41 protein-coding genes and 3 tRNA genes (1 of these 44 cut by a window edge) are annotated in these 57671 nt (G+C 56.3%); 13 read left to right on the plus strand and 31 right to left on the minus strand.

Features of this window, described 5'->3' with window-relative positions; translation table 11 throughout:
* Both WH279_RS11285 and syd read right to left on the minus strand, forming a co-directional pair.
* Nucleotides 1–133 carry the beginning of a YqcC family protein gene (locus WH279_RS11285; RefSeq protein WP_200643193.1) on the minus strand. The gene continues 194 nt to the left of window position 1, outside the view, so 133 of the gene's 327 nt are visible here — the first part of the coding sequence; the start codon lies at nucleotides 131–133; the stop codon falls past the left edge of the window.
* A 608-nt stretch (nucleotides 134–741) separates the two neighbouring features.
* The gene (gene syd / locus WH279_RS11290; protein WP_339456631.1) at nucleotides 742–1293 is read right to left on the minus strand and encodes a SecY-interacting protein; all 552 of its coding nucleotides are present in this window, start codon (nucleotides 1291–1293) and stop codon (nucleotides 742–744) included.
* Nucleotides 1294–1410: 117 nt separating this feature from the next.
* Here syd and queF point away from each other — a divergent pair, with 117 nt between their 5' ends.
* From queF to xni, 3 genes are all read left to right on the plus strand, one after another.
* Nucleotides 1411–2256: an NADPH-dependent 7-cyano-7-deazaguanine reductase QueF gene (gene queF / locus WH279_RS11295; RefSeq protein WP_200643191.1), complete on the plus strand. Its 846-nt coding sequence runs from the start codon at nucleotides 1411–1413 to the stop codon at nucleotides 2254–2256.
* A gap of 148 nt (nucleotides 2257–2404) precedes the next feature.
* Complete coding sequence (gene ppnN / locus WH279_RS11300; protein ID WP_171149562.1) at nucleotides 2405–3769, plus strand: nucleotide 5'-monophosphate nucleosidase PpnN; 1365 nt, start codon at nucleotides 2405–2407, stop codon at nucleotides 3767–3769.
* Between the two features lie 32 nt (nucleotides 3770–3801).
* Nucleotides 3802–4551: a flap endonuclease Xni gene (gene xni, locus WH279_RS11305; RefSeq protein ID WP_339456637.1), complete on the plus strand. Its 750-nt coding sequence runs from the start codon at nucleotides 3802–3804 to the stop codon at nucleotides 4549–4551.
* Nucleotides 4552–4603: 52 nt separating this feature from the next.
* Here xni and rlmM read toward each other — a convergent pair whose 3' ends face one another.
* The 4 genes from rlmM to WH279_RS11325 all read right to left on the minus strand — a co-directional run bounded on the left by rlmM (nucleotide 4604) and on the right by WH279_RS11325 (nucleotide 7664).
* Entirely contained in the window at nucleotides 4604–5704 is a 1101-nt protein-coding gene (rlmM, locus tag WH279_RS11310) for a 23S rRNA (cytidine(2498)-2'-O)-methyltransferase RlmM (protein WP_133846061.1), read from the minus strand.
* Nucleotides 5697–6092: a DUF423 domain-containing protein gene (locus WH279_RS11315; RefSeq protein ID WP_133846062.1), complete on the minus strand. Its 396-nt coding sequence runs from the start codon at nucleotides 6090–6092 to the stop codon at nucleotides 5697–5699. Before WH279_RS11315 ends, rlmM begins: the two co-directional genes overlap by 8 nt.
* Before the next feature lie 84 nt (nucleotides 6093–6176).
* Entirely contained in the window at nucleotides 6177–7094 is a 918-nt protein-coding gene (gene gcvA / locus WH279_RS11320) for a glycine cleavage system transcriptional regulator GcvA (RefSeq protein WP_133846063.1), read from the minus strand.
* Between the two features lie 345 nt (nucleotides 7095–7439).
* The gene (locus WH279_RS11325) at nucleotides 7440–7664 is read right to left on the minus strand and encodes a YgdI/YgdR family lipoprotein (RefSeq protein WP_200643189.1); all 225 of its coding nucleotides are present in this window, start codon (nucleotides 7662–7664) and stop codon (nucleotides 7440–7442) included.
* A 220-nt stretch (nucleotides 7665–7884) separates the two neighbouring features.
* Between WH279_RS11325 and csdA the strand changes: the two genes are divergently transcribed.
* Nucleotides 7885–9087, plus strand: a complete 1203-nt coding sequence (gene csdA / locus WH279_RS11330; RefSeq protein ID WP_200643188.1) for a cysteine desulfurase CsdA — start codon at nucleotides 7885–7887, stop codon at nucleotides 9085–9087.
* A gap of 2 nt (nucleotides 9088–9089) precedes the next feature.
* A complete protein-coding gene (gene csdE, locus WH279_RS11335; protein ID WP_339456639.1) occupies nucleotides 9090–9533 on the plus strand; it encodes a cysteine desulfurase sulfur acceptor subunit CsdE in 444 nt (147 codons plus the stop codon).
* A gap of 28 nt (nucleotides 9534–9561) precedes the next feature.
* On the opposite strand, the gene tcdA is transcribed toward csdE, so the two are convergent.
* Together tcdA and mltA are read right to left on the minus strand one after the other, a co-directional pair.
* Nucleotides 9562–10365, minus strand: a complete 804-nt coding sequence (gene tcdA, locus WH279_RS11340; RefSeq protein WP_339456640.1) for a tRNA cyclic N6-threonylcarbamoyladenosine(37) synthase TcdA — start codon at nucleotides 10363–10365, stop codon at nucleotides 9562–9564.
* Nucleotides 10366–10423: 58 nt separating this feature from the next.
* A complete protein-coding gene (gene mltA / locus WH279_RS11345; protein ID WP_339456641.1) occupies nucleotides 10424–11572 on the minus strand; it encodes a murein transglycosylase A in 1149 nt (382 codons plus the stop codon).
* Between the two features lie 206 nt (nucleotides 11573–11778).
* Between mltA and WH279_RS11350 the strand changes: the two genes are divergently transcribed.
* The 3 genes from WH279_RS11350 to WH279_RS11360 all read left to right on the plus strand — a co-directional run bounded on the left by WH279_RS11350 (nucleotide 11779) and on the right by WH279_RS11360 (nucleotide 12133).
* Nucleotides 11779–11855: transfer RNA gene (locus tag WH279_RS11350), tRNA-Met, on the plus strand.
* Between the two features lie 76 nt (nucleotides 11856–11931).
* Nucleotides 11932–12008 (plus strand) — tRNA-Met (locus WH279_RS11355).
* Nucleotides 12009–12056: 48 nt separating this feature from the next.
* Nucleotides 12057–12133: transfer RNA gene (locus WH279_RS11360), tRNA-Met, on the plus strand.
* 85 nt (nucleotides 12134–12218) lie between these two features.
* Here the strand turns inward: WH279_RS11360 and amiC are convergent.
* The gene (amiC, locus tag WH279_RS11365) at nucleotides 12219–13466 is read right to left on the minus strand and encodes an N-acetylmuramoyl-L-alanine amidase AmiC (protein WP_133846069.1); all 1248 of its coding nucleotides are present in this window, start codon (nucleotides 13464–13466) and stop codon (nucleotides 12219–12221) included.
* A gap of 231 nt (nucleotides 13467–13697) precedes the next feature.
* On the opposite strand from amiC, the gene argA reads away from it, so the two are divergent.
* Entirely contained in the window at nucleotides 13698–15053 is a 1356-nt protein-coding gene (argA, locus tag WH279_RS11370) for an amino-acid N-acetyltransferase (RefSeq protein ID WP_200643185.1), read from the plus strand.
* Between the two features lie 130 nt (nucleotides 15054–15183).
* Here the strand turns inward: argA and recD are convergent, their stop codons facing one another.
* The 12 genes from recD to rppH form a co-directional block, all read right to left on the minus strand.
* Nucleotides 15184–17022 carry an exodeoxyribonuclease V subunit alpha gene (gene recD, locus WH279_RS11375; protein ID WP_339456644.1) on the minus strand — a complete coding sequence of 613 codons (1839 nt, stop codon included), beginning with the start codon at nucleotides 17020–17022 and terminating at the stop codon, nucleotides 15184–15186.
* Nucleotides 17019–20555, minus strand: coding sequence for an exodeoxyribonuclease V subunit beta (recB, locus tag WH279_RS11380; protein WP_339456646.1), 3537 nt, complete (start codon nucleotides 20553–20555; stop codon nucleotides 17019–17021). Before recB ends, recD begins: the two co-directional genes overlap by 4 nt.
* Nucleotides 20552–23437, minus strand: coding sequence for a pitrilysin (gene ptrA / locus WH279_RS11385; RefSeq protein ID WP_339456647.1), 2886 nt, complete (start codon nucleotides 23435–23437; stop codon nucleotides 20552–20554). Before ptrA ends, recB begins: the two co-directional genes overlap by 4 nt.
* 143 nt (nucleotides 23438–23580) lie before the next feature.
* A complete protein-coding gene (gene recC / locus WH279_RS11390; protein ID WP_339456648.1) occupies nucleotides 23581–26940 on the minus strand; it encodes an exodeoxyribonuclease V subunit gamma in 3360 nt (1119 codons plus the stop codon).
* Between the two features lie 130 nt (nucleotides 26941–27070).
* Nucleotides 27071–27388 carry a prepilin-type N-terminal cleavage/methylation domain-containing protein gene (locus tag WH279_RS11395; RefSeq protein ID WP_200643180.1) on the minus strand — a complete coding sequence of 106 codons (318 nt, stop codon included), beginning with the start codon at nucleotides 27386–27388 and terminating at the stop codon, nucleotides 27071–27073.
* Nucleotides 27378–27791, minus strand: a complete 414-nt coding sequence (locus tag WH279_RS11400; RefSeq protein ID WP_339456649.1) for a DUF2509 family protein — start codon at nucleotides 27789–27791, stop codon at nucleotides 27378–27380. Before WH279_RS11400 ends, WH279_RS11395 begins: the two co-directional genes overlap by 11 nt.
* A complete protein-coding gene (locus tag WH279_RS11405) occupies nucleotides 27791–28342 on the minus strand; it encodes a prepilin peptidase-dependent protein (protein ID WP_339456715.1) in 552 nt (183 codons plus the stop codon). Before WH279_RS11405 ends, WH279_RS11400 begins: the two co-directional genes overlap by 1 nt.
* A complete protein-coding gene (locus WH279_RS11410; RefSeq protein ID WP_339456651.1) occupies nucleotides 28333–28794 on the minus strand; it encodes a prepilin-type N-terminal cleavage/methylation domain-containing protein in 462 nt (153 codons plus the stop codon). The genes WH279_RS11405 and WH279_RS11410 overlap by 10 nt, the downstream gene beginning before the upstream one ends.
* Nucleotides 28795–29030: 236 nt before the next feature.
* On the minus strand, nucleotides 29031–29825 hold the full coding sequence (gene thyA / locus WH279_RS11415) for a thymidylate synthase (RefSeq protein WP_133846079.1): 795 nt from the start codon (nucleotides 29823–29825) through the stop codon (nucleotides 29031–29033).
* Nucleotides 29822–30700: a prolipoprotein diacylglyceryl transferase gene (gene lgt / locus WH279_RS11420; protein ID WP_200643176.1), complete on the minus strand. Its 879-nt coding sequence runs from the start codon at nucleotides 30698–30700 to the stop codon at nucleotides 29822–29824. Before lgt ends, thyA begins: the two co-directional genes overlap by 4 nt.
* A gap of 142 nt (nucleotides 30701–30842) precedes the next feature.
* A complete protein-coding gene (gene ptsP, locus WH279_RS11425; RefSeq protein ID WP_339456654.1) occupies nucleotides 30843–33089 on the minus strand; it encodes a phosphoenolpyruvate--protein phosphotransferase in 2247 nt (748 codons plus the stop codon).
* Between the two features lie 12 nt (nucleotides 33090–33101).
* The gene (gene rppH, locus WH279_RS11430) at nucleotides 33102–33629 is read right to left on the minus strand and encodes an RNA pyrophosphohydrolase (protein ID WP_200643174.1); all 528 of its coding nucleotides are present in this window, start codon (nucleotides 33627–33629) and stop codon (nucleotides 33102–33104) included.
* 685 nt (nucleotides 33630–34314) lie between these two features.
* Between rppH and mutH the strand changes: the two genes are divergently transcribed.
* The 4 genes from mutH (at nucleotide 34315) to WH279_RS11450 (ending at nucleotide 37491) form a co-directional block, all read left to right on the plus strand.
* Complete coding sequence (gene mutH, locus WH279_RS11435) at nucleotides 34315–35001, plus strand: DNA mismatch repair endonuclease MutH (RefSeq protein WP_418903925.1); 687 nt, start codon at nucleotides 34315–34317, stop codon at nucleotides 34999–35001.
* A 99-nt stretch (nucleotides 35002–35100) separates the two neighbouring features.
* The gene (locus tag WH279_RS11440; RefSeq protein ID WP_133846084.1) at nucleotides 35101–35811 is read left to right on the plus strand and encodes a TerC family protein; all 711 of its coding nucleotides are present in this window, start codon (nucleotides 35101–35103) and stop codon (nucleotides 35809–35811) included.
* Between the two features lie 176 nt (nucleotides 35812–35987).
* A complete protein-coding gene (locus WH279_RS11445) occupies nucleotides 35988–36203 on the plus strand; it encodes a YgdI/YgdR family lipoprotein (protein WP_200643172.1) in 216 nt (71 codons plus the stop codon).
* A 247-nt stretch (nucleotides 36204–36450) separates the two neighbouring features.
* Entirely contained in the window at nucleotides 36451–37491 is a 1041-nt protein-coding gene (locus tag WH279_RS11450; RefSeq protein WP_133846086.1) for an NADP(H)-dependent aldo-keto reductase, read from the plus strand.
* Between the two features lie 48 nt (nucleotides 37492–37539).
* On the opposite strand, the gene lplT is transcribed toward WH279_RS11450, so the two are convergent.
* The 10 genes from lplT to WH279_RS11500 form a co-directional block, all read right to left on the minus strand.
* Complete coding sequence (gene lplT, locus WH279_RS11455) at nucleotides 37540–38757, minus strand: lysophospholipid transporter LplT (protein ID WP_133846087.1); 1218 nt, start codon at nucleotides 38755–38757, stop codon at nucleotides 37540–37542.
* Nucleotides 38754–40910 carry a bifunctional acyl-ACP--phospholipid O-acyltransferase/long-chain-fatty-acid--ACP ligase gene (gene aas / locus WH279_RS11460; protein WP_339456658.1) on the minus strand — a complete coding sequence of 719 codons (2157 nt, stop codon included), beginning with the start codon at nucleotides 40908–40910 and terminating at the stop codon, nucleotides 38754–38756. Before aas ends, lplT begins: the two co-directional genes overlap by 4 nt.
* A gap of 127 nt (nucleotides 40911–41037) precedes the next feature.
* A complete protein-coding gene (locus tag WH279_RS11465) occupies nucleotides 41038–42591 on the minus strand; it encodes a methyl-accepting chemotaxis protein (protein WP_200643170.1) in 1554 nt (517 codons plus the stop codon).
* A 101-nt stretch (nucleotides 42592–42692) separates the two neighbouring features.
* Nucleotides 42693–44084, minus strand: coding sequence for an efflux transporter outer membrane subunit (locus WH279_RS11470; protein WP_339456661.1), 1392 nt, complete (start codon nucleotides 44082–44084; stop codon nucleotides 42693–42695).
* A 16-nt stretch (nucleotides 44085–44100) separates the two neighbouring features.
* Nucleotides 44101–47199, minus strand: coding sequence for an efflux RND transporter permease subunit (locus WH279_RS11475; RefSeq protein ID WP_339456663.1), 3099 nt, complete (start codon nucleotides 47197–47199; stop codon nucleotides 44101–44103).
* A complete protein-coding gene (locus WH279_RS11480; RefSeq protein ID WP_339456665.1) occupies nucleotides 47196–50387 on the minus strand; it encodes an efflux RND transporter permease subunit in 3192 nt (1063 codons plus the stop codon). Before WH279_RS11480 ends, WH279_RS11475 begins: the two co-directional genes overlap by 4 nt.
* On the minus strand, nucleotides 50384–51619 hold the full coding sequence (locus WH279_RS11485) for an MdtA/MuxA family multidrug efflux RND transporter periplasmic adaptor subunit (RefSeq protein ID WP_339456667.1): 1236 nt from the start codon (nucleotides 51617–51619) through the stop codon (nucleotides 50384–50386). Before WH279_RS11485 ends, WH279_RS11480 begins: the two co-directional genes overlap by 4 nt.
* Before the next feature lie 300 nt (nucleotides 51620–51919).
* Nucleotides 51920–53326: an efflux transporter outer membrane subunit gene (locus tag WH279_RS11490; RefSeq protein ID WP_339456669.1), complete on the minus strand. Its 1407-nt coding sequence runs from the start codon at nucleotides 53324–53326 to the stop codon at nucleotides 51920–51922.
* Entirely contained in the window at nucleotides 53316–56444 is a 3129-nt protein-coding gene (locus WH279_RS11495; protein WP_339456671.1) for an efflux RND transporter permease subunit, read from the minus strand. The genes WH279_RS11490 and WH279_RS11495 overlap by 11 nt, the downstream gene beginning before the upstream one ends.
* A 13-nt stretch (nucleotides 56445–56457) precedes the next feature.
* Nucleotides 56458–57588 carry an efflux RND transporter periplasmic adaptor subunit gene (locus tag WH279_RS11500; protein WP_339456673.1) on the minus strand — a complete coding sequence of 377 codons (1131 nt, stop codon included), beginning with the start codon at nucleotides 57586–57588 and terminating at the stop codon, nucleotides 56458–56460.
* Nucleotides 57589–57671 lie beyond the last annotated feature (83 nt).

Below are 57671 nucleotides of genomic sequence, written 5' to 3' on the forward strand. Positions count from 1 at the left end.
TGGTATCGACGCAGAAAGGTTCTGTGCTGGCAAACGCCTCACTATTTGGGGCAATAGCCTGCCATAAACCCGCCTGTTTAAGCTGCGTTTCAATGGCCAGCAACCGTTCCTGAACCTGTTGTTCACGGCTCATGAGCAACCTCCTGATTAAGCGTTGGGGATAAAGGGCGGAAAGCATAGCATCCGCACCGTGCCGGGTAAAAATTTCAACGAAAAAAGGGGCACTGTATATACAGTGCCCCTGGTCCGTTTGCAGCGTTCCAGCTACATTTATGCTCCCTGCTCATCCTTGAAAACTATTCCTGACACTCTCCATAGCGTGCACCTTCCTGATGCGAATCCTTTGACGTCCATGATCACCGACTACCTTGTTCGGTCCACATTCTCCGTCCTGGAGGTGTCCTTTACCTCTCCCTGAGGTTTCCACGCTTCATCCGGAAGCCTTTCCCTGATACGTCATCCTGACGGGTCCAACTCATTCCATGAGCACATCGTCCTGATGTTCGTTCAACCCTGACTGTCCTTTGCTATGGGTGCTATTTTGCCTGTTCAGCATAAGCAAACAAGACACCCGTGCCAGTTTTTTACGCATCTCACAGGCGGGTTATCACAAGCAATACCCTAACGTGATGATCTACAATATTTTTACAATTAGGACGATTGATATGTCTGCATCAAGGGGATGCGATCTCTCACAGAGCACGTGAGACATCTCGCACAGAATGAACGGACAAACTCTCATCAACGTTCGCTAAGGGGTTGTAAAGAAATAAGAAAACTCTCAATTGAAGGAGAGATAATTTGCCGCTTTTGGGTTCCTAATTGCTCAATAATCACTTCACCATTGAGATTACAAACCGACACCACCTCCAGTTCAGACTCCGTAGTGGCAATAAACAGAGTAGGAGAGTGTTTAAGACGACGCTTCATCACCAGGTGCCCAATCAGATTTTCCTGCACGCGCACAAAATCGTCTTCACTCCACACCTGTACCAAAGACACCCGGTGTCCGGCATAAGTTCCCATCATGTCACCGGCAAATTGTGCGGTATAGAATCCGGTGATCGAGGGCTGCAAGCTGATATCCAGTGCACGTTCAACAGCATCCAGGTTTTTTGCCAGCGTAAACGGCTGTGGCTGCCACCAGACTTCGTCATTATGGGTGGCGATGACACAAGGCGAGGGAATGCCGTACAGATCGGCGCTCGCCGGAGCATGGCCATGCTGCTGCTGCCACAGATCGCAATAGCGCTGGCTAAAATCGCGTAAGGCCTGGGAGGTTTCTTCGATCATTATTTTTTCACTCTTTGCTGGCTGGGTTACACTGACAACCTGGTGTGCACATCGGTACACGACACTCTTCAAGCTGCCTGCCACGGCGGGCACCCTAAAGTAACACAAGGTAACACCATGTCTTCATACGACCATCACCAGGCACTGGAAGGCCTGACTCTGGGGAAACCCACAGAATATCACGACAGCTACCAACCTGAGCTGTTACAGGCTGTCCCGCGTAGCCTGAACCGCGAACCGCTGGGCCTGTATCCCGATAATCTTCCGTTCAACGGTGCGGATATCTGGACGCTGTACGAACTGTCCTGGCTGAACAGTAAAGGACTGCCGCAGGTGGCGCTGGGTGAAGTCACTCTGGATGCCGGCAGCGTCAATCTTATTGAATCCAAAAGTTTTAAACTGTATCTGAACAGTTTTAATCAAACGCAATTTGCCAACTGGGGTGACGTCCGTCAGACGCTGGAACGCGATCTCAGTGCCTGCGCTGCGGGTAAAGTTAGCGTTGCGCTATTCCGCCTGCAAGAGATTGAAGGCCAGCCTATCGGCCGTTTCAACGGCGAATGCATTGATGAGCAGGACATTGTGATTGATCACTATCAGTTCAATGCCGACTATCTGCGCGATGCCACCAGCAACGAACGCGTTGAGGAGCAACTGGTCAGTCACCTGCTCAAATCTAACTGTCTGATCACTAACCAGCCGGACTGGGGGTCAGTGCAGATCAGTTATCGTGGCCCGCGTATTCAGCGCGAGGCACTGCTCCGTTATCTGGTCTCATTCCGCCATCATAATGAGTTCCACGAACAGTGCGTCGAACGCATCTTTAACGATATTCTTCGTTACTGCCAGCCGGAGAGTCTGACCGTTTATGCCCGCTATACGCGGCGTGGTGGTCTGGATATCAATCCCTGGCGTACCAACGATAAGTTTGTCGCCAGCCGTTCAAGACTGGTCCGTCAGTAAATCGCCGATCGCAACGTTAAGCTATTGTTAAATATCAATGGAAAAGGCTACTCTGACAATGGGCAGCGACAGCGGCCCAGGGACATTTTGCTTTTGTGATCGTCACATCACGGAGTTACTGCACCCCTGCGGGTGTAAAGGAGTTCACTTGATTACACATGTCAGCCCTCTCGGCTCAATGGACCTGCTTTCACAGCTCGAAGTCGATATGCTGAAGCGCACGGCCAGCAGCGACCTCTACCAGTTATTCCGTAACTGCTCACTTGCCGTGCTGAATTCAGGCAGTCAAACCGACAGTAGCCACGAACTGCTTTCCCGCTTCGAAAGCTTTGATATTAACGTGCTGCGCCGTGAGCGCGGCGTCAAACTGGAACTGATCAACCCGCCAGAAGAGGCATTTGTTGACGGGCGAATTATTCGTGCGCTTCAGGCTAACCTGTTTGCCGTTCTGCGCGACATCTTGTTCCTCAACGGCCAGATCGATAACGCCGGGCGCTTCCAGCAGTTGAAAGCGGAAGATCCCGTTCATATCACCAACCTGGTCTTCTCTATCCTGCGTAACGCGCGTGCGCTGCACGTGGGGGAAGAGCCCAATACCGTGGTGTGCTGGGGGGGTCACTCAATCAACGCCGTTGAATACCAATACTGCCGCAACGTTGGCTCCCAGCTTGGCTTACGTGAACTGAATATTTGCACCGGCTGCGGGCCGGGTGTAATGGAAGCACCGATGAAAGGGGCGGCAGTGGGCCACGCCCAGCAGCGCTACAGAGATAGCCGTTTCATCGGTCTGACCGAACCCTCGATCATTGCTGCCGAACCGCCTAACCCGCTGGTGAACGAACTGATCATCATGCCCGATATCGAAAAACGCCTGGAAGCGTTTGTGCGTATCGCCCACGGCATTATCATCTTCCCCGGCGGGGTCGGAACAGCTGAGGAGCTGCTCTATCTGCTGGGTATCCTGATGAACCCACACAACCATGACCAGGTTCTGCCGCTGATCCTCACCGGACCAAAAGAGAGTGCCGACTACTTCCGCGTGCTGGATGAGTTTATTGTCAGTACCCTGGGGGATGACGCGCGCAAGCACTACACCATCATTATTGATGATGCGGCCGAAGTGGCTCGTCTGATGAAAAAAGCGATGCCGAAAGTGAAAGAGTATCGCCGCGAAACCGGTGATGCTTACAGCTTCAACTGGGCACTACGCATTGCGCCCGACCTGCAAATGCCGTTTATGCCAAGCCATGAAAATATGGCAAACCTCAATCTGTCTCCCGAACAGCCTGCCGAACAGCTGGCAGCTGCACTGCGCCGGGCGTTCTCCGGCATCGTGGCCGGTAACGTGAAAGATGTGGGCATCAAGGCCATCAAAGAGAAAGGGCCGTACAAACTGCACGGTGACCCGGAAATCATGCGTCGCATGGATGATCTGCTGCAAGGATTTGTCGCGCAGCACCGTATGAAGCTGCCGGGCAGCGCGTATATCCCCTGTTACGAAATCATTAAGTAAAGAGCGGCCTGCGGGCCGCTCAGGGTTATCTGATGATACATCTGTTAATTATCGATGCGCTGAATCTGATTCGGCGCATTCATGCGGTTCAGGGTTCCCCTTGCCAGGAAACCTGCCTGAATGCCCTGCAACAATTGTTGCTCCACACACGCCCAACGCACGCCGTGGCCGTTTTTGATGATGATGATCGCAGCGACAGCTGGCGCCATCAGATCCTGCCTGATTACAAAGCGGGACGTTCACCGATGCCGGATGCCCTGCGTGACGAAATGCCGTTGCTCCGGGCTGCCTTTGCCAGTATTGGCGTAGCCAGCTGGCACTCAAAAGGCGATGAAGCTGACGATCTGGCCGCGACGCTGGCCAGCAAGGTCGCCTCCGCAGGCCATCAGGCGACGATTGTGTCGACCGACAAAGGCTACTGTCAGTTGCTGGCACCCACTATCCAAATCCGTGATTACTTCCAAAAACGCTGGCTGGATGTGCCTTTTATTGCCGCAGAATTTGGTGTGGCTCCGGCACAGCTGACCGATTACTGGGGACTGGCGGGGATCAGCAGCAGCAAAATCCCCGGCGTTGCGGGCATTGGGGCCAAAAGTGCCAGCCAGCTACTGCAACAGTTCGGCAGTCTGGCGCAGATTTATCAGCAGTTGGATCACGTACCGGAAAAATGGCGCAAAAAACTGGCCGAACATCAGCAGATGGCGGAAATCTGTCAGCAGGTGGCAACGCTTAAAACGGATTTAGTGCTGGAAGGGAATCTGAAGGATCTGCGTTTGCCATAGGGTCGGGCTCGTTTAACAACGGGCGAGGCATGCCTCGCCCCTACATTCTGGATTATTTTTCGTCACGGCGGCCCGGCGCAGCGCTCCAGATCCGGCGGATATGTACCGTCACTTCTTCGCGATCGTGATAAAGCTGACGCGCCTGAATCTGTGCATTAATGCCATTTTCTTTCAGCTTTTCGTCGATCATCGCCAGGTTCTGCGAGACCTCTTCATAGCGTTTTTTCATCGGCAGCTTAAGGTTAAAGATCGCCTCACGACACCAGCCATTCACCAGCCAGTCCGCCATCAGATTTGCCACTCGCACCGGTTTTTCTACCATGTCGCAGACCACCCAATAGTTATTGCTCCGCGTTGGGCGATATTTGAAGCCGTCTTCACGCTGATGGAACACCTGCCCGGTATCCATCAGGCTCGGTGCCATCGGACCGTTATCTACCGCGTTAACCATCATGCTGCGCTGCACAAGCTGATAGGTCCAGCCGCCAGGACAAGCCCCCAGGTCCACTGCCCACATCCCGCTGGCCAGGCGCTCATCCCACTCATCGGCAGGAATAAACACATGGAAAGCCTCTTCCAGCTTGAGCGTGGAGCGGCTTGGCGCATCGGAAGGGAACTTCAGGCGCGGAATGCCCATAAATAGCGCGGAATTATTCTGCGGCAGGGAATACCCTACATAACAGCAGCCGGAAGCGATAAAGAACACGTGAACTACCGGGCGCTTATTGCTTTCGTAGTTAAGCAGAATGCCTTCTTTACGCAGGCTGGCACGCAGCGGAACGGTAAACTTACGGCAGAACTTCAGCAGCTCTTTGCTGGCATTGGTGTCCGGCACTTCAACACGCAGATCGCCGCCCTTCTCTACCACACCTGTCAGCATCCCCGCGACAGGCGAGATGCGGTCCTCGGTGGGCAGGTCACGCAGCAGTTCACCCACCACGATCATCTGGCGGGAGAAAATCAGTTCGCTAAACGGCAGCTCATTGAGCAACTTTTCTGCTTCACCCTGCTGATAGCACTCAAACAGCACGTAGGCAGAGTCATCTTTCACGCGGGCGAAACCATACACTTCGCGTTCAGCGGCTTTAGCGGTGATTTCGGCCGCACACTCTTTCTCAAAACCCTGACGGCAATACAGTAAAATTTTATTCATGGCGATCTGCCCTTTTTTTCAGACGCAGTGCGCCAACCAACATCAGAACCCACCCGATCAGGAAGCCAGTGCCGCCAATCGGGGTGATGTAAACCCATAACTTCAGGTGTGACAGCGCCAGGCAGTAAAGACTGCCGCTGAACAATACGGTACCCAGCGCTAAAAATGCGCTGCTCCAGTAAAACCAGATATTTGCACGGCGCAGCATCGCTGCTGCCATACCGAGTATCGCCAGGGTGTGAAACGCCTGATACTCCAGCCCGGTTTTGATCCAGGCCATCTCTGCGCTTCCCAGCGACTTGCTTAACACGTGGGCACCAAAGGCCCCCAGCATCACGTAGAAGAATCCACTGATGGCGGAGAAAATCAGCATTGCACGACTGGACATGACACCATCCTCTATCCGGACAGGGAGGCCCCTCCCCGTCTCTTTATCCATTACCCCTGCCGCTCGGCGGCGAAGGCATCACGGTCAGTGCTCGTAGCGAAAGCGAAATTTTTCTTGTTCGCTGGCCGCTTTTGCCAGAATCCACTGACGGAAGGCGGCTATTTTACCCAGTTCTGCCTGACTGTCATGACAAACCAGATAAAAAGCATTTTTACTGACTAATACATCATTAAACGGGCACACCAACCTGCCCGCTTCAATCTCGCTCTGCGCCATGACGTTATTAGCCAGTGCAACGCCCTGTCCATGGATCGCCGCCTGGAGCACCATGGCACTGTGGCTGAAAATCGGCCCCTGCTGCACATTAATACTGTTCAGCCCCAGTTGGCGGGTATACGCCTGCCAGTCACGGCGTGATGCATCATGCAGTAAAGTATGGCCTGCCAGTGCCGCAGGCGATGTCAGTGGGCGCTCGCCCGTTAACAGCAGCGGTGAACAGACCGGCAGCAGGTATTCCGCATAGAGTTTTTCCACCCGCAATCCCGGCCAGTTACCGCGTCCGTAGAAAATCGCCACGTCCACATCATCGGCCAGTTTCTCTTCATCGCGGTCCACGGCCTGGATACGAACATCGATTCCCGGATAAGCTGAGTTAAAGCTGGTCAGTCTTGGCACCAGCCATTGAATGGCAAAACTCGGCAGCAAACTGACCGTCAGTGCGCCTTTTGCACTGCGGGCCTGTAGCTTGCGCGTGGCATCATTCAGCGCGGTGAAAATTTCTTTAATATCGAGATAATAGCTTTGCCCTTCTTCCGTCAGGAGCAGAGAGCGATTACGTCTGCGGAACAGCTTGAGGCCCAGAAAGTCTTCCAGTGACTTGATTTGATGGCTGACAGCGGCCTGAGTCACAAACAGCTCTTCTGCCGCTCGGGTAAAACTGAGATGACGCGCAGCAGCGTCAAAAACCCGCAGCGCATTCAAAGGTGGTAAACGTTTAGACATGGTAGATGGGTACTTTTCATCAAGGCCGGGCGTTGCTGTGTTACACAGAGTTACGTATTAGTTTTTTTTATCCGAGGCATTATAAATTGTCCGTTGAGGAACTGCCAGCAAATACCTATAGTTGCGCCACTTCCTGAGCCGGAACGAAAAGTGTTTTGAAATTTGGTGCTAACGCGCGGAATTTTGAGGGGCTTTTGGCTTGTGTCGTGATGTTGTGTTTGCATTTGACCTGACGATTTTCAGGTCTGGTAGCCTGGCTACCTTTTATTCCTGTAGATTTACCCTGTCTGTCCATATTGATTGTTAATAGCACCGCCTCTCGCGGTGCTTTTTTTTGCCTGCGTTTTACTGGCCCATCTCAACCATCTCTTTGACATCAGAGCGGTTAATCTGCTGTTTTGACCCATTGGCATCTTTATAGCTGATCATCCCGGTATCATCGTCTACCATAGGTTTGCCCTCGGCAACGATAGTCCGGCCGTCATTGGTATGCATCACATAATTGCTTGAACAACCAGCCAGAGCTAATGTCATGGTACAGACTGCGATCACAGCGGCGAGCTTTTTCATTTTTATATCTCCATTATGAGAAGAAGTACCCGATGAGCTGTCAAAATAACAATAAAAAAGGGGTTAACATCCTACTAAGACAGCGCTTCTATTTGCGGGTAAACACTATAAACAGTCATAATTCAGCATAACGCGCTTTTTCAGCTTTGCCAGAAAACCACATCTCTTTCAGTCTGGTCCTAAAAAGGCACGAACCATCCCAGAGGAACGCGTAAACAGTATGACGTCATTTAACCCGCGGCAGTTTCGCCAGCAGTTCCCCGCACTCAACGATGCCACCTGCTATCTCGACAGCGCTGCCACCGCGCTAAAACCACAGGCCGTTATTGACGCCACGGAACAGTTCTATCGCCTGAGTGCGGGTACGGTCCATCGCAGCCAGTTTGCTGCCGCACAGCGCCTGACCGAACGTTATGAACAGGCCCGCACACAGGTAGCACAACTGCTGAATGCCGCCGACCACAGTATTGTCTGGACCAAAGGCACCACTGAAGCAATCAATCTGGTGGCACAAAGTTGGCTGCGTCCGCGCCTGCAAGCGGGGGATGAGATCGTGGTCAGCGAAGCGGAACACCATGCTAACCTGGTGCCCTGGCTGATGGTGGCAGAACAGACGGGTGCCCGCGTCGTCAAATGGTCGATTGGTAAAAACCGCCTGCCAGACCCCGATCTGCTCCCGGCACTGCTGAATGCACGCACACGTCTGGTGGCCGTGGGGCAAATGTCTAACGTCACTGGCGGTTGCCCTGACCTGCAACGGATCATCAGCCTTGCGCATGGCTGTGGTGCAAAAGTGATGGTCGATGGCGCCCAGGGCGTGGTGCACTGCCCTCCGGATGTACAGGCACTGGATATTGATTTTTATGCTTTTTCGGCACATAAGCTGTACGGCCCGATGGGCATTGGTGCGCTGTATGGCAAAGCCGAACGCCTGGCAGAAATGGTGCCCTGGCAGGGGGGCGGCAAGATGATAAGCAGCGTGACCTTCGAGGGATTTACCCCGCAACCCGTCCCGTGGTGCTTTGAAGCCGGTACCCCTAATGTGGCTGGCGTCATTGGCCTGAGTGCTGCGCTGGAGTGGTTAAGCCACATCGATGTAGCTGCCGCCGAGCGCTGGAGCTGTGAACTGGCAACACAGGCCGAACAGCGTCTGTCGGCACTGCCCGGTTTCCGCAGCTATCGCGCCAGCCACTCCAGCCTGCTGGCGTTTGATATTGCGGGTATCCATCACAGTGACGTCGTGATGCTACTGGCCGAAAGCGGCATTGCCGTGCGCGCCGGGCAGCACTGCGCCCAGCCGTTGCTGGCCGCCCTGGGCGTCAGCGGGACATTACGTGCCTCCTTCGCCCCTTATAATACCGTTGAAGATGTGGACGCGCTGGTCGCGGCCATGACCACCGCCCTGACGCTACTGGCAGATTAATCATGAGTTTACCGCTTATCGCTTCGCATCCCTTTGGCACACTGATTACCTCAGGCTCACTGCGGGCGCAGTTTTCCCATTACAGACAGTGGGAGGAGCGTTACCGCCAGCTGATCCTGCTGGGCAAACAGTTGCCCGCCCTGCCCGATGAACTGAGAAGTGCTGAAATTGAGCTGACCGGATGTGAAAATCGCGTCTGGCTGGGGCATCAGCTGATAGCTGACGGGCGTCTGCATTTCTTTGGCGAGAGCGAGGGACGTATTGTGCGCGGGCTGTTGGCCGTACTGCTGACGGCTGTAGAAGGTAAAACAGCGGCACAGTTACAGCAGGACGATCCGCTGGCGCTATTTGAGCAGCTGGGATTAAAAGAACAGCTGAGTGCCTCACGCAGCGCCGGATTGCAGGCGATGGCCGATGCCGTGATGCGGGCCACAACAGCGGGGTGAGGTATGCCTCACCCTCGCAAATCCGGATTTAGGCCTGACGCGCTGCTTTTGCCATCATTTTCTTCAGCACATGGGATACTGCGACAAAACCAAAGGTGGCGGTGACCATCGTTGCAGCACCAAACCCTGCCGCACAGTCCATACGCTTCGGGCCTTCTGCGGTGCTGCGTGACGCACATACCGAGCCATCCGGCTGCGGATACATCAACGCCTCGGTGGAAAACACGCAGTCGATTCCCAACTTACCTTTGCTGTTTCTGACGATATTGAAATCACTTTTAAGCCGCTCGCGCAATTTCGCCGCCAGCGGATCCTGAATGGTTTTTGCCAGATCGGCCACCTGGATCTGTGTGGGATCAATCTGCCCACCTGCGCCTCCGGTGGTCACCACCGACACTTTATTACGCCGACACCATGCCAGCAGCGCCGCTTTGGGTCGCACGCTATCAATGGCATCAACCACATAACTGAAGTCCTTCCCAATCAGCTCCGCCGTATTCTCTGGTGTAATGAAGTCATCAACACAGGTCACCCGGCATTCCGGATTGATCGCCAGCAGACGTTCAGCCATCACTTCGGTTTTCGCCCGGCCAACATTCTCTTTCAGCGCGTGAACCTGACGATTGGTGTTGGTGACGCAGACGTCGTCCATATCGATCAACGTGATCGCACCGATGCCGGTACGTACCAACGCTTCCGCCGCCCACGAACCCACCCCACCAATGCCCACCACACAGACATGCGCATCAGCAAAGAGCTGAAGCGCAGACTGACCATACAGGCGTGCCGTTCCGCCAAAGCGTTGCCGCCAGGCATCTGAAAGAACCATCATTTATATTCCTCGAAACCTATCCAAACACAGCGGGCCGCCTTCGCCGCCCGCTGCGGATTTACTGACTGACCAGTAAACCACTCTGAGAAGAACTATTCTGTGCAGAAGAGAATACCGGTGCACCGGCACCCGGGGCATTTTTCAGCACCCAGACGCGGCCGTAGTGATTAAACCAGCCCGCCATATGCCCGGCATCGGGGCCGATCCCCTGGTATATGTCGAAGTGCTGCCCTTTAATGGCCCCCCCTACATCCAGCGACACCATTATACGCATCTCATATTTGCCGGTAAATTTACCGTTGTTATCCAGCAACGGAATCTCTGCCAGCAGCGCAGTACCCGGTGGGATCAACGCACGGTCAGCCGCGACCGAGGCTTTTGCCACTAGCGGCACCGCGCTGGCGCCGCGCACGGGTGCAAAGTTCTCAGGTTTAAAGAAGACAAAGGAAGGGTTCTGCTCCAGCAGTTCGCGCACCTCAGCCGGGCTGTGCGTTTCTCCCCAATGACGGATAGCCTGCATCGACATGTCTTCGCGCTTCACTTCACCGCGGTCGATCAGAACTTTACCGATACTGCGATAAGGATGGCCATTCTTACCACCGTAGCCGAAGAACGTCAGCGGACGCCCATCCCCGTAGTCAACATAGCCGCTGCCCTGCACATCCATAATAAAGTTATCCATCAGCGAATTGCTGTAGCCCGCGATAAAGCGTTCATCCAGCGCACCACTGTAGATTTCCGCCCGGCTTGGCAGCTTCCTGCCCTTACTACGCGGTGGCATACGGTATAAAGGATACTGGAATTCACCCTGGCGGGTGTAACGCGCCTGAATCACCGGGGTGTAGTAACCGGTAAACTGAACGTTGCCATAATTGTCGGTGCCTTCCATCTGATAAGCATCCAGACCGAACTGACGCAACTGGCGAGTGTCGCCCCCGGCCATCAGCCAGCTCTCGATAGCACTATAGGTGCCGCTCTGACGCGAATACATGCCCGCAGAGGAAAAACGAATTTGAGAAACCTGGTCGGCAAAGTCTTTGCCATTCACCGGGCGCCCCTTCGCGTTGGGCTGATTGACCAGCGCCAGCGGTTGATTCAGTGTCCCATCCTTATACTGCTGCCCACGATCGGTGGGTTTCGACGAACACCCCGCCAGCAGCGCCAGCAGCGTGCCGGTCACCAGATATTTTGCCCAACCTGCTTTCATGCCTTCTTTACCTTTATACGGGAACCCTGCGCGAAGATAGCAAAGGCACCGCCATAATTAAATGCGCCTTCTGAAAAAGACCTGAGGCATTTGTGCAACATTCCAGCATCTGAGCGCAAAAATCCATCACAACCACGATTTTAGCCACTTATCTGCAAAAAGGGGTTGCAAGAAAACCCATCAGGCGTATAGTGCGCAACCACGGACGCGGGATGGAGCAGCCTGGTAGCTCGTCGGGCTCATAACCCGAAGGTCGTCGGTTCAAATCCGGCTCCCGCAACCAATTAACAGAAGTCTTTAAGATTGAGTTAAGCAGTAAAGAAGATAGTTGTCGTGATGGAAGCGACAAACCACGCGGACGCGGGATGGAGCAGTCTGGTAGCTCGTCGGGCTCATAACCCGAAGGTCGTCGGTTCAAATCCGGCTCCCGCAACCAATTATACGTCGTGGGTGGGAAGTAAAAGTTGTTAAAGCGTTAATCGGACGCGGGATGGAGCAGCCTGGTAGCTCGTCGGGCTCATAACCCGAAGGTCGTCGGTTCAAATCCGGCTCCCGCAACCAATTAAACACCCTTAAGGGTGTTTTTTTGTATCTGTCGTTTGTCCCCCTCTTCCTGAATCACAGCGGAATCCTTTCCGCCTGTTGACTATTTATGCAGTGCCAGCGGCGCACCGTTAGCAAAATACGCTTTAATCCCTGCCAGAATGGAATCCGCCACCTGATGCTGAAAACGTGTGGTGCGTAATTTACGTTCCTCTTCGATATTGCTGATAAAAGCCGTTTCTACCAGAATCGAAGGGATATCCGGTGCTTTCAGTACCGCAAAGCCTGCCTGATCCACCGTCCGCTTATGCAGATGGTTAATTTTTCCCATGCGCGACAACACCTCTTTGCCAAACTTCAGGCTGTCGTTAATCGTCAGGCTCTGCACCATATCGAACATAGTGTGGTCGAGGTAACGGTCCCCGCTCCTGCTAACCCCCCCAATCAGATCGGATTCATTCTGCGTTTGTGCCAGAAAACGGGCAGCGGTACTGGTCGCCCCTTTCGTCGACAGCGCAAACACCGATGACCCGCGTGCCGCACGGCTGGTAAACGCATCAGCATGAATCGAGATAAACAGGTCGGCACGCTGCTTGCGCGCTTTCGCCACACGTACTTTCAGGGGAATAAACACATCTTCATTGCGCGTCATATAGGCACGCATATTCGGCTGCTTATCGATCAGCGCCTTAAGTCGTCGGCCAATCTTCAGCACCACATCTTTCTCGCGCGTTTTATGCTTACCAACGGCCCCGGAGTCTTCCCCGCCGTGGCCGGGATCGATCATGATGACAATGGGACGATCCCGACCCGCCTTACCGGGAAGCGGGGCAGCCGCTGGCTGGCTGCGTTCGAGATCGCCCTTGTTGTAATCTTCCAGCAATGCCAGTAGCGGATCATCATTGTGCTGCTGCGTTTGAACCGGATAGAGATCCAGTACCAGACGATTTTTGATCCCGGCAACCGGATCGAGCGTAAAAATACGCGGCGCAACGTTTTGCTTGAGCTCCAGCACCAGCCGGACGGTGTTTTGGTCGAACTGGCCGACACGCGCATTTTTAATATAGGGGTCGTCCTGACGCACCAGATTACCCACGCTATTCAGCGCCGAATTCAGCCGGATATTGTCGATATCCACCACTACGCGATCGGGATTGCTGAGGGCAAACTGCTTATACTTAAGCGGCGTGTTGGACTCAATGGTCAGACGTGAATAGGTTGAAGAAGGCCAGAGGCGGATCGCCACCACATGGCCGCTGGCGGCCATGCCGACACGGCTGATGCTGAGTAACCAGGCTGCGCCTGCCCCTTGTAATAACCGCCGCCGGTTAAGTGAGGTTGAATCGGTCATGCCGCTCCTGATGCTTTACTGTGTTTAATAAAAAGCCAATAACAAAAATTTCGCAAAAACTTTAACGAATACACCAGGCAGTGTCACCCAAAAAAAGCGAATAAATGCAGGACATTAGCCACAGAGAAATACGGTAGCAGGTGATAAGTAAGGATAAATGCCACTTGCACCCGGACGGATAAAAGAATAAAAATACACTTTTACCGAATAATAATTCAAAGAGGGTTTGCCGTGAAGGAACGTAGTACCGAGCTGGTCCAGGGATTCCGCCATACTGTTCCCTATATCAACGCCCACCGTGGTAAAACGTTTGTCATTATGCTGGGTGGTGAAGCCATCGAGCATGAGAACTTCTCAAGCATCGTCAATGATATCGGTCTGCTGCACAGCCTGGGTATCCGCCTGGTCGTGGTGTACGGTGCCCGCCCGCAAATTGATGCCAGCCTCGCCGAGCGTAACCTCGAACCGCTCTACCATAAACATACCCGCGTTACGGATGCGCAGTCGCTGGAACTGGTGAAACAGGCCGCAGGCCGTTTGCAGCTGGATATCACTGCCCGCCTGTCGATGAGCCTCAACAACACGCCGTTACAGGGCGCACATATTAATGTGGTCAGCGGTAACTTTATTATTGCCCAGCCGCTGGGCGTGGATGACGGCGTGGACTACTGCCACAGCGGCCGTATTCGTCGTATCGATGAAGAAGCCATTCATCGCCAGCTGGACAGCGGTGCCATCGTGCTGATGGGCCCCGTTGCGGTTTCGGTCACCGGAGAGAGCTTCAACCTGACCTCTGAAGAGGTTGCCACCCAGCTGGCGATCAAACTGAAAGCTGAAAAAATGATCGGCTTCTGTTCCGAACAGGGCGTGACGAACAACGAAGGCAGTATTGTTTCCGAGCTATTCCCTAACGAAGCGCAGAAGCGTATTGAAGAGCTGGAAACCAGCGATGATTATCACTCCGGCACCGTGCGCTTCCTGCGTGGTGCCGTGAAAGCCTGCCGCAGCGGCGTGCGCCGCAGTCACCTGATTAGCTATCAGGAAGATGGTACCCTGTTGCAGGAGCTGTTCTCACGCGACGGTATCGGTACGCAGATTGTAATGGAGAGTGCCGAGCAGATCCGCCGCGCCACGATTAACGATATTGGTGGCATCCTGGAACTGATCCGCCCGCTGGAGCAGCAGGGCATTCTGGTGCGCCGCTCGCGCGAGCAGCTGGAAATGGAAATCGATAAGTTTACGATTGTTGAACGCGATAACCTGACCATCGGCTGCGCTGCGCTTTATCCATTCCCCGAAGAGCAGATCGGTGAAATGGCCTGCGTGGCAGTACACCCGGATTACCGCAGTTCGGCACGCGGCGAGGCACTGCTGGAGCGCGTAGCATTACAGGCGCGCCAGATGGGACTGAAAAAACTGTTTGTACTGACCACCCGCAGTATTCACTGGTTCCAGGAACGCGGCTTTGTGCCGGTAGATATCGAACTGCTGCCGGAAAGCAAAAAGCAGATGTACAACTATCAGCGCCGCTCCAAAGTGCTGATGGTCGACCTGCGGGAAGCTAACGCCCATACGCGACAAAGTTAATCGCGCGCCGCGCGATTAACTTGTAGGGGTCGCCCTTCTTTTCCGGTCGACCCGCCCAGCGCGCCGCGCGAATAACCGTAGGGGCGAGGCATGCCTCGCCGATGTTAACCGGGACGGGCATGCCCGTCCCCTACGTGATCGTCAAACGATCCACCAAGCCACTGCGCCTTTGCGTGCGCATCTTCACTGCGGCGTTAAACACGCCTTTATCGGCGTACAGCGTTAGCTGCCGTTTGGCACGCGTGATGGCGGTATACACCAGCTCACGCGTCAGCACCGGCATGATCTGATTTGGCAGCACCATCAGCGTATGTTCAAACTCCGATCCCTGCGACTTATGCACCGTCATCGCCCAGGCGCTGTCATGCGGCGGCAGGCGGCTCGGTTGCACAGCCTTGATGCTGCCATCGGGCAGTGGGAAAAACACTTTCAACTGCTGCTCGTCGTCCAGCATCGCAATACCGATATCGCCGTTAAACAACCCCAGCGCCCGGTCATTACGGGCAATCATAACAGGCCGCCCGACAAACCACTTGCCGTTCATCGCCACAACGCGGCGAATTAACCCCGCCTTGCGCAGCGACTGCTCAATGCGTTCATTCAGCCCGGCCACGCCAAACGGCCCCTCGCGCAGGGCACACAGCAGTTGGAATCGGCCAAACTCCGCCAAAACCTCAGCAGGCGGCGCTCCGGCGGCGAGCAATGTCAGATAGCCGCGATAACCCGCCACACAGTCATTCAACAACTGCTGGTAATCCTCGCTGCTGCTCAGTGCCTGACGACGAATATCCGTAAATCCCCCGCTGAAGACCTGCTCAACCCGCTTCACCTCACCGGCGTTGACCGCCAGCGCCAGCTGGCCAATGCCCGACGACGCTGTAAAACGGTAGCTTTTCCGCAGCAGGCAGATCATATCGCGCACCACAGAGGCACTGGCATCCTCACGCCCGGCAACGTCACATCCCGTCAGACGCGTGAGTTCAGCAGCACGCTCCAGACTGTAACCGAATTCGGCACAGCGGCAGATATCCCCCAATACGGCACCTGCCTCTACCGAGGCAAGCTGATCGCGGTCACCCAGGAAGATCACTCGCGCCTGTGAAGGCAGCGCCGCGATCAGGTTAGCCAGCATCGGCAGATCCACCATTGAGGCTTCATCCACTACCAGTACGTCCAGATGCAACGGATTACCCCGGTGGTAACGCATCCGCTGGCTGCCTGGCAGGGCGCCCAGCAGGCGATGCAGCGTGGTCGCCTCCGTCGGGAAACGGCGGCGGATCTCCTCGTCCAGCGTCAGTTCCTGCAGGGTTTTTCCCAGTGATTCCGTCAGTCTGGCTGCCGCTTTCCCGGTTGGGGCCGCCAGCTCAATACGTGGCGCCGTCACTGATAGCTCAATCAGGCTGGCGAGCAATTTCGCCACCGTTGTGGTCTTCCCGGTGCCCGGCCCGCCTGAAATCACGGCAACCTGACGGGTGAGCGCCACGGCAGCAGCAATTTTCTGCCAGTCGTCAGGTTGCTGGCCGAAATAGCGGTCGAGCGTCTGGCGCACCTGCGCCTCATCCAGTGCGACCACATGCTGCTGGCGCTGCACAAACTGCGCCACGTTCCCTTCGCTCTGCCACATCCGGTGCAGATACAGCCGCTGTTGATGTAACACCAGCGGCGTCGCTGACTCCCCGTTGCTGACGGCGGTTTGTGCCCGTAATGTATCAGCCCAGTCCTGCGGTGCTCCGGCAGCCTGCCACAATGCCTGCGCCAGCTCCGGGTGACGGCCGGCAAAAAAAGCCTCAGGATGCAACTGGTCCAGCGGCAGACAGACGTGCCCTTCCCCGGCATCGCGACTGACCAGTGCGGCCGCCAGCATCAGCGCCGGTTGCTCTGCGGTCGCCACCATCTGCGCAAACTGCACATCAAGGGGGCGCAACAGCCGCAGTCGCTGCGCCTGCTGTAATCCTTCTGTCAGCGTCATGCGCCCTGCTCCGCGTTGTTAGCAAACAGCTGGTCAAGCGCAGTAACAAAGTCTGCCTGGGGCCGCGTGCTGTAAATGCCATTGCTGCCCTCCGTGCCGTCCAGGCCACGCAGGAACAGATAAATCACGCCACCGAAATGACGCTCGTAGTCATAGTCCGCCAGACGGTGCCGCAGATAGCGATGCAGCGCCAGCGTATAAAGCTGGTACTGCAGGTCGTAGCGATGTGACTGCATCGCCTGCGCCATAGCCGGACGCGTGTAAGCACTACTGTCCTCACCCAGCCAGTTCGATTTGTAATCCAGCAGGTAATATTTTCCCTGCCAGCAAAAGACCAAATCGATAAAGCCTTTCAGCATGCCCTGCACCTGATAAAAATCGAGCGGCGGGCAGTCCGCCGAAAGCGGATCCTGGCGCACCACCTGGTCCAGTGCATCAGCCGTCAGAAGACGTGAAATCGGCAGATAAAATTGCAGCTCAACGCGCCGGGCTTCAGGCGCAAGCTGATCCAGGCTCACGCCACTGTCGTTGAGCGGCGTATGCAAAATACGCCCGAGCCAGTCATGCATCACCGGATGCCAGGCCTCATCCAGCCCCTGACGACTAAGCTGAAGCGCCAGCCAGTCATCCTCCAGCGGGGCGGTAAATTCGAGGGTTTCGAACAATCCATGCAGGAAGGTGCCCGGTGCCGCTCCGCGCGGGAAAGTGTGCGGCGTCAGCTGCGGTAACAGCTCGTCGCTGGCTTCGCCCACCGCATCAACATCCAGCCGGGGCAGCAGATCCAGCGCGGGCGCATGCCCGTGCTGTTGCAGGCCGGAATAACTGGTCACTCGCCAGTCATCGCGCAGGGTACGTTGTAACTGCTGGCTGCTCAGGCGCTGTGGGTCTTCGTGCTGTGGCTGCCACGGCGTATCGTCCGGTTCCTGCGGAATCACGACCGCGGTCGCATCACTTTGCAGGCTCAGCAGTGCCGTCCTCAATCCGGCGGCATCTGCCGCTTCGCCTTGCTGGATCAAGTAGCCCAACGCGCTGCGGTGCAGGTCGCTGTCGCCCTCTTTTTTACGTGTGCCTTTAATCAGGGGAGCAATACCGACGCTACAGTGGTAAACCGAGCGCGTCAGCGCCACATACAGCAGGCGCAAATCTTCTGCCAGCCTCTCCTGCTCGGCCAGCGTCACGCTCTCTTCCCCTTGTTGTAAGTCGAGCAACGCTTCGAAGGTCTGACGATCGTGATAGACGCCGTTTTCCGCCTCGCGGAAGTTGGCAACAAATGGCAACCACACCAGCGGATACTGTAAACCTTTCGATTTATGGATGGTGACAATCTGCACCAGGTTACGATCGCTCTCCAGGCGCAACTGCTGGTTAGCCACTTGCCCGTCCGGCTGTTCCACCTGCTGAGCAAGCCAACGCACCAGCGCATGTTCACTGTCGAGGGTGGCTGCAGCCTCCTGCAACAGTTCACCCAGATGCAACAAATCGGTCAGACGGCGTTCCCCGCTGTCGGACGCCAGGAGATTTTCCGCAATATGCCGTTTCATCATCAGCTCACGCAGCATCGGCAGCACGCCACGCTTTAACCAGCGCTGTCGGTAGTCGGCAAATTCATCCACCAGGGCATCCCAGGCCCGTTCGTCCTGGTTCAGCGCATCCAGTGCCCGGGCATCAAGGCCCAGCAGGCTGCTGGCCAGCGCACTGCGCAGAACACGCTCCTGCTCCGGTGCCAGCACCGCCTGCAACAGCCACAGCATTTCGCGGGCTTCCGGGGTGGTAAATACGCTGTCACGGTTGGAGAGATACACTGAGGGGATCGCCAGACCGTTTAATGCCTCACGCATCACTGAGGCCTCACTTCGGCTACGCACCAGAATCGTGATATCTGAGGCACGTACCGGCAGCTGTTTACCGGCCTTACCGATCAGCGCGGTGCCCTGCTGCCCGGCACTGAGCCAGCGGCGGATTTCCGCGGCACACTGGCGCGCCATAAACTGCTGGTAATCACTGACCCCGACGCCCTCACCGGGCTGTAACCAGAACTGCAAAGCCGGCTGTTCTGCTCCCTCCAGGCTAAAGCTCAGGGTGGCGTTCGGCGCTGCCGGGCTGACGGTAATAAACGGGATATCACTGAATAAAAACGGATTTACCTGGTGCAAAAACAGCTTATTAACGCCATCCACCATCGCCGGTGATGAGCGCCAGTTAGTCTCAAGCGTATAGTGAGCACTAACTTCTGCTCGCGCTTTCATATAGGTAAAGATATCCGCACCACGGAAGGCGTAGATAGCCTGTTTCGGATCGCCGATCAGCAGCAGTGCACTGTCTGGCTGCCGCGCATACAGCGTGTGGAAGATGCGATATTGCTGGGGATCGGTATCCTGGAATTCATCGATCAGGGCGACCGGGTAACGCTGACGGATTGCCGCTGCCAGCGCGGCCCCCCCCGGCTGCTGCAATGCAGCATCAAAACGCCCCAGCAGGTCATCAAACCCCATCTGCGCATGCAGGCGTTTCTCCTGCTGGGTCACAAAACGCACCTCGTGCAGCGCCCGGGCAATGACCAGGTCGCGCAACGATAGAGGCTCTGCGAGGAAGGCATCGATCTGGTCAAACAACGGATGCCGCGGCGGCTCGCCTTTCTTGGTTTTATCCGACAGCACGCGCTGACCAAAACGCTCAAGGTCTTTCGCGACCTCATAGTCTTCCGTTGCTGCCTGCGCCCAGTGGGTAATTTTTTCCAGCCAGTTAGGTAAGTGCTTACTACTGTAACTGCGCTTGTCCACACCGGAGGACTCAACCAGCGACTGCAAATCGCCTGCCGCCAGCCATGCCTGTTTCAGTTGGTTAATGTGGGCGATGATTTTCTCATGGCGCTGCTCCAGCGTTTCATCGCGGTCCGGCGCTGATTTGAGCGCTGGCGCTTCTCCCCCCAGCCACGGCGAAAGCGTTTTCAGCAGTTGCTCCGGCCCTTCCCACAGTTGACGCACCACGCGCGCCACTGGCAGCGGCAACGGATAGCAGTGACGACGCCAGAAATCGGCCGTTGCGCGACGACGTAAGGGGGTTTCGTCCTCAATCAACTCCTGTTCAAACAGCATGCCGGATTCAAAAGCGTTGAGATTCAGCATACGCTGGCAGAAACCGTGAATAGTAAAGATACCGGCCTCATCCATCTGCCGTTCGGCGGCCAGCAGCATTGATGCAGCCTGCGATAAATCCGCCACTTCAGACATCAGAGCCGAGAGCATCGGGTTATGACTTTCACCGCGAACGCAGGCAATGCGCAGCTCGTGGATATTGGCACGGATACGCCCGCGCAGCTCAGCCGTTGCCGCCTCGGTAAACGTCACAACCAGAATCTCTTCCACTGACAACGGGCGACTGAACGCGGCTTCACCGCCCAACCCTAACAACAGGCGCAGATAGAGCAGCCCGATGGTGAAGGTTTTCCCGGTTCCGGCGGACGCCTCAATCAGCCGCTCGCCGTGCAGTGGCAGGGTTAACGGCTCAAGCCTTTCAGGCACCCGTTGGTTCATGGCTGATCCTGACTCACCGGTAATGATTGCTGCAAGGTAGAGAGATCCTTCCAGGTCTTCCAGCCAGATGGCGCAGCATAGTCAGCTTTGCCGTGGTGGCTACCGGACACCTGGGACAACAACGCCAGCCCACTCGGCGCAATGACAGCCTGATGGAAGAAGTCAGCCAGCCCCTGCGGCGTTAACGTCTGGATCTGCGCAATCACCTTCTCGCGGGTATCGAAATGGTAGTTCTCACGATCGAAATCTTTGCTAAAGCGCCCGGCTTCCTCATCCAGCGTTTGCGGGCGCTGCTTCAGTTCGTTGATCATCGCAGCCTGATACTGAGCAAAATCTTCGTGGCTCATTTCACGCAGGCGCTTCTCAGCCGTTGGATAAAACGCCTCAAAACGCTTCAGCAGATAAGCGGGTTGCTTCACGTTACTTTGCAGCAGGAAGCCGATGCCCCACTGACGGCCCACCGGCATCTGGAAGGAGAAGACCGCATAGCCGAGTTGCTCTTCCGTACGGAGCTGATTGTAGAACCACGGCTGAATAATCTGGCTCAGCATCGCACTGCTGGCCATACTCTGATACTCCGGGAAGCCCAGTGGAATATACACGGCGGCCAGTGCAGAGTCGGTGCTGCTACCGGGCTGTTGCAGGTTAGCCAGCACTTTTTTATCCACCGTCACGTGCTCACTGTGCCACCAGTCGCTGCCTTCGCAGTTAAGCTGATTTTTCACGTCAGTGGCCAGCTTACGCACGGCATCCGGCGTCATATTCCCTACCACCATCAGTTCCGGAGTGGATTGTTCCAGCAGCATTTTACGGTAGTCGAGCAGCTGTTGTAGCGTGATGGCAGGCACCAGTTTACGGCGTTCACTGCGTTGCGTGTAAGGCAGCTGTGACAGCAATTGCGCAGGCTGAATCGCCAGCTCAAACGCTTTGCCTTTTTCGGCCGAATCCAGACGTTCCAGATACCAGGATTTCGCTTGTTCCAGCTGCTGTTCCGTTGGGGTAAAGCTGGCGTAACCGTCCAGCAGTTGGCCCATCAACTTCGGCAAACGCTGCGTGAACCCGCTGGCACTAAAGGAAACGCCGTCATCTTCACTGGTGGAAAAACTGATGCCACCGACAGAAGCCTGGGAACTCAGTTCATCCAGCGCAACCCCCGCCAGATAATCATTAAGCGCAAACAACACCTGATTTTGCGCGGTGCTCATTGACGCCTTGTTACGCAGGGCCAGGGTGATATTGGCCTTAGGCTCATCGGCGTAGTACTGGCTTGGCATGTAGAACACGCGCAGCCCTTTCTGATTCACCAGCTCTTCCGGGCGCTGATACTTTTTATCGGCCTTGATCAGGCTGAAATCATCCGGGATGTAAGGGTTAAGAACCGGTAACGACAGGCTGATTTTGTCGCCAGCAGCCTGCCAGTCAGTAAAGCGCTGCGCAGGAATACGGTCGACCTGATAAGGCGCATCGACAAAGTAAGCGGTTTTATTGTGTGGCTCTTTCGGGCTGATAAACCAGATACGTGCATTTTGTGGCGTCATGCCATCCAGACGGGCGTTAACCGCCTGCGGATCAAACTGGTCGGCAATATACGGAGCGACCAGCGTATCCTCGACCGGTACGCGCAGCATGGTATCCACCAGCCATTCGATGTAGTCCATATCGCGGGTAATCGACGGATAACGGAAGTCGAGATCCAGCACGTGGGACACTTCATCAAAGTAGCGCTTATCAATGCCCTGAGTACGCAGCGTTTTCAGGTAGCTGAATACGGCGGCAATCACTTCATCCCGGTTAGCCTGGCCTTTATCGGTCAGGGAGATAGCGATGGAGAACACGCCACCGTTGCGGTCGATCATCGGGTCGGCACCCGCACTGATGGAATCCGCCAGGCCCTGATTTTGCAGCCAGTCGGAGAGCGTATTTTTGCTACGGTTACCAATCAAATACCCGATCAGCGTGTCCGTTTTGCTGCGGAATTTATCGCTGTTGTTATCGATGCGGAATTCGATTTTCAGCTGCTTACGTGGCTGGGCCGGCACGTAGTGAATGATCACGCCTTTCTGCTGGTCGGTCACAACCGGAACGGTGATATCCGGCACCGTGGCATGGCGGTTTTCCACGCGCCCAAAGGTTGCGGCGGCAATTTTCTCCAGCTCCGGCAGTGGCTGATTACCGTAGATCACTGCCTTCATTAAGTTGGCGGAGTAGTAGCGATGGTAAAAGGCCTTCAGCGCATCGTGCAGTTTGCTGCCCGGTTTATCACGCAGGGTTTCCAGATTCCCGCCAGAGAAGCGTGAACTGGGATGTTGCGGATTAAGGGTTTCAGCACCGACCTGGGCCATGCGCAGACCGTCACGCGAACGGGCCATTGTCAGCTCGGCGTTCACCGCATGGCGCTCGCGGTCAGCATTCACCGGGTCGAGCAGCGGTTCAGCGATAGCATCGGCCAGGCGGTCGACGGCGGGTTGCAGGGCATCGTTTTCCACTTCCAGGTAGAACGCGGTGCGATAAGAGGCGGTGCTGGCGTTATGGCTGCCACCGTGTTTTTTGAGGAATTCAGCGAGGTTATCCGGCTGCGGGTAACGTTTTGAGCCCATCAGCACCATATGTTCGAGGTAGTGGGCCAGACCGAGTTGATCGGTTGGGTTTTCCAGCGAGCCGACCGGCAGCGTCAGCGCTGCCAGCGATTTCGTAGCCTGCGTGTCGGACACCAGCAGAACGGTCATGCCATTATCGAGCTTAATGGCCTGATACTGGCGTGGGTCCTTCTCACTTTTACGGATGGTTTCAGTGAGGGGCTGCCAGCCGATCTGAGCAAGTGTCAGTGGGCTGAACATTGAGACGGAAACAAAACAAGCTAACCAGACTGCATAACGACGCATTCAAACTCCTCAACGGGCTGGTGTTATCCGGCTTCCCGCCAGATGAACATCGGCTTACAAATTTCAGCGTACGGCTGTGTGACGTGACATACGCTAACACAATAAAAACACTACAGGATGTCGCCCTGAATGTCCTGAAAACATCAACTATTATGCACCAGTAACGGCAGCAGCCACCGCTCTGCCTGCACGGCCATCTCTTGTTCGCTATTGCTATCCAGGGTACGCAGCAAACGTTGCAGATAAGGGTCTGTGCCCTCGCCGTCAACCTGATAATTCCCCTGCCAGCTCAGCAACAGCTTTCCGCGCGCTTTTTTCAGCGTTGCATCATCGCGCAGCACCACGCCCGCTTTTTCATCAAAGCAGGCTTTCAACCAAGCGCCCCCGGACGCGGTCAGCAGCAGTGGCGCACACATGCCCTGACGATAACCGTCAACATACCCGGCAAGCTGCTGCTTTGCAGCAGCAGGGGCCAGCGCAGGGAAATGCCATTCGCTCTCTTTGCGTCCCAACATCTTGCTGCTGCCGGTGCCCCCCATCGAACAATACACCAGGTGCTCCAGCCACAGCGTCAGGCCATCATTGAAGTTGAGAATGCCGGGCCGCCAGCGCAGCAATCCGCTGTCCTGTACCTGGGGCAGCCAGCCGCTTAAGGTCACGCCCCCCACCTCCAGTGCGATCTCCCAGCTCTCAGCCGCCGCCCGCAGTTCACGTACGCGCCCCGCCAGTTCGCTCATCTCCTGCTCCTGCTCCTGCCAGAACAATTCGCCAAAGGCCCCATAGGGTAACGCCCCGGCGGCGCGCTGACGGGCATACAATCGTTCGCTTTCACTGCCCTCAATCAGGCTGTTAAGCAATTGAGTGTTGACCTGATAGCGGCTCAGACCCTGTAAAGAAAAAGGTTCTGCATCAGGCAGCCCGGTCTCTTCAAGATGGAAGCTGACCCCAAGACGCAGGCTGAAAAAGGCCCGAACCGGGTGGCGCCAGAAGCGCACCAGCTTGTCGAAGCTGAGCTCATCGGTGCTTTCATCAGGCAGTGCCTGCATAAACGGCGGGTGTGCCGTCCCCTGCGCGCTGGCAGCAGGGAGCCATTCAGCCGCAAAGCTGCGGAACTCCGATTCAGCGCTGAAGTTTTCCGCGGCAAAGGGCATCCGGCTATGCAAATGGTGCAGATGCTCCACAACGGCTTTTGCGCTGCTGTCGACATCCCGATCGCGGTCCTGCTCCAGGCAGAAGCTCTGACTGATGTATTCCACTAATTCACTGACCAGCACAGAGGGGTAGCGTTCCGTATTGTCCTGAATCGAGCGGCCGATGTAGCTGATATACAGCTGTTGCTGCGCTGAGTTCAGCGCTTCGAGGAACAGATAGCGGTCATCGTCACGGCGGCTACGGTCCCCCTTCTGCGACTGCTGGCTCATTAAGTCAAAGCCCAGCGGCGGCAGCGTACGCGGGTACACGCCATCGTTCATTCCCAGCAGACAGACGACTTTGAACGGGATGGAACGCATAGGCATCAGGGTACAGAAGTTGACCGGCCCGGCGAGGAAGCGCTGGCTGATGCGTTGCTGGTCGAGGCGTGACGAGAGTTCATCACGCAGTAGCGTCAGCGGCACGGCCTGCTGATAACCTGCCTCCACGCCGTAGTTGATCGCCTGCTGCCACTGCTCTTCAATCAGCGCCAGTGCTGCTTCGGTTTCTGCGTCACTGGTAAAGAAATCATCCAGCATTTGACGGCACAGTGGCAGCCAGTGCTGGAGTTCACGGGGTTCACTCAACCACTGCCGCCAGCGGTTGAGCTGCATCAGCAGTTCAGCAAGGTTTCCGGCCAGTTCTGCAATCAGCCCGCTGGATTCATCGTAAGGCAGGATGCCCTGCCAGTCCCCGACCTCGCTGTTCATGGCATAGCCCAGCAGCATACGTGTCAGACCAAAATGCCAGGTGTGCTGGCCGGTAGCAGGCAGATCCAGTTCGCGTACACTGTCGTCATCCAGGCCCCAGCGAACGCCGGACTCCGCGACCCAGTGGCGCAACAGACGTAATCCTTCTTCGTCTACGGTAAAACGGCTGGCAAGTGCAGGCACTTCCAGCAACGCCAGCACATCCTCGGCGGTAAAGCGGCTTTCCGGCAGACTGAGCAACGAGATAAATGCCTGTAATGCCGGGTGCGCCTGACTGGCACGGCGGTCAGAAATAGCAAACGGCAACGCGCGATCGGCCGGAGCATTGCCAAATACCGCCTGGATAAACGGTGTATAGGCGTCAATGTCAGCCACCATGACGATAATATCGCGCGGGGTGAGCGCCGGGTCATCAGCCATCATGGCCAGCAGCCGATCCTGGAGCACTTCCACCTCGCGCTGCGGGCTGTGACACAGGTGAATCGCCACCGAACGGTCTTCAGGGGCAAGCACCCGCTTGCTACGACTTGTAGACCATTCACTTTGCTTCAGGCCAATCGCAGCATGATCTTCCAGCTCCAGCAAATCCCGCTTCAGGGCATGCAGCAGGTTGGTCGGCTCAATATCGACAAAGGCAAAGACTTCATTCGGTTCCATCTGCGCCAGCAGGTACAAATTGTCACGTCCCAGCTTGCCCCAGGAGGCCAGCAACGGGTTACTCAGTTGCTGTTCACCGCCCTCGTTAAACAGGCCTGGGGCTGCATCGCTGTCACGAAACTGGGGGATCTCGCGGTTATCCTGATAATGGCGACGATGGCGGCTTTGTAGTTTTGCCAGAAAACCATAATCCTGAATGTCGCCCCAGTAGTGACGGCAGGGGTTGGTGAACAGCAGATGGATATCAATATGTTTACCCAGTGCCTGAAGCGCTTGCAGGTAAACCGGCGGAAGTGCCGAGATACCGCAGATAAACACACGATCGGGGAGGTTAGCCGGGCGTTCACGGCTGCTTTCCAGCCGGGCAATAAAACGCTGATAGAGGTTGGCACGGTGCCATTCTGGCTGGCCGAGTTTATCCGTGTAGTCAACCAGCGCAGCCCACAGCGGCGCCTGCCAGCGTTGGGATTCCCCCAGGTCATCCACCAACTGCCCTTTTTCCCAGCTGTTCAGCCAGTGAGGGCGATAGACCAGATACTGGTCAAAGAGATCCGCCACGCGTGACGCCAGCTGGAACAGCTTACGGTCGTCGCCATCGCTGAGATAATGACGCAGCATTTCAAATTCTTCACCGCCCAGCATTTCGGGCAGGATAGCCATCAGCTTCCAGCTCATGCTGGATTTATTAAAGGCACTCTCTTGCGGGATCTCCGGCAGCACGCGAATAAACATGTCCCAGATAAAACTGGCGGGCAGGGGAAAGTCGATATTCGCGGCAATGCCGAACTCTTCGGCCAGCGACATCTGCAGCCATTGTGCCATGCCCGGGCTTTGTACCAGCACCACTTCAGAACGTAGCGGATCGGCCAGCGGCTGGTTTTCTATCTGCCAGCACGCCAGCGTTTTTAGCAAATCCAACTGATTGGAGTGGTACACGGTAAACATACAAATATGCCCTTAAACTATACGCCGGAGGCTACTGTAACCCGATAAGCCCGGCTTGCAAATGTCACTTGCCGCCGACACTCACCAAAAGCAGGCTCCATGAGGGGACTCAAATTATTTTGGGTACAGGCTATTGGTTTTTTTCATCGCACTGAAGGTGGGTCAGTTCGGCACGCCGCCCGACGGGGCTGATCGCCTGCACGGTAATCAGCTGGCAGCCATGCGGGCCGATGCGGGACTGCTGCTGTATTTGCCAGCCTGCGCTCGGCTTCCCCTCTTGTCGCTGGAAAGCCTGCCACCAGGCATCGCGCTGCTGCCACTGCCAGTGGAATCCCTGCCCCAGCACCTGCTGATAGTGCAGCAGCGCCGTGTAACTCAGGCTGAACAACAGCAGAGAAAACAGGATTTCCACCAGGCTGAATCCCTGCTGCGTGCGACTAGTTAACATCGCAGGCCCCCTCCCCGGTCAAGGGGCAGTAATCCAGCCAGCCGTGCGGTTGCGCCTGTAAAGTCCCGTTTGCTTGCTGACCGACCCAGCGATACAGTGCCAGCGTATCGGGCCCACTGTCACCGCGCAGCAACTGATCAACGGGCTGAAAACAGGCACGCCAGTGATGCGCCGCTTGCTGCTGGCAATGCCACTCTTCAGCGGCAGCCCAGTGCAGACGTTCACCCCAGGCCAGCGCAGACATCGCGCCGGTGAACTGCTGAAGGTAATGTCGTTCATCGCCCACCAGACTCATTGAATCATCAAGCTGTTGTCGCGTGGCGTTCAGCATCAGGGTTCCCATCAACAGGATCATTATCACCATGATGAGTGCACCGCTGCCCCGCTGTGTCGATGCCTGCATCACAGATTCTCCGCCGTCAGCCAGTGTTCCAGATCGCGCGCGATACGCGGATCGCGCTGTGCAAACCCCCTGAGGCTGACCTTGATCTGGCGCCCTGTTTTGATCACCTGGAAAGCACGAATGCCAACACGGTGTGGGTCATTCAGCCTTTCCCAACCGCCGCCCTGACAGTCAGTGACGCCGCGTTGCATTTCCAGACTGGTGCCACGCAGGCGGTAGCCATAAACTTCACTGTCCTCACGCCCCGGTGCTTCCCAGCGGCCGTTACTGTTTTCATCCCAGCGCACCAGCAGGCATCCCGCCGAGATGTGCATCCCGCGTTGTGCCGTGTCACTGCAGTTGCCGTGGCAGTACCCTGCGCGCCGCACGGCTTTTTCCAGGGTGTGCATGATCTGATGAAGATCTTCATGCAGTTGGGCCTGCATCATGAGACGCAGGTTTTGTGCCTGAAGCTGCGGCAGCGTGCGCGCCGCTGACAGCATTAACACGCTGCCAATCGCCATCGCCATCAGCATTTCCAGCAGCGTGAATCCCTGGGCCTTCATCGACAGTTCTCTTCAGAGGGTGAACAGATGCGTACCCGCCCACGAGACGACACAATAATCCGCCGCTTACCGGCTTCGTTGCCGATTAAAATACTGCCGGGATGGGCGGTATTTTTCTTGCCATAAAACCCTAAATCGCTGGTGACCAGTTCAACGCTCACGCCGGGGTGCGGTGCACGTAGCGTATGTTTTGTGATGCTCAGACAATCTGCCGCTCCCGTCCCCAGGCACCAGCGCCCGGCGGATTTCAGCCACAACAGATGCACGGTATTGTGCCAGTTGGCATCGCTGCGCAGCCGTTGCAACAGACGCTGGATCTGCTGCGCACTGTCGTTCAGCTGCTGTCGCTGCTGCCAGCTCTGCCAGCCGCTCCAGGCGCCCAGACTCAGGAGGCTGACTATCGTCACCACCACCATCATTTCCAGCAGGGTAAATCCGCGCATGTTTTTCGTTTTCATACCCGGCAGTGTGCGCTTTCCGTCGGATCAAACCAGCGGCAGTTGGCAGGATTGCGCGCCGTCTTCCAGACTGATTGCCCACTTGCATGTGCTTTCATTCAGATGACAAGAAGGCTCTTAATGTTGGGGAAAACACAGGGAGGTGAACAAGCCAGTGAGGAGAGATAAAGCGGTAACATCAGCAACAAAGGGGGGTTGTCGAAAGGTGATGCCCCCGGTTAAGGGGGCATGCAGGTCTAGATTGCGACCGGGGCTTTAATCGCCGGATGCGGGTCGTAGCCTTCAATCTCGAAGTCGTCGAAACGATAGTCGAAGAGGGAAGCCGGTTTACGTTTGATCACCAGCTTCGGCAGCGCACGCGGCTCACGCGTTAGCTGCAAACGCGTCTGCTCAAGGTGGTTGCTGTACAGATGAGTATCCCCCCCCGTCCAGACAAAATCACCGACTTCCAGGTCACACTGCTGCGCCATCATATGCACCAGCAGCGCATAGCTGGCGATATTAAACGGCAGGCCGAGGAAGATATCGCAGGAGCGCTGGTAAAGCTGGCAAGAGAGCTTGCCATCTGCCACGTAGAACTGGAAAAACGCATGGCAGGGTGCCAACGCCATCTGATCCAGCTCACCGACATTCCAGGCGGAAACAATGATGCGACGTGAATCCGGGTCGCTTTTCAGTTGCTCAACCACTTTCGTCAGCTGGTCAATCTGCGCACCATCAGGTGCTCCCCAGCTGCGCCACTGTTTGCCGTAAACCGGGCCGAGATCGCCGTTTTCATCAGCCCACTCGTCCCAGATCGAGACCTTATTTTCTTTCAGGTAGGCGATGTTGGTGTCACCGTTCAGGAACCACAGCAGCTCATGAATAATCGAGCGCAGATGGCACTTTTTGGTGGTAACCAGCGGGAAACCTTCCTGCAAATTGAAACGCATCTGATGACCAAAAATCGACAATGTGCCGGTGCCGGTACGATCATTTTTCGGCGTGCCCTGGTCGAGCACATGCTGCATTAACGCCAGATACTGTTTCATTTTTCCTCACGAAGCTGTGGCTGCGGACGACGACGATACGCCCAAATCATCATAATCACGCCAGCCACAATCATTGGTACAGAGAGGATCTGCCCCATGCTGATGCCGCTGAACAGGCCAAGCTGCTGGTCAGGCTGACGGAAGAATTCAACGATAATACGGAACGCACCGTAGCCAATCAGGAACAGCCCGGATACCGCGCCCATCGGGCGAGATTTACGAATAAAGACATTGAGGATGATAAACAGCACGATACCTTCAAGGATCAGCTCATAAAGCTGTGAAGGATGACGCGGCAATACACCGTAGGTTGACAACAACTGCTGCCATTCAGGATGGGTTGCGACCAGGGCTATATCTTCGCTACGCGACTCCGGGAACAGCATCGCCCACGGCAGATTGGGGTCAACGCGGCCCCACAGCTCACCGTTAATAAAGTTGCCGAGGCGGCCAGCACCCAACCCAAATGGGATCAGCGGTGCCATAAAATCAGAAACCTGGAAGAAATTGCGTTTGGTGCGGTAAGCGAAGATCAGCATCACCACGATCACCCCAATCAGGCCACCGTGGAAAGACATGCCACCATCCCACACTTTAAACAGGTACAGCGGGTTATCGAGGAACAGCGGCATATTGTAGAACAACACATAGCCGATGCGCCCGCCGAGGAAGACACCCAGGAAACCGGCATACAGCAGATTTTCTACTTCTTCTTTTTTCCATCCGCTACCCGGTTTGTTAGCACGGCGAACTGCCAGCCACATCGCGAAAACGAAGCCCACCAGGTACATCAGTCCGTACCAGTGCAGTGAAACCGGTCCGACGGAGAAAATCACCGGATCAAATTGGGGGAAAGCCAGATAGCCGTTATTCATCTTTCACCATTAGTAAAGTCAGTCCTGACAGGCAGCCGCACACTCCGGGGCTGCATAAGGCGCGCATCATAGCATAATGCGAATTATTGCGGTCCGGGCTAACTGTAAACTTTGTTAAGCGTACGCTGCCAAAAATACACGTTTAACGGCCTCCACGAATCAGGCCGCCTAAACCTCGCCGCTCCATAAACGAAGCCACCAGATGACGCACCTCTGTCGCGAACTGGGCTTCCATACCCCGTTGTGCCAGGACTTGTGCATCTTCATGCTCAAGATGGCTCAGCAGGTATTTTACGCGTGCCACGTTGCGGCCATTCATACTGAGATGGTGATATCCCATGCCCACTAACAGCGCCACGCACATGGGATCACCGGCCATTTCACCGCACAGGCAAAGTTCGATACCGGCACGTTGGGTTTCATCCGCAATACTTTTTAATGCCCGCAGCATCGCCGGATGCAGGCTGTCATACAGACTGGCCACCCGGGTATTGTTGCGGTCAACCGCCAGCAGATACTGTGTCAGATCGTTGGTGCCCACAGAGACAAAATCGACGCGCCCCTTAAGCTGCCCGATCATAAAGATCATGGAGGGGACCTCGATCATGATGCCAATGCGCGGCTGTGGAATAACATAGCCGAGCATCTCTTCCACTTCACGCGCTGCACGTGCGATCAGGCGGCGGGCCTCATCGATCTCTTCCAGGCTGGTGATCATCGGCAGCAGAATATTCAGGTTGCCGCTGGCCACGTTGGCACGCAGCATGGCGCGCAGTTGCACCAGGAAGATCTCTGGTTGATCCAGCGTCAGACGAATACCGCGCCAGCCAAGACAGGGGTTTTCTTCACTGATGGGCATATAGGGTAGCTGTTTATCCGCACCCACATCCAGTGTACGCAGGGTCACCGGTTTATCCAGGAACAGTTGCAACATGCCCTGGTACTGTGCCACCTGCTCTTCTTCCGATGGAAAACCGTTTTGCAGCATAAAGGGAATTTCGGTGCGATACAGACCCACACCGTCCACCCGGTTGCCTACCATCTTTTCGTGTTCAGCGCTTAAGCCTGCGTTGAGCATTACTTTTACCGGCTCGCCGCTTTTCAGCGCGCCGGGCAGGAAGACAAAATCCTCCGCCAGCAGGCTCAGTTCATTCTCTTCGCTGATCAGCCGCTGATATTCCTGCACCAGCACCGGTTCAGGATCGACCAGCAGTTCGCCTCGGTAGCCGTCAACGATCAGCAGATGCCCTTTCATCAGCTCGGGCTGGATGTCAGCACCCATCACCGTTGGGATGCCCATCGCCCGCACCATGATCGCGGCATGTGAGTTGGCGGCACCGTCGCGCACCACCACGCCCGCCAGGCGGTTACGCGGCAGCTCGGCCAATGTGGTTGCGGTCAGCTCATCGGCCACCAGCACAAAGCGCTCAGGCCAGGTGTTCGTGCCCTGCATGGTGTCATCGAGGTGAAACAACAGACGCTGCCCCAGCACGCGCAGATCGCCTGCACGCTCACGCAGATAGCTGTCCTGCAAGCTGGCAAACTGCGCGGCGAATTTTTCGATGACCTTTTTAACCGCCCACTCGGCCACCGAGCCGGCATCGATTTCCGCCAGCAGATCTTTTTTCAGCCGGGCATCACTTAAGAGGTGTGAGTAGAGATCGAAGATCGCCGCACTCTCTTTGTGCATGCTGGCAGTAAAACGCTTGCTGTAACGACGAAACTCGTTTGAGGCTTCACTCATGGCGAGCGCAAGGCGTTCGCGTTCTCGCACGGTATCGAGGGTCGATGCCGCGAAGACGTTTTCCAGTGAAGGCTGGCTGGAGTCGACCCAGCCCACCGCTACCGCAACGCCAGGTGCCGCCGCCAGCGCACGAATGCGGGTTTGACGGTACTGACCAAACAGGGCATTAAGCTGCGACTGTGACAGGATCGCCGCCATTTGCGTGGCCAGCGTCACCAGGAAAGACTCTTCACTTTCGTCGAACTGACGATGTTCGCGCTGCTGAACCACCAGCACGCCAAGCAACTGGCGACGGCTGATAATCGGCACGCCAAGGAAGGAGCGGAAACGCTCCTCTTTCACCGAAGGAATATATTTGAAGCTGGGGTGACTCTGCGCATCGGCGAGGTTAATGGGCTCTGCAAGCCGCCCTACTAAGCCAACGATACCTTCATCAAATGCCAGGGCAACAGTGCGCCCACGCGGCTTTTTTAGCCCACGGGTAGCCATCAGGTAATAGCAGCGACGATCGTGATCCGCGAGATAGACCGAACAGACTTCGGTTTGCATCGCCACACAGATTTCGTTAACCAGAATATCCAGCGCCTCGGTAAGCCGGGGCGCTGCCGCCACTTTCTCAACTATTTCGCGTAGCTGTGTGAGCATAATCTACGTGGCTTAACCTCTCTTCCGTCGAAAACCTGGCGTATTTCGCTGTACGGTATTCTCCTGCAGGGGCATAACCACACTGGCAAACTCTTTCATCACGCGCCGGTAAACATCACGTTTAAAAGAGACCACCTGGCGTACCGGATACCAAAAGCTCACCCAACGCCAGCCGTCGAACTCTGGCGTGCTGCTGGTTTGCATATTGATATCCGCGTCATTGCACATCAACTGCAGAAGATACCACTTCTGTTTTTGGCCGATACAAACCGGCTTTGTGTCCCAACGCACCAAACGTTTTGGCAACTTATATCGTAACCAGTTACGGGTGGATGCAAGGATGCGGACATCCTTGCGGTTCAAACCGACTTCCTCGAAAAGTTCGCGGTACATCGCCTGCTCCGCCGTCTCCCCCGCGTTAATACCGCCCTGGGGAAACTGCCAGGAGTGCTGACCAAAACGCCTGGCCCACAACACCTGTCCCTGCCTGTTACAAATTACGATACCAACATTCGGGCGGTAGCCATCATCATCGATCACCGGACTACCTCAAACTAAAACTGGATGTTCTGATTGTTTCATACTCCTTACAGACGGTAAACCACTGCTTTTAGGGGATGTGACTGCATCCGGCTGGGATAACTTGCTCTTTTTTGCAAAGTTATAAACAGATACCCGGATAAAAGTGCGATCTTATTCACGTTTTCTGTGGATAGCTTTGTGCAGAACTCTGTTAACAGGTGGGGAAAACTTTTTGACTGGCACAGAGCGACGTTTTTAAAACTAAGAATAAACCCCTATTAATCATCATCTTTTGCCGTTAACCACAGGCTTTCAACCGCTTGTCATTTAGCTGTCATCATCCGCTGATCGCCAACTGGTGAAAGATCGAACGCCTTGCACGTTATCCACAGAATATGCCGATTAGTTAGGCATGAAAAAGGTAAAACAGCGGAAAAGTACCTACGTCAAGGCTGTAAATGGAAACAGTATTATTATAAAAAGTGAGTTATCCCACTTTTCTGTGGATAACTACCCCGGTGATCCTGTTCATTGTCGGTGGCAAGCCGGGTAAAACTGTAGGAAGAGGTTTTTTTTTACGTACCTGATGCAATAAAAAAACATGATTTATCATGCTATTATTGGTGTTTTCCCCAGACCTGTCCGGGATATTTTCTCTGTGGGCAAATGACGGCTACTTTTTGAACAAATTACGGACATAATGATGACAGGTGATCTCTACCTCGTTTCTCCGCCAGAAAATGAAGACGAACTGATGGCACGCGCCGCCGCACTGGCAGGTTATACGCTGGGCGAACTGGCCGCACGCATCCACCTGCCCATTCCACGCGATCTGAAACGCGACAAAGGCTGGGTTGGCCTGTTGCTGGAACGCTACCTCGGCGCCAGTGCCGGCAGTAAGCCAGAGCAGGATTTTGCCGGGATTGGCATTGAGCTGAAAACGATTCCGGTTGATGCCAGCGGCCGCCCGCTGGAAACCACGTTTGTCTGCGTGGCACCGCTGACCGGCAACAGCGGGGTCACCTGGCATAACAGCCACGTACGCCATAAGCTGACGCGGGTGCTCTGGGTGCCCGTGGAGGGCGATCGCGCTATTCCACTCGAACAGCGCCGTGTGGGCGCACCGTTATTATGGAGCCCGGATGCCACAGAGGAGTTGCAGTTGCAGCGCGACTGGGAAGAGCTGATGGATATGATCGTGCTGGGCCAGGTTGAGCAGATCACCGCACGTCACGGGGAGTTCCTGCAAATCCGGCCGAAAGCGGCGAACAGTAAAGCGCTGACAGAGGGTATTGGCCGTGACGGGCAGCCGATCATGACGCTGCCGCGGGGTTTTTACCTGAAGAAAACCTTTACCGGCCCGCTGCTGGCCCGGCATTTTCTGCTATAAAAAACCCCTGTAAAGATTTTCCCGCTGCTGTAAACCTTAGGTATAATCGTCGTTTAGCTTTCGTTTAACTTTTATTAGAATTTAGGATGCAACATTACCATGTTTGACTGGATTGCCGATCCCAATGCCTGGTTAGCGCTTGGTACGCTAACGATCCTCGAAATTGTCCTCGGGATTGATAATATTATTTTCCTCTCGCTGGTGGTGGCAAAACTGCCTAAGCATCAACAGAATACCGCCCGCCGTATTGGCCTGGCTGGCGCCATGTTGATGCGTCTGGGGCTGCTGGCTTCTATTGCCTGGGTGATCCGCCTGACAGACCCGCTGTTTACGCTGATGGATCATGCATTCTCAGCGCGCGATCTGATCCTGCTGTTTGGTGGATTATTCCTGCTGTGGAAGTCGAGCATGGAAATTCATGAAACCATTGAAGGCGGCGGCGGTGAGCACAACACCAATGTGCATTCATTTATCGGCGCTATCGTGCAGATCATGCTGCTGGATATTATCTTCAGCCTTGATTCCGTCATTACGGCCGTTGGCCTCTCCGACCATCTGGTTATTATGATGGCTGCCGTGGTGATCGCGGTACTGGTCATGATGTTTGCCGCGCGTGCTATCGGTGATTTTGTTGACAGACATCCGTCGGTGAAAATGCTGGCGCTGGCGTTCCTGATCCTCGTCGGTTTCACGCTGATGCTGGAAAGCTTCAATATTCACATTCCTAAAGGCTACATCTATTTCGCCATGTTCTTCTCTATGGCGGTGGAATGCCTCAATCTGGCACGCAATAAAAAACGTCCGCTGTAACATCACGTCCTTACCCGGCCTGTCGGGCTGGGTAAGGAGATAGTGGTGATGCAATGTCAATGGTGTGTTGTGCGCACGATCCATTTTCAGACTCATACTATTATCGCTACAGGGAAAATAGTTTATTACTACACTTATGCTGAAGTGTTGAGTAATGAAGAGTAAGGGAGACAAGTATGAAGTGGATTTTTAGCGCAGCGGTGCTGGGCATGGCGGTATTAGCCAGTGGATGCAGCAGTAATTATGTGATGGCAACCAAAGACGGCAAGATGATTATGACCGACGGTAAGCCGCAGATTGATAAAGAGACCGGTCTGGTGAAATATACCGACGATTCCGGCCACGAACTGCAAATTAACGGTGATGACGTTTCCTCCATCGTTGAGCGTTAATCTTTAATGCAACAGTCATCTCAGTCGTTCGAGTTGCAGAATCAACATGCTTCTGCGACTTGAAATATGACGAGTTTTAAGCTGCCTTTATAGCACGTCCCGATAAATCCCCTCTTCCCCCACCCGGCCTGCACGGTTATAGTCGAAAACCGGGTTTTTGGCGTAACCTGCCAGCCCCAGGCAAAAAGCCCCTGTTGCGGACGCCCTGATGTCCCTGACCTTTGACGAATGAAAAAGGAAGCCGGCCATGCATTATCACCGTATCCCTCACAGCACCCTGGAAGTCAGTTCCCTGGGGTTGGGCACCATGACGTTTGGTGAGCAAAACAGCGAAGCCGACGCCCATGCACAACTGGATTTAGCCCTCAGCCGCGGGATCAACCTGATTGATACCGCCGAAATGTACCCTGTGCCACCCCGCCCGGAAACCCAGGGCCTGACCGAGCAGTATATCGGCAGTTGGCTGAAGGCCCGTGGCAACCGCGATAAAGTCATTCTCGCCTCTAAAGTCTCCGGGCCCGTACGCGGTGCCGATGCCTCTATCCGGCCGAATCAGGCGCTGGATCGCAAGAATATTCGTACGGCGCTGGATGCCAGCCTGAAACGTCTGAACACCGACTATCTCGACTTATACCAACTGCACTGGCCGCAGCGCCAGACCAACTACTTTGGCAAGCTGAACTATCAGTACACCGATAACGCCGCCACCGTGACGCTGCTGGAGACGCTGGAAGCGCTGACTGAGCAGGTGCGCGCAGGTAAAATTCGCTATATCGGCGTATCCAACGAAACGCCGTGGGGCGTGATGCGCTATCTGCAGCTGGCAGAAAAGCATGAGCTGCCGCGCATTGTCAGCATTCAGAATCCCTACAGCCTGCTAAACCGTAGCTTTGAACTGGGGCTGGCAGAGATCAGCCAGCACGAAGGGGTTGAACTGCTGGCTTACTCCAGCCTGGCGTTTGGTACCCTGAGTGGCAAATACCTTAACGGTGCGAAACCTGCCGGGGCGCGTAATACGCTGTTCAGCCGCTTTACCCGTTACAGCAGCGAGCAGTCGAATCAGGCAGTAGCCGAGTATGTCGCGCTGGCGAAGCAGCACGGGTTAGATCCGTCACAGATGGCGCTGGCCTTCGTGCGTCAGCAGCCGTTTGTTGCCAGCACCCTGTTGGGCGCCACCACGCTGGAACAGCTGAAGATCAATATTGACAGCTATGATGTCACGCTGAATGAAGAGGTGATTGAAGGGCTGGAAGCGATTCACCGTCGCTACACCTACCCGGCACCGTAAGAACCGCAGGCAGGGCGATCGTTCGCCCTGCCTGGTCTGACTGCCCCGTCAGAGCTGACGGGTGACTTTGCGTTTCTGCGCCAACTGCCAGCCCCACAGCACCGCAATCGCCAGCGCAAACAGCGCACCAAAACCCACGCCCGTTGCTACCGGCGGCGCACCAAACTTAATCGCCAGCGTATAAAGCCCAAGCATCAACAGCATCGCGGTGTTCTCACCCAGATTCTGTACTGCCACCGCATTCCCCGTGCCTACGGAGTCTTTGCCACGCATCTGCAATAACGCGTTAAGCGGTACGACGAAGAAACCGCCGAGCATCCCGATAATCACCAGCAGCACATACGCATTGATGGCCTGCTGCTGTAATGAGAAGAACAGCACCGCCACGCCAATCAGTACACCGGCCGGCATACAGCGCCCCACGGTTTTTAACGTCACCAGCTTCGCTGCGGCAATGGCACCGAAGACAATCCCAATCGCCACCATCGCATTCAGCAACGTCGGGGTTTTATTGTCGCTGATCCCCAGCGCCACCGGCACCCACAGCACCAGCAGGAAACGCAACGTCACGCCCGCACCCCAGAACATACTGGTACCCACCAGTGAGAAACGGGTTTCGCCATCACGCCACAGGGTGCCGCAGGCGCGGAAGAAGCTGGCCGACATGCGGGCCGGATGCCATGACTGACCGCCGCGTGCGACCGCCAGTTTTGGGATCAGCACATTCGCCGCCACCGCCAGCGCATAAGCCAGCACGCAGGCCACCAACGCCGCCGTCAGATTCCAGTCAGCAAGGAAGCCACCCGCCACCGATCCCAGCAGGATAGCGGCAATGGTGGAGGACTCCATCAGACCGTTGGCTTTCACCAGCGTGTCACCGCCGGTCAGCTCCCCGAGAATGCCGTATTTCGCCGGAGAATAGGCCGCCGCACCAATACCCACAAGGCTGTAGCCGAGGAACGGGTCAAAACCAAAACAGATCACCAATGCGCCCAGTAGCTTGAGAGCATTGGCAAACATCATGACTCGCCCTTTGGCAAAGCTGTCGGCCAGTTGCCCGACAAACGGAGCCAGCAGGATGTAGGTGGCCACAAACATCATTTGCAGCACCGGCTGGCTCCACTCCGGGTAGACCAGTGATTTCATCACGGCCAGCGTGGCAAACAGCAGCGCATTGTCACCAAATGCGGAGAAGAACTGCGCAACAATCACCGCCATCATGCCCTTCGACAATAGCGGCTGACCACTCACCTGGGATGTGCTCATGCCTGTTCCTCCGGCTTTTCCGCCATTTCACGCAGGGTGACGAAGTCCGGTTTCCCGCTGCCCAGCAGCGGCAGCTGCGATAACACGCGAATATCACGCGGAACAGCCAGCTCAGGGCTGCCCAGTTCGCGCGCCGCACGGGTCAACTGTTCGCGGGTCAGGCTGGCATCGGTGGTAAACAGCACCAGAGCCTCGCCGCGATTACCGTCCGGCTTGATGGTTGCCGCATGCTGTTTCTCCCCTGAGGCTTTCAGCGCAATCAGTTCAACACTTTCCAGCGAGACCATCTCTCCGGCAATTTTCGCAAAGCGCTTCACGCGCCCCTGAATCTGACAGAAACCGCCCTCATCAAAGCTGACGATATCACCGGTGTCATACCAGCCGGCGTCCATCTGGCCTTCGCCGTTATCCGCCTGAGGCGCTTCCAGCACACCGGGACGCTCCACGCGCAGATAACCTTTCATAATGTTCGGGCCGCGGAGCTGTAACAGACCGCCCTGTTCGATCCCCGGTACAGAAACCAGGCGCGAATCCATGCCCGGCAGGATGCGACCCACGGTGTGGGATTTCGCGGCCATCGGCACGTTGATCGCCACCACTGGCGCGCACTCCGTTACACCATACCCCTCAAGAATACGGATGCCGTATTTCTCCATCCACAGTTCACGGGTCTGGTTTTGCAGCTTCTCCGCCCCCGCCACCACGTAACGTAAACGGGCAAAGTCATACGGACTGGCAAAACGCGCATAGTTACCCAGGAAAGTGGAGGTGCCAAACAGCACGGTGCAGTTACGGTCATAAACCAGCTCCGGCACAATGCGATAGTGCAGCGGGCTGGTATAGAGAAACACTTCCGCACCGGTCATCAGCGGGGTAAACAGGCCCACCGTCAGGCCAAAGGCGTGGAACAGTGGCAACGCCGACATAAAACGATCGCGCGGCGTAAAGTCAGCCACGGTGCGGATCTGTTCAACGTTCGCCAGCAGGCTTTTATGCGAATGCACCACCCCTTTCGGGTGGCCTTCAGAGCCGGAGGTAAACAGCACCATCGCGGCATCTTCCGGCTGCTGCGGCACCTGTGCCCGGGAAGGCATCAGCAGATGGCGCAGGATCCACAGTTTGTCCTGAGTTGTGACGGTATCTTTCAGATCTTCGAGGTAAATCCACTGTACCTGAGGGATGCCTTCCGGCAGATGCCACAGCTTGCCTTTATCGAGGAACTGACGCGAGGTGAATACCGTTTTCACTTCAGACGCGGTCAGAGCGCTGGTCAGCCCTTTCACGCCTGCGGTGTAGTTCAGCATCGCCGGGATACGCCCGCGCATTGATGCACCGAGGATCGCCGCTGCCGTGACGGTGGCATTCGGCAGTAACAGGCCGATATATTCCCCCGGCTGGCTATAGCGCTCGAGAATACGTCCCACCCCGAGCGATTTTTTCAGCAGCCCGGTGTAGCTGTCAGGTTTAAAATTGACGTCTTCCACGCAGGGTTTAAACAATCCATAGCGGGTGCGTGCGGCCAGGAAGGCCTGGTACAGTGTTTCACGCGGACGTACCGCCATGCGGGCTTCCATCATGATGTGATGCAGATGCTCACCCGCCAGACGACGACGATCGCGCGCACGCGGTGCTTCGGGCATCGGAATAATCGTCGCAGGCAGTACGGTCAGGGTAATTCGCGGGAACAGACGGCGTTTAAACACGCCGGCGAGGCGGCCAAACAGGGTGTATTCGGCACCTTCAATGCGCAGCGGCACCACGGTCGCCTGCGATTTTGCCGCGACAAAACCCGCACCATCGTAGATTTTCATCAGCGAGCCGGTCACGGTAATACGCCCTTCCGGGAAGATCACCACCGGGCGTCCCTGGCCAATCAAGCGCACCAGATGCTTGATAGACATCGGTTTGGTCGGGTCGAGGGGAACGAAGTCGATCACCGAGCGCAGCGCACGCATATACCACTGTTCGCTGATAGAGGAGTAGACGGCAAATACGGGTTTCACCGGCAGGAAAACCGCCAGCAGGATGCCATCAATGAATGACATATGGTTCGGGGTGATCAAGACCTTCTCTTTATAAAGCCCGGAGAGATCGCCCGTCAGGCGGGCACCAAACAGCACCCGTAGCAGAAAACGCAACACAGAGAACAGCATGCTTTGTCCTTTTTCGCTGTAACAAATTGCGTTAACGATGCAGCAAAGGTGCGGACAACTCAATATCTAATACTTTTTTCCTGTTTCTCCGCTAACGGGGCGAGCACTTCGCCCCGTTAGCCCCGGATTAAATTTTAAACACCGCCATCGCCTGCACCAGCTGCTGGCTCTGATCTTCCAGTGAACGAGTGGCCACGGCAGACTCTTCTACCAGTGCGGCATTCTGCTGCGCCACCTCTTCCATCTGGCTGACGGCAACGTTCACCTGGTCAATCCCCTGGCTCTGTTCACGCGAGGCATTGGCGATCTCTCCCATCAGCACATTGATGCTGGCGATCTGCCCGGCAATGGTATTCATAGTGTCGCTGGCTTTAGCGGTCAGTTGCGATCCGGTATCCACGCGGCTGCGTGAGTCGGCAATCAGTGCGTGGATCTCTTTCGAGGCCTGCGCACTGCGCTGAGCAAGCGTACGCACTTCATTCGCCACCACCGCGAAGCCCCGCCCCTGCTCGCCGGCACGTGCGGCTTCTACTGAGGCATTCAACGCCAGGATATTGGTCTGGAAAGCGATACCATCGATCACTTCAAGAATGCTGGCTATACGATCGGAGCTGCGGGAAATCTCCTTCATATTATTCATCACATCACTCATCAGATGGTTACCGGCACTGGCCGTACCCGAGACATTTTCCGACAGTTCATGACCATGACGGGCATTTTCAGCATTATGTTTTACTGTTGCCGTCAGTTGTTCCATGCTGGCGGCGGTCTCTTCCAGCGAGGATGCAGAAATTTCGGTACGACGCGACAGATCGTCATTGCCGTTCGCCAGCTCGGCACTGCCCGTTTCAATCGCCAGGCTGGCATCACGCACCCGGCTGACCGAGTTCATCAGTGACTGCTGCATCAGCGCCAGTCCGGCATTCAGGCGCCCCAGTTCATTGCTGCCCGCTTCCGGCAGCGGCCTTGTCAGGTCACCGCTGGCAATAAACTCCAGCTGATTCACCGCCTGATTCAGCGGTTTCAGCAACATCACCCGCAGTACCATCCACCCCATTGCAATCAGCACCAGCGTCAGCACAAAGCAGATAGCGATCAACACCAGCATCCGCGTACGGTCGGCGCTGGCCTGCTCAAGCTGCTGCTGCCCGGTTAACTGGGCATAATCAAAGAACGCTTTGTTGGCCTGGTCGAAGGCGATGCCCAGCGGGCGCAGACGGGTATCAATCATGGCGTAATAGGTGGTGAGGTCACGCTGTTGCAGAGCCTCAATCATCGGCTTCAGCCCTTCACTCATATACGTCTGGTAGGCGCGGTTAATATCCTCTCCGAGCGCTTCGCCCTTGCCGCTGCCTTTGACGGCGGTAAAGAAGCGCGCAAGGTCATCATGGGCTGCCGCCGCATACTTGCCCGCACGTTCAGCCGCGGCGGCCCCTTCCGGTAGTTTACCCAGTTCAATATTCCGCACCGCCAGTGAAGCCACCACGCGGATACGCTGCATGTTGGTGTTACTGCTGGCAAGGTTGCCTAGCTGCACGCCCTGGGTCAGGTTGACCGCATTCAGCGCGTCGTAAGATTTACCAATCGCCACCACGCCCAGCACGCTAACCACCAGCAGGATCAGTGCCATAAGCGCGAGCAGGAGAAGCAACCCGGTACGAATCGAGAGATTTTTGATCATGATATTTTCCGCAGGTGAAGTTTTTTTTAGGCTATAGCGGGTATATCGGCAGGAAGAGAGGATAACTGTAGGGGCGGGTCCATGCCCGCCCATGCCCCATACTACGGCGTTTTCCAGCCGCCACCGGTTGCTACAATCAGCTGCACGCTGGTCACCCACTGGGTGCTTTGCAGTGTCAGCAGGCTCTGCTGCTGGGTCAGGCTGGTATTCTCGGTGGTGGCCACGTCGAGATAGTCGATCATCCCGGCCTGATACTGATTGTTAGTGACGCGTGCGGACTCCTGTGCTGAGGCCGCCGCACGCTGCTGCGCCTGCATTTCCGCCTCGAAGGTGCGCAGTGCCACCAGATAGTTTTCTACCTCTTCAAAGCCGGACAACACCGTCTGCCGATAGCTGGCCACATCCGCATCGTACGCGGCGCGTGCCTGATACACTTTCGCGGAGGTGGCTCCGAAATCAAGCAGCGTACCGCTCAGGCTGGGTCCCAACGACCAGATGCGATTGGGTAAGGTCAGCAGATGACTGAAGCTGGAACCGGAATAGCCCGCACTGGCGCTGAGCGTCAGATCCGGGTAGTAACCGGCAATCGCCACGCCCACGGCGGCATTGGCGGCGGCCACCGTGCGCTCTGCCTGGGCAATATCCGGGCGGCGTTGCAGTAAATCTGCGGGCAATGTCACTGGTGCCGCCGGCAGTGTGGCCTGAAGCGGTGCCACCGCGAGGCTAAACTCTGCCGGGGTTTTCCCCATCAGTACCGCAATCGCATGTTCAAGCTGAGCACGTTGCCAGCTGAGATCCAGCGCCGAAGCCCGTGCGCTTTCAAGCTGGGTTTCCGCCTGCGCCAGGGTGCCGCGTGATTCACTGCCTGCCTGATATTTATTCTGGATTACCGTCAGATAACGCTGATAGGCATCCACGCTTTTCTGATACAGCGCGATGCGCTGGTCAAGAATGCGTAGCTGGAAATAGTCCTGTGCCAGTGTTGACTGGGCGCTGAGGGTCATATTCGCCAGTTCGGCCGCGCTGGCCTCTGCGCTGGCCCGGTTCTCCTCCAGCGTGCGGCGCAGTTTGCCCCAGATATCCAGCTCCCAGGAGGCGGAGACCTGCAATGCGTGGCTGTTACTGACCGACTGACCGCTGGTGCTGGTGGTGGCAGATGCCCCGCTGCGCGTCGAACTGCCCGTCCCGGTGACCGTTGGCAGCAGATCGCTGCGCGATTCTGAGGCCAGCGCCAGCGCCTGGCGGTACAGGGCTTCATACTGCGCCACGTTCTGATTCGAAATCTTCACCTGACGCAGCAGGCTATCCAGCGTGCTGTCGTGGTACACCGCCCACCAGTCGCCTTTACTGAGCTGATCCTGTGGCCTGGCCTGATGCCAGCCTTTGGCCTCTTTATACTGCAACGCGGTCGGAGCTGTCGGGCGCTGGTAATCCGGGCCAACGGCACATCCGCCAATCAGCAATGCCAGTACAAGGGGAGTACGTTTTTTCATTTTCATCATTATTGAGTTATTCAGCATGACGCAGACGCAGCCACTGACGTCGTGTGGCACGGCTGGCGCGGTCAAGATAGAGGTACACCACCGGAGTAGTGAATAAGGTCAGTAACTGGCTCAGGGCCAGACCACCGGCAATCGCCAGCCCCAGCGGGCTGCGCAGATCGGCATCTCCCCCGCTGCCCAGCGCCAGCGGCAGTGCGCCGAAGAACGCCGCCAGGGTGGTCATCATTATCGGACGGAAGCGCATCAGGCAGGCCTGAGTGATCGCCTGTTGCGGGGTCATCCCCTGCTTACGTTCGGCCGCCAGCGCAAAGTCGATCATCATAATGGCGTTCTTTTTCACGATGCCAATCAACAACAGGATGCCGATCAGCGCGATCACCGTCAGCTCCGTGCCGGTTAACAGCATCAGCAGCAGCGCGCCCACCCCGGCGGACGGCAGCGTGGAGAGAATGGTTAACGGATGAATATAACTTTCATACAGCATCCCCAGCACGATATACACCGCGGCCAGCGCCGCGAGGATCAACCACGGCATTGAGGCATTCAGCTCGGCAAAGGCCTGCGCGGTGCCGGCAAAACCGGCCTGAATCGTATCCGGCAGGCCAATTTTTGCCATCGCCGTTTTCACCGCCGCCTGCGCCGCTTCAAGGGATGCACCGTCCTGGAGGTTAAAGGCGATGGTGCTGGTGGCCGACTGACCCTGATGGTTGACCGACAACGGTGCATTACTGCCGCTGATGCTGGCAAAAGCCGACAGCGGAATGCGATCGCCACTGTCATTGACCACAAACAATTTGTTGAGCGTATCCGGATCGCGCGTCCATTCCGGGCTGAGTGACATCACCACATGATACTGATTCAGCGTTTTGTAAAGCGTGGCTACCTGACGCTGGCTGAAGGCATTATTCAGCATGTCATCCAGCATCTGCACATTCACACCCAGCCGGGTGGCGCGGTCACGATCGATAGTGATCATCACTTCCTGCCCGCCAGTCTGGGAGTCAGAATCAATGCTGGTTAGCAGGGGGATCTGCTCCAGCGCCGCCTTCACTTTCGGTGTCCAGATACGCAGCGTATCCAGATCGTCAGCCTGCAGGCTGTACTGATACGAAGCGTTAGCACTGCGCCCACCAATATGAAGATCCTGCGCCGCCATCAGGAACAGTTCGACGCCAGGCACATTCTGGGTTTTACCGCTGAGGCGGTTGGCCACTTCGCTGGCACTGGCATCGCGCTGATCGAAATCTTTCAGATGGACGAAAAACATGGCGGTATTGCGCGAGCCAAACGCCCCGCTGCCCATTGAGGACATCACCCCATCCACCGCCGGATCTTTTTCGATCATCGCTGCATAGGCTTTCACTTTCGGTTCCATCGCCTGGAATGAGGCGTTCTGATCGGCACGCATCATGCCCATCAGCAGCCCGGTATCCTGGTTCGGGAAGAACCCCTTCTGCACCACGGAATAGAGAAAGACGTTAAGGATCACCGTCAGCAGCAGGCTGAACATCGTCAGGCGCTGATGGCGCATCACCCATGTCAGCGCAGCGGCATAGGCAGCCAGCAGGCGGTTGAGGCCATTCTCAATCCACTGATAGAGCGGATGTGGGCGTTTCGTCACCGCCGGTTTACGCTTCAGCAGACGCGAACAGAGCATCGGCGTCAGGCTGAGTGAGACCAGCATGGAGATAATCAGTGAGGCGGTGAGCGTCACGGCAAATTCGCGGAACAGGCGCCCGACAATACTGCCCATCAGCAGGATCGGGATAAACACCGCCACCAGCGACAGCGTCATCGACAGCACGGTGAAACTCACTTCCTGCGCACCTTTGATCGAGGCACGCACCGGGCTGAGCCCCTCTTCGATGTAGCGGGTGATATTTTCCAGCACCACGATGGCATCATCCACCACAAAGCCGGTGGCGATAATCAGCGCCATCAACGACAGGTTATCGAGGCTGTAACCGCACAGATACATCACCGCGCAGGTGCCAATCAGCGATACCGGCAGCGCCAGCGCCGGGATCACCAACGCACGCACATCGCGCAGTAAAACAAACACCACGCCGATGACCAGCAGCATCGCAATCAGTAAGGTCTCTTCGGTTTCATACAATGATGCGCGCACGTTGGGCGAACGGTCGACCACAATGGTCAGTTTCACGTCAGCGGGCAGATCTTTTTCAATCAGCGGCAGTTGGGCTTTAATGCCATCGATGGTCTCCAGCATATTAGCCCCGGCGGAACGGGTCACACCGATGGTCACCGACGGTGAACCGTTATAGAAACCAGCGCTGTAGTTATCTTCCACGGAATCAGACACCTTAGCGACATCGCTCAGGTGAATGGCACGCCCGTTGCTGTAGCTGACCACCAGATTACGGTACTGGCTGGCCTGATCGAGCTGGCTGTTGCCGTCCACCATCCATGACTGGCTTTTCCCTTCCAGCCTTCCTTTCGGCAAATTAGTGGTGCTGTTAGCGATGGCTTCACGCACGCTGTCCAGTGACACACCCGCCTGGCTTAACTGCTGAGGTTGCAGGTCAATGCGCACCGCAGGCAGGGCACTCCCGCGCAGGGAAACATCCCCCACGCCCGTCACCTGGGCGATCTTCTGTTTGATTTTACTGTCGGCCAGATCGTACAGCTCAGCGCTGGTGCGGGTGGTGGACGACAGCGCCATCATCAGCACCGGGGCATCGGACGGGTTGGCTTTCTGGTAGGTCGGTAGCGACGGCATACTGCTCGGTAGCAGGCTGCGCGCTGCGTTGATGGCGGCCTGCACATCGCGCGCCGCGCCGTTTATATCGCGATCGAGGGCAAACTGCAGGATGATATTGGTCGAACCTTGAGAACTCTCCGAGGTCATCTCAGTGATACCGGCAATCTGCCCCAGCGCACGCTCCAGCGGCGTGGCCACCGTGGCAGCCATCGTTTCCGGGCTGGCTCCCGGCAGGTCAGCCGACACCATAATGGTCGGGAAATCCACCGTCGGCAGCGGGGCGACCGGCAGCAGTCGATAGCCCAGCGCCCCCAGCAACACCAGCGCCAGTGTGAGTAACAGCGTGGCAACCGGGCGGAAAATAAACAGACGCGTCATACTCATTCACGCCCCCGTGCGGCGTCTGAGCGGCGCAGATAACGTTTCATGCGCTGTGACAGCCCATCAAACCACAGGTAGATCACCGGGGTGGAAAACAGTGTCAGCACCTGGCTGAAGATCAGCCCGCCAACAATCACCAGGCCCAACGGCTGACGCAGCTCTGCACCCGAACCGGAAGCCAGCATCAGCGGCAGTGCGCCCAGTAGTGCCGCCATGGTGGTCATCAGGATTGGACGGAAGCGCAGCAGGCAGGCCTGATGGATCGCCTCACGGGGGCTGAGGTGCTGCTTGTGCTCGGCCTCCAGCGCAAAGTCGATCATCATAATGGCGTTCTTTTTCACGATGCCGATCAGCAGGATCACCCCAATCAGTGCGATCAGGCTGAATTCGGTATCCGCCAGCATCAGCGTCAGCAGCGCCCCCACCGCCGCCGACGGCAGCGTCGAGAGAATGGTCACCGGGTGAATAAAGCTCTCGTAGAGAATACCCAGTACCACATACATGGTCAGCAGCGCTGCGAGGATCAGCCACAGCGTATTGCTGGTGGCACTCTGGAACGCCGCCGCTTCGCCCTGATAACGCAGGGTAATCGACGGCGGCACCGCCAGTGAAGTGCTCTCCTCACTGATGGCCTGCTGCGCCTGTTCCAGCGAATAGCCATCATTGAGATTGAAGGAGACGGTGACCGCCGGGAACTGATTCAGCCGCATATGTACCAGCGAGCCGGTACGGAGGTGAATGCTGGCGACCGAGGTCAGTTTCACCATGCCACTGGTGGTGGTGCTGGCCGTGCTGTCCGTTGAACTGCTGCTGGTCGTGCTGGTGCTGGTTGTACTGGTTGATGATGACGAACTGCTGCTGGTTGAGGGTTGCAGATAGATATCATCAAACGAGGCCGGAGACTGCTGGAATGCAGGGGCCACTTCCAGCACCACACGATACTGATTCGACTGGGTGAAAATGGTGGAGATCAGGCGCTGACCAAAGGCGTTATACAGCGCGGTGTCCACGTCTGAGGCAGTAATGCCGTAACGGGCGGCTGCATCGCGATTCAGCTCAACGTATGCCACCTGCCCCTGATGCTGCAGGTTACTGACCACCGAGCTGAATTCCGGGCGCTGCTGCAATGCGCTGACCAGCTTCGGGGACCACGCCACCAGGTTCTGGCTGTCCGCATCGTCAAGCGTCAGTTGGTAGCGATCCGGCGTGATCTGATCGTTCACCGTCAGATCCTGCGCGGATTGCAGATACAGTGAGATGCCCGGCACCCCCGCCGTCGCCTGTTGCAGCTCGGCAATTACGCTGTCGGCGCGTTCATCGCGCTCGTCAAACGACTTGAGGTTAATCTGCAAACGGCCGCTGTTCAGGCTGGTATTACTGCCGTCGATCCCCACCGTCGAAGAGAGGCTTTCGACCGCCGGGTTTTTCAGGATAATGTCCGCCAACTGCTGCTGACGCCGTGACATCTCTTTAAATGACACATCCTGAGAGGCGACGGTTACGCCCTGGATCAACCCGGTGTCCTGCGCCGGGAAGAACCCCTTCGGCACCACCAGATAGAGCAACGCCGTCAGGGCCAGGGTGGCTAACGCGACACACAGCGTTAGCCGTTGATGGTTGAGGACGACGGTCAGCAAGCGATCATATCCGGCCACCAGCTTGTCAAAGAACTCGCCGCCCTTGCGGTAGAAGCGCGTCTGGCGGTGTTCAGGAATATGGCGCAGCAAATACGCACACAGCATCGGCGTCAGGGTCAGCGACACCAGCATGGAAACCAGTATCGACACTGCCAGCGTGATGGCAAATTCGCGGAACAATCGCCCCACCACATCCCCCATAAACAGCAGCGGGATCAGTACCGCAATCAGCGAGAACGTCAGGGAAATAATGGTAAAGCCAATCTGCTGCGAGCCTTTCAGTGCGGCTTCCATCGGGCTTTCGCCCTTTTCCAGACGGCGGGAGATGTTCTCCACCACCACAATGGCATCATCAATCACGAAACCGGTGGCCACCGTCAGCGCCATCAGCGACAGGTTATTGAGGCTGAATCCGGCGAGATACATCACGCCAAAAGTGCCCACCAGCGACAGCGGCACGGCAATGCTTGGGATCAGCGTCGCCGCAACGTTGCGCAGGAACAGGAAGGTCACCATCACCACCAGCGCAATCGACAGCATCAGCTCAAACTGCACATCGCTAATCGATGCGCGAATGATCTGGGTACGATCCGACAGCACGGTGACTTTGACGCCGTCCGGCAGCGCGGCCTGGAGGGTCGGCAGCTGCGCTTTGATGCTGTCCACCACCGAAATCACATTAGCGCCCGGCTGGCGCTGCACGCTGATAACAATCGCCGGTGTATTATTGGCCCACGCCGACTGATATGTGTTCTCAGCCGCTTCTTCAATATGTGCCAGGTCGCGCAGACGCAGCGCCGAACCATTTTTCCAGGTCAGGATCAGGTTGCCGTATTCAGCGGCAGTGCGCAGCTGATCGTTGGCATCGATGGTGACCGAATGGTACTGACCATCAAAGCCCCCTTTCGACCCATTGACGTTGCTGTTGCTGACCAGCGTATTGACGTCCTCCAGCGTCAGGCCATGTGCGGCCAGCGCTTTCGGGTCCATCTGCACGCGGATGGCAGGCTGATGCCCCCCGGCCAGCGTCACCATGCCCACCCCGGAAATCTGTGACAGCTTTAGCGCAATACGGGTGTTCACCAGATCCTGCACTTTGGTCAGCGGCAATGTGTCTGAACTGGCGGCTAAGGTGATCACCGCGCTGTCCGCCGGGTTGACCTTTTTATAGGTCGGCGGATTGGGTAAGTCGGTTGGCAGCAGACTGTCGGCGGCATTAATCGCCGCCTGCACTTCCTGTTCGGCCACATCCAGTGACAGATCGAGAGAGAACTTCAGGCTGATCACCGACGAACCGCTTGAACTGCTGGAGGCCATCTGGCTGAGGCCTGACATCTGCCCAAGCTGGCGCTCCAGCGGTGCCGTCACGGATGAGGCCATCACATCCGGGCTGGCACCGGGATAGAGTGTGGTGACCTGAATGGTCGGATAATCCACCTGCGGCAACGCCGATGTGGAGAGCATACGGTAGGCAAAAATACCGGAAATCAGCACGCCCACCATCAGCAGGATGGTGGCTACCGGGCGTTCGATAAAGATGCGCGATGGGTTCATTGCGCTTTCTTGCCCCCGATAGCGGCGGCCGTCTCTTCGGCGGTGACCACCGAGACTTTGCTGCCGTCGGTCAGACGGTCAATGCCTTCCGTCACCACCTGTTCACCGGCGCTGACGCCTTCAAGGATCGCCTGCTGGTCGCTGCCAAACACCGGCCCGGTTTTCACCGCTTTGCGGGTCACCGTGTTGTCTTTATTGACCACGTAGACAAAACTGCCATCGCTGCTCAGTTGCAGCGCTTGCCCGGGGATCACCGTCGCCTGTTTCAGGGTGCTGGTTTGCAGGCGCAGGTTAACAAACTGATTGGGGTAGAGCGACTCGTCGAGGTTGGCAAACTGCGCTTTCAGCGTAACGGTGCCTGTGCTGGTATCAATCTGGTTACTGATAAACTGCACTTCCCCCTGCGCCAGCTCGCTGCTGCCCTGCTGGTCGAATGCGGTGGCAGGCAGGCTCTGATCGTTGTGCAGTGCTTTCAGCAGCGTGGGAATATTGCTCTGCGGCACGCTGAAGGTGACGGCGGCGGGTTGCGTCTGCGTGATGGTCACCAGCCCGGTCGTTGAGCTGCTCTGCACCATATTACCGGCATCCACCAGACGCAGACCAACGCGCCCGCTGATCGGCGCGGTGATACGCGCGTACTCAATATTGAGTCTGGCGGCATCAATCTGTGCCTGATCGGCTTTGACCGCCCCGCTGTACTGCCCGACCGTGGCGATCTGGGTGTCGAGGTCCTGACGCGCCAGCGAGTCCTGAGCATACAGTTTCTGATAGCGGGCCAGCGTCAGTTGCGCGCTTTTTAGCAGCGCCTGATTTTGGTTGAGATCGCCCTGATACTGCGCCAGCGTTGCCTGGTAGCTGCGCGGGTCGATCTGCGCCAGCACCTGCCCGGCGGCCACTTTCTGCCCCTCTTTAAACCAGACGTGCGTCAGCTGTCCGTCGACACGGCTGGTCACGGTCACCGTCGCATTGGGGATCACCGTACCCAGCGCCGTCAGGTAGACCGGCACATCAGCCAGCACCACGGGGCCAGTGTGCACTGGCGTCGTCATGCCCGCCATCATCTGTCCTGGCCCACCCGGGCCCCCCGGACCACGCATACCGCCACGGCCACCGGCTCCGCTCTGACCGTGCGGCCAGAAATGCCAGGCCAGAGCAGCAGCAAGCAATAGCAAAATAACGCAGAGGATGATTTTACGCCGGGCGTGCGATTTCTTCGGGGAGGTAACGGTCATGAGGCTCTGTTCAATAAGATGCAGCAAGAGGATAAACACGCCGGTAATCACCGCCGCGACAGAAATTTAATGTGGGCCAGGCGTGCCTGGCCCCTACGTTAACACTGCATCATACGCAGGGGTCAGGTATGCCTGGCCCCTGCGCTAACACCGCATCATGCGTAGGGGTCAGGCACGCCTGACCCACAAAACCATCAACCGTTGTTGATAGTAATTCCTATTATCATCTATTTAACTGCTGAAATTCTATCCTCACCGCGTAAGAATTTCGTAATAAGTAAAAGATTTCATCTCATTTCTTCACGATTTCCATCCCCCTCCCAGTGCTTTATAAAGTGTAATCTGCTGGTTTAGCTGCCCGAGACGGGTGGTAATCAATAACTGCTGCACGCCATACAGCGAGCGCTGTGCCACCAGTACATTCAGATAATTGTCCACACCTTCACGGTAGCGCACGTTAGCAAAATCGAAGTTACGCTGGTTCGCGATTTCATCTAACTGGCGGGCTTTCAACTCATCCTGGTAGGTTTCCTGGCCCGCCAGGGCATCCCCCACCTCTTTAAATGCCGTCTGGATCGTCTTCTCATAATCCGCAATTTCAATGCGTTTTTGCAGTTTGGCGATATCCAGATTGGCCGAGTTCACCCCGCCATCGAAGATGGGCAAATTGATACTGGGCCCAAATGACCACGCGGCCGTGCCACCCGACAGCAGATGGCTAAAGGCCGCAGAGGTGGAACCTCCCGCCGCCGTCAGTGAAATGCTGGGGAAGAACGCAGCACGTGCCGCACCGATGTTGGCATTCGCCGCCTTTAACGTGTGTTCAGCGGCGATAATATCCGGGCGATGCGTCAGCAGGTCGGAAGGCAACCCGGCTGGCGTGACCGGGAAATTCCAGGCTTTCTGCAAACGGGCGCCCGCCAGCAGACCGGCGGGCAGATCGCTACCCACCAGTAGCCTCAGTGCATTAACATCCTGGCGTACCTGGCGGCTGTAGGTCGCAATATCCGCCTGCGCCGCACGTACCGCGGTTTCAGCCTGCACCAGGTCCTGTTCGCTGGCCACCCCACCGTCATAGCTGCGTTTCGTCAGATCCCAGGAGTCCTGCTGACTTTTTGCCGTATCCTGCGCCAGTTTCAGCAGATCATTATCGGAACACAGCGACAGATAGCCAGAGGCCACTTCAGCAATCAGGGTGATCTGCGTCGCCCTTTGTGTGGCCGCGCTGGCCAGCCAGGCTTCCAGTGCCTGATCGCGCAGACTTTGCAAACGACCAAAGAAGTCCAGTTCCCAGGCGGTAACGCCCAGGCTGGTATTCAGCTGGTGATACGTCACCGGTCCGCTGCTCTGCGTGCTGTAGAGATTACCCGGGAGATGTGTGGCGCTATCGCTGGCATTGAAATCAAGCGATGGCATCAGGGCGGCGCGATCAACTTGCACCTGAGAACGCGCCACCTCCACATTCAGCGCCGCCACGCGCAGGTCACGGTTATTGGTCAGCGCACTGGCGATCAGCCTGTGCATGACCGGATCGGTAAAGAAGTTCTGCCAGCGGATGTCCGCGCCATCGCCACGCAACGCCGCCCCCTGACTCTCGTAATGCGCCGCAACGGGTAAAGCCGGGCGATGATAGTCTGGGGCCATAGTACACCCCGTGAGGATCATCGTCAGAGGCAAGATCCCCTGAGAGAAAGACTTACGCATCATGTTCTTCAACCTCAGTTTTCACTTTTTTCTTCGTGGAAAAACGCTGGGCAACCACAACGTAAAACATCGGCACGAAGAAAATGGCCAGGAAGGTGGCGGTGATCATCCCGCCGACGACGGCAGTCCCGATCGAGTGCTGGCTTCCTGCACCGGCACCATGAGACATCGTCAACGGCAGCACGCCGAGCACAAAGGCCATTGAGGTCATAATGATTGGCCGGATACGCAGTTTCGCCGCCTCAATTGCTGACTCCACCAGTCCTTTCCCCTGATTTTCATGCAGATCTTTGGCAAACTCGACAATCAGAATGGCGTTTTTGGCGGCAAGCCCAATGGTCGTCAGCAGCCCCACCTGGAAGAAGACGTCATTTTCCAGGCCTCGCATCAACACCGCAAGAATGGTGCCTAACACGCCCATGGGTACCACCATCAGCACCGAGAATGGGATCGACCAGCTCTCATACAGTGCAGCCAGGCAGAGAAAGACCATCAGAATGGAAATGGTATACAGCGCCGGGGTCTGCGAACCGGACATCTGCTCCTCGTAGGACAACCCATGCCAGCCAACACGGAACCCTTTGGGCAGTTTGGCGGCAATCTCGTTGACGGCTTTTACCGCATCACCCGAGCTATACCCAGGCGCAGGCGAGCCCATAATCTCCACCGACGAGGCACCGTTAAAGCGCTCATAGCGCGGTGAACCGTATTCCCACTTGCCACTCCCGAAGGCGGAATAAGGCACCATGTCACCACGGGCATTACGGAAGTACCATTTGTCGAGGTCTTCCGGTGCCACACGCGACCCCGCGTTACCCTGCACGTAAACCTTCTTAACGCGGGCGTTATAGATAAACTGGTTCACGTAGTTCGAGCCCCAGGCCGTGGAGAGCGTATCGTTAACCTCTTCCAGGCTGAGGCCCAGCGCCCGCGCGCGTTCATCATCAATAATCAGATGATATTGCGGCTCATCCTCCATCCCGTTCGGACGGGTAGCGAACAGGCGCTTGTCTTTCGCTGCCATCGACAGGAATTGATTACGTGCGGCCATCAGTGCAGCGTGCCCCTGGTTATTGACGTCCTGCAGGAAGAAGTCGAAGCCGGTCGCATTCCCCAGTTCCATAACGGCTGGCGGTACCAGAGCAAACACTTTGGCATCTTTAAGCGTGGCGAAGTGCGCCATCGTGCGGGCAGCCAGTTTCTTCACCGACTGATCGCTGTTGCGCTGGTCCCAGGGTTTCAACAGCACAAAGGACATGCCGACATTTTCCCCACGCCCGGCAAAACTGAAACCATTCGGCGAGAAGACCGATTTAACCTCAGGTTCGTTCTTCAGCAACCAGCCACCAATGTCATTCAGCACCTCCTGGGTGCGTCCACTGGAGGCATTGGCGGGCAGCGTCACCTGCACCATCATCACCCCCTGATCCTCATCCGGCAGGAATGAGGTGGGTACGCGGGTAAACAGATAACCTGTTGCGGCGATAATGGCCACGTAGATCACCAGGAACAGCTTTCGTTTGGAAATAACGCGACTCACGCCGCGGGTGTAATAAAGCGTCCCGGTGTCGAATTTACGGTTAAACCAGCCCGCCATCCCGGTGGTTTTATGCTCGGCAGAGGTCGCTTTCAGCAGCGTGGCGCACAGTGCGGGGGTGAAAATCATCGCCATCAGCACCGAGAGCGCCATCGCAGAGACAATGGTGATTGAGAACTGACGGTAGATAACCCCGGTGGAACCACTGAAGAAGGCCATCGGCAGCAGCACCGCTGACAGCACCAGCGCAATCCCCAGGAGCGCCCCTTGAATCTGCTGCATGGACTTAATCGTGGCGGCTTTCGGATCCAGCCCTTCGTCGTGCATCACACGTTCGACGTTTTCCACCACCACGATAGCGTCATCCACCAACAGCCCGATGGCCAGCACCATTCCAAACATCGTGAGAATATTGATGGTGTAACCGCAGGCAGCAAGAATACCGAATGTGCCCAGCAGCACCACCGGAACCACCATCGTGGTAATCAGCGTGGCACGCAGGTTTTGCAGGAACACAAGCATCACCATGAAGACCAGCACAATCGCTTCGATCAGCGTTTTCACCACCTCCTCAATCGAGGCACTGACAACGGGTGCTGTATCGTACGGGAAATTGACTTTCACCCCTTCCGGCAGGAAAGGTTTAATGCCATCAACGGTATGTCGCACGCTGTTGATCGCATCCAGCACGTTACCGCCGCTGGCAAGGCGCAGTGCAATACCAACCGACGGTTCACCGTTAAAAGTGGAGGAAATGCTGTAATCCTGTGGGCCAAGATCGATACCGCCCACGTCACGCAGGCGCACCTGTGAACCATCAGCATTGACCTTCAACAGAATGTTTTTGAACTGCTCCACTGACTGCAGACGGGTTTTCCCGACGATAGTCGCACTGAATCTTGCGCCCGGCACCGTCGGTAATCCGGCGAGTTTACCACTGGAAACCTGCACGTTCTGCTGGCTGATCGCCGTAGTGATATCGCTGGGAACCAGCTGGTATTTATACAGTTTTTCCGGGTCGAGCCAGATACGCATTCCGTACTCGGCCCCCATCACCATAAAATCCCCCACGCCGTTGCTGCGCGCAATCGGGTCCTGTAATTTCGACACCATCAGGTCAGCGAGATCGCCATTACTCAGCTTGGGATTACTCGACGTCAGCCCGACCACCAGCATAAAGTTGGCCTGGTACTTACGGATATTGATTCCCTGATTCACCACTTCGGTCGGCAATTGTGATTCAGCCAGCGACACTTTGTTCTGCACCTGCACCTGGGCAATATCCGGGTCTGTGCCCTGATTAAAGGTGACGATGATTGACGCACTGCCGTCACTGTTACTTTGTGATTCGATATAACGCAGGTTATCCAACCCGTTCAACTGCTGTTCAATGACCTGCACCACGGTATTTTGCGTCGTTTCTGCGCTCGCACCCGGATAGGCCACCTGCACCGAAATCGCCGGAGGGGCAATATTCGGGTACTGATTGATAGGCAGAATGAGAATCGACAGCCCCCCCACCAGCATCACCACGATAGCGATCACCCAGGCAAAAATAGGTCGTTCAATAAAAAATTTAGACATCAGGGTTTCCTTGCTACTGCGCCGATGCGTCGGTGGTCGTCAGATTGACTGTCGAGGCGTTCGATGACCCGTTCGTGCTGGCAGTGGTGGTCACCCGCGTTCCGGCCTGCACGGTCTGCAGCCCATTCACGACCACCCGATCGCCCGATTTCAGCCCGGAACTCACCAACCATTTGTGACCGATCATCTGGCCGGTGGTGATCGACTGCTCCTTGATGCGATTGTCCGCATCCACAAGGTAGACATAAGGCCGCCCTTTGCTGTCATGCATGATCGATTCCTGCGGCACCAGAATGCCCTGTTCGGCGATCCCCTGCGGGAAACTGGCGTGGACAAACATGCCAGGCAACAGTTCACGCTGCGGATTGGAGAAAACGGCACGCAACGTGACGCTGCCGGTGCTTTCATCCACCGTCACTTCCGAGAACTCCAGCCGCCCCTCTTGTGGATAGGGAGAACCATCCTCCAGCGTCAGTTTTACCGCCGCAGCATTCTTTCCCACTTTTTTTAACAGCCCTTCCGCCAGTGCACGGCGCTGCGCAAGGAGATCAAGTGAAGAGGCACTGACATCGACATAAATGGGATCAAGCTGCTGGATCAGACTCATGTAACTGCTTTGCCCATTGGTCACCAGCGCCCCTTCGGTCGACAGTGAACGCCCGATATGACCGGAAATGGGTGCCCGCACCTGGGTGTAATTGAGGTTAACGCGTGCCGTTTCGACATCGGCTTTCGCTTCACGCGCCGTGGCTACCGCATCATCGTAGGTCTGTTGGCTGATGGCATGCGCAGCGGCCAGCGGTCTGTAGCGCGCAGCCACTTTGTCCGCGTTTATCAAGGTCGCCAGTGCCTTGTCGTAGGAGGCCTGGTAACTGGCGGGGTCTATCTGATATAGCGATTGTCCCGCTTTCACTTCGTTTCCCTCCGTGAACAGGCGTTTACGTACAATACCGCTGACCTGGGGGCGCACTTCTGCCGTGCGGATGGCCGTGGTTCGGCCCGGTAACTGTTTAAACAACGTGACAGGCTCACTGTGTAAAGTGCTGATACCGACCTGAACGGACGTGTCTTGGGGCGGGGTCGTGGTCTGGTCGCAGGCGGCCAGCAAAAAAAGCAAACTCGCGGGAAGAATCCTTAAGCGCATGGTGAAGTCTCAATTAGATAGCTTTAAATTAATAACGAGAGTGATTACTCTCATAAAAAAGAGGCATGATAGAGGGTGCAAAA

Origin of the sequence: Erwinia sp. MYb375, from assembly GCF_037479175.1 — a bacterium.
In the GTDB taxonomy this organism is placed as follows: Bacteria; Pseudomonadota; Gammaproteobacteria; order Enterobacterales; family Enterobacteriaceae; genus Erwinia; species Erwinia rhapontici.

Bases quoted from the DNA above. Each gene is read 5' to 3' on its own strand.
- syd (WP_339456631.1), bottom strand. From the start codon at position 1,293: ATGATCGAAGAAACCTCCCAGGCCTTACGCGATTTTAGCCAGCGCTAT.
- queF (WP_200643191.1), top strand. From the start codon at position 1,411: ATGTCTTCATACGACCATCACCAGGCACTGGAAGGCCTGACTCTGGGG.
- xni (WP_339456637.1), top strand. From the start codon at position 3,802: ATGATACATCTGTTAATTATCGATGCGCTGAATCTGATTCGGCGCATT.
- rlmM (WP_133846061.1), bottom strand. From the start codon at position 5,704: ATGAATAAAATTTTACTGTATTGCCGTCAGGGTTTTGAGAAAGAGTGT.
- WH279_RS11315 (WP_133846062.1), bottom strand. From the start codon at position 6,092: ATGTCCAGTCGTGCAATGCTGATTTTCTCCGCCATCAGTGGATTCTTC.
- gcvA (WP_133846063.1), bottom strand. From the start codon at position 7,094: ATGTCTAAACGTTTACCACCTTTGAATGCGCTGCGGGTTTTTGACGCT.
- WH279_RS11325 (WP_200643189.1), bottom strand. From the start codon at position 7,664: ATGAAAAAGCTCGCCGCTGTGATCGCAGTCTGTACCATGACATTAGCT.
- csdA (WP_200643188.1), top strand. From the start codon at position 7,885: ATGACGTCATTTAACCCGCGGCAGTTTCGCCAGCAGTTCCCCGCACTC.
- csdE (WP_339456639.1), top strand. From the start codon at position 9,090: ATGAGTTTACCGCTTATCGCTTCGCATCCCTTTGGCACACTGATTACC.
- tcdA (WP_339456640.1), bottom strand. From the start codon at position 10,365: ATGATGGTTCTTTCAGATGCCTGGCGGCAACGCTTTGGCGGAACGGCA.
- mltA (WP_339456641.1), bottom strand. From the start codon at position 11,572: ATGAAAGCAGGTTGGGCAAAATATCTGGTGACCGGCACGCTGCTGGCG.
- amiC (WP_133846069.1), bottom strand. From the start codon at position 13,466: ATGACCGATTCAACCTCACTTAACCGGCGGCGGTTATTACAAGGGGCA.
- recD (WP_339456644.1), bottom strand. From the start codon at position 17,022: ATGACGCTGACAGAAGGATTACAGCAGGCGCAGCGACTGCGGCTGTTG.
- recB (WP_339456646.1), bottom strand. From the start codon at position 20,555: ATGAACCAACGGGTGCCTGAAAGGCTTGAGCCGTTAACCCTGCCACTG.
- ptrA (WP_339456647.1), bottom strand. From the start codon at position 23,437: ATGCGTCGTTATGCAGTCTGGTTAGCTTGTTTTGTTTCCGTCTCAATG.
- recC (WP_339456648.1), bottom strand. From the start codon at position 26,940: ATGTTTACCGTGTACCACTCCAATCAGTTGGATTTGCTAAAAACGCTG.
- WH279_RS11395 (WP_200643180.1), bottom strand. From the start codon at position 27,388: ATGTTAACTAGTCGCACGCAGCAGGGATTCAGCCTGGTGGAAATCCTG.
- WH279_RS11400 (WP_339456649.1), bottom strand. From the start codon at position 27,791: ATGCAGGCATCGACACAGCGGGGCAGCGGTGCACTCATCATGGTGATA.
- WH279_RS11410 (WP_339456651.1), bottom strand. From the start codon at position 28,794: ATGAAAACGAAAAACATGCGCGGATTTACCCTGCTGGAAATGATGGTG.
- thyA (WP_133846079.1), bottom strand. From the start codon at position 29,825: ATGAAACAGTATCTGGCGTTAATGCAGCATGTGCTCGACCAGGGCACG.
- lgt (WP_200643176.1), bottom strand. From the start codon at position 30,700: ATGAATAACGGCTATCTGGCTTTCCCCCAATTTGATCCGGTGATTTTC.
- ptsP (WP_339456654.1), bottom strand. From the start codon at position 33,089: ATGCTCACACAGCTACGCGAAATAGTTGAGAAAGTGGCGGCAGCGCCC.
- mutH (WP_418903925.1), top strand. From the start codon at position 34,315: ATGACAGGTGATCTCTACCTCGTTTCTCCGCCAGAAAATGAAGACGAA.
- WH279_RS11440 (WP_133846084.1), top strand. From the start codon at position 35,101: ATGTTTGACTGGATTGCCGATCCCAATGCCTGGTTAGCGCTTGGTACG.
- WH279_RS11445 (WP_200643172.1), top strand. From the start codon at position 35,988: ATGAAGTGGATTTTTAGCGCAGCGGTGCTGGGCATGGCGGTATTAGCC.
- WH279_RS11450 (WP_133846086.1), top strand. From the start codon at position 36,451: ATGCATTATCACCGTATCCCTCACAGCACCCTGGAAGTCAGTTCCCTG.
- lplT (WP_133846087.1), bottom strand. From the start codon at position 38,757: ATGAGCACATCCCAGGTGAGTGGTCAGCCGCTATTGTCGAAGGGCATG.
- aas (WP_339456658.1), bottom strand. From the start codon at position 40,910: ATGCTGTTCTCTGTGTTGCGTTTTCTGCTACGGGTGCTGTTTGGTGCC.
- WH279_RS11465 (WP_200643170.1), bottom strand. From the start codon at position 42,591: ATGATCAAAAATCTCTCGATTCGTACCGGGTTGCTTCTCCTGCTCGCG.
- WH279_RS11470 (WP_339456661.1), bottom strand. From the start codon at position 44,084: ATGAAAAAACGTACTCCCCTTGTACTGGCATTGCTGATTGGCGGATGT.
- WH279_RS11475 (WP_339456663.1), bottom strand. From the start codon at position 47,199: ATGAGTATGACGCGTCTGTTTATTTTCCGCCCGGTTGCCACGCTGTTA.
- WH279_RS11480 (WP_339456665.1), bottom strand. From the start codon at position 50,387: ATGAACCCATCGCGCATCTTTATCGAACGCCCGGTAGCCACCATCCTG.
- WH279_RS11485 (WP_339456667.1), bottom strand. From the start codon at position 51,619: ATGACCGTTACCTCCCCGAAGAAATCGCACGCCCGGCGTAAAATCATC.
- WH279_RS11490 (WP_339456669.1), bottom strand. From the start codon at position 53,326: ATGATGCGTAAGTCTTTCTCTCAGGGGATCTTGCCTCTGACGATGATC.
- WH279_RS11495 (WP_339456671.1), bottom strand. From the start codon at position 56,444: ATGTCTAAATTTTTTATTGAACGACCTATTTTTGCCTGGGTGATCGCT.
- WH279_RS11500 (WP_339456673.1), bottom strand. From the start codon at position 57,588: ATGCGCTTAAGGATTCTTCCCGCGAGTTTGCTTTTTTTGCTGGCCGCC.